Source organism: Leptobacterium meishanense (assembly GCF_037645805.1).
Taxonomy (GTDB): domain Bacteria; phylum Bacteroidota; class Bacteroidia; order Flavobacteriales; family Flavobacteriaceae; genus Leptobacterium_A; species Leptobacterium_A meishanense.
In genome coordinates this window covers 1-57,406 of sequence record NZ_JBBEXE010000003.1, presented here as the reverse complement: position 1 = coordinate 57,406, position 57,406 = coordinate 1, and the positions used below count along the sequence as shown (strand labels likewise).

The 57,406-nt window shown below is 36.3% G+C and carries 62 protein-coding genes, 2 tRNA genes and 1 pseudogene (1 of these 65 cut by a window edge); 32 read left to right on the top strand and 33 right to left on the bottom strand.

Features of this window, described 5'->3' with window-relative positions; genetic code table 11:
* From tsf to WBG21_RS04375, 18 genes and pseudogenes are all read left to right on the top strand, one after another.
* Positions 1–560 carry the 3' portion of a translation elongation factor Ts gene (gene tsf / locus WBG21_RS04460; RefSeq protein ID WP_340075236.1) on the top strand. Its footprint begins 265 nt before the window's first position, so the window shows 560 of its 825 coding nt (coding positions 266–825); its start codon lies beyond the left edge, outside the window; the stop codon is at positions 558–560.
* Between the two features lie 146 nt (positions 561–706).
* On the top strand, positions 707–1,411 hold the full coding sequence (gene pyrH, locus WBG21_RS04455) for a UMP kinase (protein WP_340075234.1): 705 nt from the start codon (positions 707–709) through the stop codon (positions 1,409–1,411).
* Between the two features lie 29 nt (positions 1,412–1,440).
* Complete coding sequence (gene frr / locus WBG21_RS04450; protein ID WP_340075233.1) at positions 1,441–1,995, top strand: ribosome recycling factor; 555 nt, start codon at positions 1,441–1,443, stop codon at positions 1,993–1,995.
* Positions 1,996–2,121: 126 nt separating this feature from the next.
* The gene (locus tag WBG21_RS04445) at positions 2,122–2,787 is read left to right on the top strand and encodes a hypothetical protein (protein ID WP_340075231.1); all 666 of its coding nucleotides are present in this window, start codon (positions 2,122–2,124) and stop codon (positions 2,785–2,787) included.
* Between the two features lie 191 nt (positions 2,788–2,978).
* On the top strand, positions 2,979–5,366 hold the full coding sequence (locus tag WBG21_RS04440; RefSeq protein WP_340075229.1) for an efflux RND transporter permease subunit: 2,388 nt from the start codon (positions 2,979–2,981) through the stop codon (positions 5,364–5,366).
* An 85-nt stretch (positions 5,367–5,451) separates the two neighbouring features.
* Positions 5,452–6,885 carry an asparagine--tRNA ligase gene (asnS, locus tag WBG21_RS04435; protein WP_340075227.1) on the top strand — a complete coding sequence of 478 codons (1,434 nt, stop codon included), beginning with the start codon at positions 5,452–5,454 and terminating at the stop codon, positions 6,883–6,885.
* 275 nt (positions 6,886–7,160) lie between these two features.
* On the top strand, positions 7,161–8,330 hold the full coding sequence (locus WBG21_RS04430) for an HlyD family secretion protein (RefSeq protein ID WP_340075226.1): 1,170 nt from the start codon (positions 7,161–7,163) through the stop codon (positions 8,328–8,330).
* Between the two features lie 239 nt (positions 8,331–8,569).
* Positions 8,570–8,902, top strand: coding sequence for an HTH domain-containing protein (locus WBG21_RS04425; RefSeq protein ID WP_340075224.1), 333 nt, complete (start codon positions 8,570–8,572; stop codon positions 8,900–8,902).
* Between the two features lie 137 nt (positions 8,903–9,039).
* Positions 9,040–9,234, top strand: coding sequence for a class IIb bacteriocin, lactobin A/cerein 7B family (locus WBG21_RS04420; protein WP_340075222.1), 195 nt, complete (start codon positions 9,040–9,042; stop codon positions 9,232–9,234).
* 26 nt (positions 9,235–9,260) lie between these two features.
* Complete coding sequence (locus tag WBG21_RS04415) at positions 9,261–9,443, top strand: hypothetical protein (protein WP_340075220.1); 183 nt, start codon at positions 9,261–9,263, stop codon at positions 9,441–9,443.
* Positions 9,444–9,963: 520 nt separating this feature from the next.
* A pseudogene (locus WBG21_RS04410) lies at positions 9,964–10,506 on the top strand (REP-associated tyrosine transposase); the annotation flags it as partial.
* A 278-nt stretch (positions 10,507–10,784) separates the two neighbouring features.
* Positions 10,785–10,940 carry a hypothetical protein gene (locus WBG21_RS04405; RefSeq protein ID WP_340075218.1) on the top strand — a complete coding sequence of 52 codons (156 nt, stop codon included), beginning with the start codon at positions 10,785–10,787 and terminating at the stop codon, positions 10,938–10,940.
* 50 nt (positions 10,941–10,990) lie between these two features.
* Positions 10,991–11,113 carry a hypothetical protein gene (locus WBG21_RS04400; protein ID WP_340075216.1) on the top strand — a complete coding sequence of 41 codons (123 nt, stop codon included), beginning with the start codon at positions 10,991–10,993 and terminating at the stop codon, positions 11,111–11,113.
* 20 nt (positions 11,114–11,133) lie between these two features.
* On the top strand, positions 11,134–11,358 hold the full coding sequence (locus tag WBG21_RS04395) for a hypothetical protein (RefSeq protein ID WP_340075214.1): 225 nt from the start codon (positions 11,134–11,136) through the stop codon (positions 11,356–11,358).
* A 551-nt stretch (positions 11,359–11,909) separates the two neighbouring features.
* Positions 11,910–14,075, top strand: a complete 2,166-nt coding sequence (locus tag WBG21_RS04390) for a peptidase domain-containing ABC transporter (protein WP_340075212.1) — start codon at positions 11,910–11,912, stop codon at positions 14,073–14,075.
* 104 nt (positions 14,076–14,179) lie between these two features.
* Positions 14,180–14,305: a hypothetical protein gene (locus tag WBG21_RS04385; protein WP_340075210.1), complete on the top strand. Its 126-nt coding sequence runs from the start codon at positions 14,180–14,182 to the stop codon at positions 14,303–14,305.
* Between the two features lie 153 nt (positions 14,306–14,458).
* Entirely contained in the window at positions 14,459–15,919 is a 1,461-nt protein-coding gene (gene rpoN / locus WBG21_RS04380) for an RNA polymerase factor sigma-54 (protein WP_340075208.1), read from the top strand.
* Positions 15,919–16,524 (top strand): hypothetical protein, encoded by a 606-nt coding sequence (locus WBG21_RS04375; RefSeq protein WP_340075206.1) that lies wholly within the window; start codon positions 15,919–15,921, stop codon positions 16,522–16,524. The genes rpoN and WBG21_RS04375 overlap by 1 nt, the downstream gene beginning before the upstream one ends.
* A gap of 12 nt (positions 16,525–16,536) precedes the next feature.
* Here the strand turns inward: WBG21_RS04375 and WBG21_RS04370 are convergent, their stop codons facing one another.
* The 9 genes from WBG21_RS04370 to WBG21_RS04330 form a co-directional block, all read right to left on the bottom strand.
* Entirely contained in the window at positions 16,537–17,220 is a 684-nt protein-coding gene (locus WBG21_RS04370) for a porin family protein (protein ID WP_340075204.1), read from the bottom strand.
* A 103-nt stretch (positions 17,221–17,323) separates the two neighbouring features.
* Entirely contained in the window at positions 17,324–17,806 is a 483-nt protein-coding gene (locus WBG21_RS04365; RefSeq protein ID WP_340075202.1) for an ExbD/TolR family protein, read from the bottom strand.
* Between the two features lie 17 nt (positions 17,807–17,823).
* A complete protein-coding gene (locus WBG21_RS04360; RefSeq protein WP_340075200.1) occupies positions 17,824–18,435 on the bottom strand; it encodes an ExbD/TolR family protein in 612 nt (203 codons plus the stop codon).
* 6 nt (positions 18,436–18,441) lie between these two features.
* Positions 18,442–18,834: a hypothetical protein gene (locus WBG21_RS04355; RefSeq protein WP_340075198.1), complete on the bottom strand. Its 393-nt coding sequence runs from the start codon at positions 18,832–18,834 to the stop codon at positions 18,442–18,444.
* A 22-nt stretch (positions 18,835–18,856) separates the two neighbouring features.
* Complete coding sequence (locus WBG21_RS04350) at positions 18,857–19,654, bottom strand: MotA/TolQ/ExbB proton channel family protein (protein ID WP_340075196.1); 798 nt, start codon at positions 19,652–19,654, stop codon at positions 18,857–18,859.
* An 86-nt stretch (positions 19,655–19,740) separates the two neighbouring features.
* Positions 19,741–19,829 (bottom strand) — tRNA-Ser (locus tag WBG21_RS04345).
* 74 nt (positions 19,830–19,903) lie between these two features.
* The gene (locus WBG21_RS04340) at positions 19,904–20,932 is read right to left on the bottom strand and encodes an asparaginase (protein ID WP_340075194.1); all 1,029 of its coding nucleotides are present in this window, start codon (positions 20,930–20,932) and stop codon (positions 19,904–19,906) included.
* Positions 20,929–22,056: a 1-acyl-sn-glycerol-3-phosphate acyltransferase gene (locus WBG21_RS04335; protein WP_340075192.1), complete on the bottom strand. Its 1,128-nt coding sequence runs from the start codon at positions 22,054–22,056 to the stop codon at positions 20,929–20,931. The genes WBG21_RS04340 and WBG21_RS04335 overlap by 4 nt, the downstream gene beginning before the upstream one ends.
* 63 nt (positions 22,057–22,119) lie before the next feature.
* Complete coding sequence (locus WBG21_RS04330) at positions 22,120–22,887, bottom strand: TatD family hydrolase (RefSeq protein WP_340075190.1); 768 nt, start codon at positions 22,885–22,887, stop codon at positions 22,120–22,122.
* A gap of 49 nt (positions 22,888–22,936) precedes the next feature.
* On the opposite strand from WBG21_RS04330, the gene WBG21_RS04325 reads away from it, so the two are divergent.
* Positions 22,937–23,374: a retropepsin-like aspartic protease family protein gene (locus tag WBG21_RS04325; RefSeq protein WP_340075188.1), complete on the top strand. Its 438-nt coding sequence runs from the start codon at positions 22,937–22,939 to the stop codon at positions 23,372–23,374.
* 17 nt (positions 23,375–23,391) lie between these two features.
* Here WBG21_RS04325 and odhB read toward each other — a convergent pair whose 3' ends face one another.
* From odhB to WBG21_RS04310, 3 genes are all read right to left on the bottom strand, one after another.
* A complete protein-coding gene (odhB, locus tag WBG21_RS04320; RefSeq protein ID WP_340075186.1) occupies positions 23,392–24,624 on the bottom strand; it encodes a 2-oxoglutarate dehydrogenase complex dihydrolipoyllysine-residue succinyltransferase in 1,233 nt (410 codons plus the stop codon).
* A 23-nt stretch (positions 24,625–24,647) separates the two neighbouring features.
* Entirely contained in the window at positions 24,648–27,458 is a 2,811-nt protein-coding gene (locus WBG21_RS04315) for a 2-oxoglutarate dehydrogenase E1 component (protein WP_340075184.1), read from the bottom strand.
* Positions 27,459–27,572: 114 nt separating this feature from the next.
* A complete protein-coding gene (locus WBG21_RS04310) occupies positions 27,573–28,004 on the bottom strand; it encodes an RrF2 family transcriptional regulator (protein WP_340075182.1) in 432 nt (143 codons plus the stop codon).
* A 133-nt stretch (positions 28,005–28,137) separates the two neighbouring features.
* On the opposite strand from WBG21_RS04310, the gene WBG21_RS04305 reads away from it, so the two are divergent.
* The 9 genes from WBG21_RS04305 to WBG21_RS04265 all read left to right on the top strand — a co-directional run bounded on the left by WBG21_RS04305 (position 28,138) and on the right by WBG21_RS04265 (position 35,348).
* Positions 28,138–28,641, top strand: a complete 504-nt coding sequence (locus WBG21_RS04305; RefSeq protein ID WP_340075180.1) for a c-type cytochrome — start codon at positions 28,138–28,140, stop codon at positions 28,639–28,641.
* Positions 28,642–28,649: 8 nt separating this feature from the next.
* Positions 28,650–29,219: a fasciclin domain-containing protein gene (locus tag WBG21_RS04300; RefSeq protein WP_340075178.1), complete on the top strand. Its 570-nt coding sequence runs from the start codon at positions 28,650–28,652 to the stop codon at positions 29,217–29,219.
* Positions 29,220–29,250: 31 nt separating this feature from the next.
* Positions 29,251–31,209, top strand: a complete 1,959-nt coding sequence (gene nosZ, locus WBG21_RS04295) for a Sec-dependent nitrous-oxide reductase (protein WP_340075176.1) — start codon at positions 29,251–29,253, stop codon at positions 31,207–31,209.
* 95 nt (positions 31,210–31,304) lie between these two features.
* Positions 31,305–31,898, top strand: a complete 594-nt coding sequence (locus WBG21_RS04290) for a hypothetical protein (RefSeq protein WP_340075174.1) — start codon at positions 31,305–31,307, stop codon at positions 31,896–31,898.
* On the top strand, positions 31,898–32,332 hold the full coding sequence (locus tag WBG21_RS04285) for a nitrous oxide reductase accessory protein NosL (protein ID WP_340075172.1): 435 nt from the start codon (positions 31,898–31,900) through the stop codon (positions 32,330–32,332). The genes WBG21_RS04290 and WBG21_RS04285 overlap by 1 nt, the downstream gene beginning before the upstream one ends.
* A gap of 2 nt (positions 32,333–32,334) precedes the next feature.
* The gene (locus WBG21_RS04280) at positions 32,335–32,628 is read left to right on the top strand and encodes a cupin domain-containing protein (protein WP_340075170.1); all 294 of its coding nucleotides are present in this window, start codon (positions 32,335–32,337) and stop codon (positions 32,626–32,628) included.
* An 8-nt stretch (positions 32,629–32,636) separates the two neighbouring features.
* Positions 32,637–33,869, top strand: coding sequence for a nitrous oxide reductase family maturation protein NosD (locus WBG21_RS04275; RefSeq protein ID WP_340075168.1), 1,233 nt, complete (start codon positions 32,637–32,639; stop codon positions 33,867–33,869).
* Positions 33,866–34,573: an ABC transporter ATP-binding protein gene (locus WBG21_RS04270; RefSeq protein WP_340075166.1), complete on the top strand. Its 708-nt coding sequence runs from the start codon at positions 33,866–33,868 to the stop codon at positions 34,571–34,573. The genes WBG21_RS04275 and WBG21_RS04270 overlap by 4 nt, the downstream gene beginning before the upstream one ends.
* Complete coding sequence (locus tag WBG21_RS04265; protein ID WP_340075165.1) at positions 34,566–35,348, top strand: ABC transporter permease; 783 nt, start codon at positions 34,566–34,568, stop codon at positions 35,346–35,348. The genes WBG21_RS04270 and WBG21_RS04265 overlap by 8 nt, the downstream gene beginning before the upstream one ends.
* 19 nt (positions 35,349–35,367) lie before the next feature.
* Here WBG21_RS04265 and WBG21_RS04260 read toward each other — a convergent pair whose 3' ends face one another.
* The 4 genes from WBG21_RS04260 to WBG21_RS04245 all read right to left on the bottom strand — a co-directional run bounded on the left by WBG21_RS04260 (position 35,368) and on the right by WBG21_RS04245 (position 39,534).
* A complete protein-coding gene (locus WBG21_RS04260) occupies positions 35,368–35,718 on the bottom strand; it encodes a hypothetical protein (RefSeq protein WP_340075163.1) in 351 nt (116 codons plus the stop codon).
* Between the two features lie 131 nt (positions 35,719–35,849).
* Positions 35,850–37,133: a metal-dependent hydrolase family protein gene (locus tag WBG21_RS04255; protein WP_340075161.1), complete on the bottom strand. Its 1,284-nt coding sequence runs from the start codon at positions 37,131–37,133 to the stop codon at positions 35,850–35,852.
* An 88-nt stretch (positions 37,134–37,221) separates the two neighbouring features.
* The gene (gene galE, locus WBG21_RS04250) at positions 37,222–38,238 is read right to left on the bottom strand and encodes a UDP-glucose 4-epimerase GalE (RefSeq protein ID WP_340075159.1); all 1,017 of its coding nucleotides are present in this window, start codon (positions 38,236–38,238) and stop codon (positions 37,222–37,224) included.
* 162 nt (positions 38,239–38,400) lie between these two features.
* Positions 38,401–39,534, bottom strand: coding sequence for a DegT/DnrJ/EryC1/StrS family aminotransferase (locus WBG21_RS04245; RefSeq protein ID WP_340075157.1), 1,134 nt, complete (start codon positions 39,532–39,534; stop codon positions 38,401–38,403).
* Positions 39,535–39,638: 104 nt separating this feature from the next.
* Here WBG21_RS04245 and WBG21_RS04240 point away from each other — a divergent pair, with 104 nt between their 5' ends.
* Positions 39,639–40,874, top strand: a complete 1,236-nt coding sequence (locus WBG21_RS04240) for a 3-deoxy-D-manno-octulosonic acid transferase (RefSeq protein ID WP_340075155.1) — start codon at positions 39,639–39,641, stop codon at positions 40,872–40,874.
* 288 nt (positions 40,875–41,162) lie between these two features.
* On the opposite strand, the gene WBG21_RS04235 is transcribed toward WBG21_RS04240, so the two are convergent.
* A tRNA-Leu gene (locus WBG21_RS04235) sits at positions 41,163–41,244 on the bottom strand.
* Positions 41,245–41,435: 191 nt separating this feature from the next.
* Here WBG21_RS04235 and WBG21_RS04230 point away from each other — a divergent pair.
* Positions 41,436–42,824, top strand: coding sequence for a dipeptidase (locus tag WBG21_RS04230; protein ID WP_340075153.1), 1,389 nt, complete (start codon positions 41,436–41,438; stop codon positions 42,822–42,824).
* 71 nt (positions 42,825–42,895) lie between these two features.
* Positions 42,896–43,996 carry a DUF4407 domain-containing protein gene (locus WBG21_RS04225; protein WP_340075151.1) on the top strand — a complete coding sequence of 367 codons (1,101 nt, stop codon included), beginning with the start codon at positions 42,896–42,898 and terminating at the stop codon, positions 43,994–43,996.
* A 228-nt stretch (positions 43,997–44,224) separates the two neighbouring features.
* Here WBG21_RS04225 and WBG21_RS04220 read toward each other — a convergent pair whose 3' ends face one another.
* From WBG21_RS04220 to WBG21_RS04160, 13 genes are all read right to left on the bottom strand, one after another.
* On the bottom strand, positions 44,225–44,929 hold the full coding sequence (locus tag WBG21_RS04220; RefSeq protein WP_340075149.1) for a LytR/AlgR family response regulator transcription factor: 705 nt from the start codon (positions 44,927–44,929) through the stop codon (positions 44,225–44,227).
* Positions 44,930–44,942: 13 nt separating this feature from the next.
* Entirely contained in the window at positions 44,943–45,269 is a 327-nt protein-coding gene (locus WBG21_RS04215) for an Hpt domain-containing protein (protein ID WP_340075147.1), read from the bottom strand.
* Between the two features lie 6 nt (positions 45,270–45,275).
* The gene (locus WBG21_RS04210; protein ID WP_340075145.1) at positions 45,276–46,868 is read right to left on the bottom strand and encodes a sensor histidine kinase; all 1,593 of its coding nucleotides are present in this window, start codon (positions 46,866–46,868) and stop codon (positions 45,276–45,278) included.
* Positions 46,861–47,403, bottom strand: coding sequence for a heme NO-binding domain-containing protein (locus tag WBG21_RS04205; RefSeq protein WP_340075143.1), 543 nt, complete (start codon positions 47,401–47,403; stop codon positions 46,861–46,863). The genes WBG21_RS04210 and WBG21_RS04205 overlap by 8 nt, the downstream gene beginning before the upstream one ends.
* A complete protein-coding gene (locus WBG21_RS04200; protein ID WP_340075141.1) occupies positions 47,400–47,807 on the bottom strand; it encodes a response regulator in 408 nt (135 codons plus the stop codon). Before WBG21_RS04200 ends, WBG21_RS04205 begins: the two co-directional genes overlap by 4 nt.
* Before the next feature lie 195 nt (positions 47,808–48,002).
* Positions 48,003–48,839, bottom strand: coding sequence for a hypothetical protein (locus WBG21_RS04195; RefSeq protein WP_340075139.1), 837 nt, complete (start codon positions 48,837–48,839; stop codon positions 48,003–48,005).
* A gap of 193 nt (positions 48,840–49,032) precedes the next feature.
* Positions 49,033–49,404, bottom strand: a complete 372-nt coding sequence (locus WBG21_RS04190; protein WP_340075137.1) for an MmcQ/YjbR family DNA-binding protein — start codon at positions 49,402–49,404, stop codon at positions 49,033–49,035.
* Positions 49,405–49,406: 2 nt separating this feature from the next.
* Positions 49,407–50,141 (bottom strand): cyclase family protein, encoded by a 735-nt coding sequence (locus WBG21_RS04185; protein WP_340075135.1) that lies wholly within the window; start codon positions 50,139–50,141, stop codon positions 49,407–49,409.
* 51 nt (positions 50,142–50,192) lie between these two features.
* On the bottom strand, positions 50,193–51,320 hold the full coding sequence (gene hemW, locus WBG21_RS04180) for a radical SAM family heme chaperone HemW (RefSeq protein ID WP_340075133.1): 1,128 nt from the start codon (positions 51,318–51,320) through the stop codon (positions 50,193–50,195).
* Between the two features lie 17 nt (positions 51,321–51,337).
* Positions 51,338–51,889, bottom strand: coding sequence for a crossover junction endodeoxyribonuclease RuvC (gene ruvC, locus WBG21_RS04175; RefSeq protein WP_340075131.1), 552 nt, complete (start codon positions 51,887–51,889; stop codon positions 51,338–51,340).
* Positions 51,890–51,901: 12 nt separating this feature from the next.
* Complete coding sequence (locus WBG21_RS04170) at positions 51,902–52,360, bottom strand: RES family NAD+ phosphorylase (protein ID WP_340075129.1); 459 nt, start codon at positions 52,358–52,360, stop codon at positions 51,902–51,904.
* The gene (gene parS, locus WBG21_RS04165) at positions 52,360–52,713 is read right to left on the bottom strand and encodes a type II RES/Xre toxin-antitoxin system antitoxin (RefSeq protein WP_340075127.1); all 354 of its coding nucleotides are present in this window, start codon (positions 52,711–52,713) and stop codon (positions 52,360–52,362) included. Before parS ends, WBG21_RS04170 begins: the two co-directional genes overlap by 1 nt.
* A 135-nt stretch (positions 52,714–52,848) precedes the next feature.
* Positions 52,849–53,256 (bottom strand): hypothetical protein, encoded by a 408-nt coding sequence (locus WBG21_RS04160; protein ID WP_340075125.1) that lies wholly within the window; start codon positions 53,254–53,256, stop codon positions 52,849–52,851.
* A gap of 230 nt (positions 53,257–53,486) precedes the next feature.
* On the opposite strand from WBG21_RS04160, the gene WBG21_RS04155 reads away from it, so the two are divergent.
* On the top strand, positions 53,487–53,990 hold the full coding sequence (locus WBG21_RS04155; RefSeq protein WP_340075123.1) for a DUF456 domain-containing protein: 504 nt from the start codon (positions 53,487–53,489) through the stop codon (positions 53,988–53,990).
* An 11-nt stretch (positions 53,991–54,001) separates the two neighbouring features.
* Here WBG21_RS04155 and WBG21_RS04150 read toward each other — a convergent pair whose 3' ends face one another.
* Genes WBG21_RS04150 through WBG21_RS04140 form a run of 3 tightly spaced genes read right to left on the bottom strand, consistent with a single transcriptional unit; the run spans position 54,002 to position 57,315 of the window.
* Positions 54,002–54,391, bottom strand: coding sequence for a hypothetical protein (locus WBG21_RS04150; protein ID WP_340075121.1), 390 nt, complete (start codon positions 54,389–54,391; stop codon positions 54,002–54,004).
* A 48-nt stretch (positions 54,392–54,439) separates the two neighbouring features.
* The gene (locus tag WBG21_RS04145) at positions 54,440–56,371 is read right to left on the bottom strand and encodes an OmpA family protein (protein ID WP_340075119.1); all 1,932 of its coding nucleotides are present in this window, start codon (positions 56,369–56,371) and stop codon (positions 54,440–54,442) included.
* A gap of 14 nt (positions 56,372–56,385) precedes the next feature.
* Positions 56,386–57,315 (bottom strand): PorP/SprF family type IX secretion system membrane protein, encoded by a 930-nt coding sequence (locus WBG21_RS04140; RefSeq protein WP_340075117.1) that lies wholly within the window; start codon positions 57,313–57,315, stop codon positions 56,386–56,388.
* Between the last annotated feature and the right edge of the window lie 91 nt (positions 57,316–57,406).

Sequence of the window (57,406 nt, the reverse complement as noted above, 5' to 3'; positions counted from 1 at the left end):
AAACCTTCGTGAACCTAGCACACGAATTAGCACAATTAGCATTAAATACTGCAACAAAGGAAGATTTCTTGGCGGCAGATTTTGGTGGCATGAGCGTTGCTGATAAATTGACCGAACAAACCGGTGTTATCGGTGAGAAGATTGAAATAGGTGCATTTAAAAAATTAGATGCCCCATATGTTGGTGCCTATATCCATGCAGGCAACAAAATAGCAACTCTTGCAGGTCTTTCTGCTAATGTAGAAGGTGTTGCTATAGTAGCAAAAGATGTTGCCATGCAAGCAGCAGCAATGAACCCTGTTGCATTGAATGAAGAAGGCGTTGATCAATCCGTTATAGATAAAGAAATTGAAATTGCCAAAGATCAGTTGCGACAAGAAGGAAAGCCCGAAGCAATGCTAGATAACATCGCCAAAGGAAAGCTAAAACGTTTCTTTAAAGACAATACACTCGTAAATCAAGATTTCATCAAAGACAGCAAACAAAGTGTGGCTGCCTACGTAAAATCTGTAAACAATGACTTAACCGTTGTAGGTTTTGAACGAGTTGCATTAGGATAAAAAGTGCTCTAAGTAGCATATTTGAAATAATAAGAAAAAGTCAAGGCCGTGCCACAAAATTTTGTGACACGGTTTTTTTCATTCAGAAAATTGTATTTCTACAATCTAAGATTATAACTATATTTGCACAACTTATCCCGAAAAATATGCAATACAAGAGAATCCTACTAAAACTAAGTGGCGAAGCCCTGATGGGGGATAGGCAATATGGAATAGACCCGAAAAGGCTAGAAGCATATGCCCAAGAGATTAAAGAAGTTGTGGACAAAGGTATCGAAGTCGCTATTGTCATAGGAGGAGGAAACATTTTTAGAGGAGTTGCCGGTGCCAGCAATGGTATAGACCGTGTGCAAGGTGATTATATGGGAATGCTGGCCACTGTTATAAATGGGCTAGCCCTACAAAGTGCCTTAGAAGCTGCCGGTTTATATACACGTTTATTATCTGCCATAAAAATGGAAGCCATTGCAGAACCTTATATAAAAAGAAGGGCTGTAAGGCACTTAGAAAAAGGGCGTGTGGTTATTTTTGGCTCTGGAACAGGAAACCCTTTTTTCACTACAGACTCTGCTGCTGTATTAAGGGCTATAGAAATTAACGCAGATGTTATTTTAAAGGGCACCCGTGTAGATGGTATTTACACAGCTGACCCTGAAAAAGACAAAAATGCTGTTAAGTTTGATCAGCTTTCTTTCAATGATGTATTGACTAAAGGTCTTAAAGTGATGGACATGACTGCGTTTACCTTAAGCCAGGAAAATGATCTCCCTATTATCGTTTTTGACATGAACAAAAAAGGAAACTTAATAAAAGTAGTTTCGGGAGAAACTGTAGGAACCACGGTCAATTAATACTGACGTATAACTATAAAAATATAGTCATGAACGAAGAAATAAATTTTATCATAGACACTACCAAAGAAGCAATGGAAGGAGCCATTGACCATCTTAAAAAAGAACTCGTGAACATTCGTGCCGGAAAGGCCAACCCCTCCATGGTCAGTAACGTATTTGTTGATTATTATGGTACGCAGACCCCTTTAAACCAAGTAGCAAACGTAAACACCCCGGATGCACGGACTATCAGTATCCAACCATGGGAAAAAAGCATGCTACAAACCATCGAAAAAGCAATTATAGTGGCCAATCTGGGGTTTAATCCCATGAACAATGGTGAAAATATCATTATTAATGTGCCGCCATTGACAGAAGAACGACGAAAAGATTTGGTAAAACAGGCAAAAGGAGAAGCAGAACATGCCAAAGTAAGTATCCGAAATGCCCGGCAAGATGCTAATAAGGAAATTAAAAAATTAGATATCTCTGAAGATTTGACAAAAAATGCCGAAATAGATGTCCAGGAACTGACCGACAGCTACATAAAAAAAGTAGAGGATATCCTAGTTATCAAAGAAAAAGACATCATGACTGTTTAAGTTAAAGCTTATCTTCCTTTTTCTTAAATATGTTAAGCTTATTATTCATAATAAATGGTAACTATGAGAATAGCAATAATTTTCACAATGGTTTTTTTTATTTCGTGTAACTTTTCTAATCAACACATGGAAAAAGACAAAAATAGATTTTGGACTTTTGAAAAAAAGGAAGAGTATATAAAAAATCTTAACGATTCATCTAAATGGGATATCAAAATGCTAAGAGAAGATATCAAATATATTAATGAAAAATCAGAGAACCCAATTGAATATGGTGTTTATCCAGTTCCTAAATATAATTTATTGGGAAAAGATAGTTTTAAGGGGTTAGGATATGTAAGGGACATAAAAAAAGTAAATAACAAAAATTTTCTCATAACAAGTTTCTATTTCAATAAAAATGATATAAATAAAAAAGAACTAAAGGATAAGAAAAATAAAATATTCTTCAGTATAGTTATACCTGTTGACTCTATAAAAAATAATAATGATCAATTATCAACGATGATTTCATCTAGAAACCATCCAAACTATATTGCCCAAGGAAGTTATAAAAACAAGGATTTAAAAATTGATTATGTAGCATTTATAACAGCAGATGGAAACTCATATGCGATAGTTAACATGCGCTTATTTGATTTAAATCATGGGAATACAATCCTGATAAATTCAAAAAAAGACAAATCTCTAAGATCACTACAAATAAAAACTCCGAGTATAACAAAAGAGGAAGTAGAGGGTTATTTTGGTAATCTTCTCAGAGAAAAACAAGTATTTGGTTTTTTTTGCTGAAAGCACATGCTAATCAGTAACTTTAACAATATACCCTTTCTTCAATATTTTTTAATCCAATGCCTCATATAAGCCTATTAATTAATTGCCAAGCTTAATATCACATCATTTTTTAATTTACTTACTATTTTAGTTTTGGTTTCTAGGCTGCTTCCCCTTCATTTTTTACCTTTGCGCTGAAATTTTCCCGAATGAATGTATGGATCAATAAAAGTTTTTGGGCAAGAGTAGCGCGTACTATTCTAAGAAACCGGATATTCATACTTATTATTCTTGTAGGAGTTACTGTTTTTTTGGGCACAAAATGGGAGAACATGCGCTTTACCTATACTGAAGCAAACCTTTTGCCCGATCATCATCCTGTTAATATTGAATACAATGAATTCCTGAAAATATTTGGAGAAGAAGGGAATTTAATTGTGATTGCCGTTCAAGATAGCTCTTTATTCACTCCTGAGAATTTCAATCGTTGGAACAAACTCAGCAAGCAGCTAAATGCATTCCCAGAGATAGATTTTGTAATTTCTACAGACAATCTCCAAACCCTGGTAAAAGACACAAAAAAGCAAGCATTTGCATTACACCCTTTTCTGGAAGACACTGTAAAAACAGTAAATGAAATCAATACGTTAAAGAACACCTTGTTCCACAAGCTCCCGTTCTATGAAAATTTGATTTTTAACCAAGAAACACAGACCATCCGGACAGCTATTTATATTGACAAAGAAATTGTAAACACCTCTGTTCGAAAAGACTTTGTGTTCAACGATTTTAATCCGCTCATTAAAAAATTTGAGGAAGAAACCGGCCTTGATGTCCGTGTTTCAGGAATGCCCTATATCCGTACCCTCAATGCGCAAAGCATTGTTGATGAAATAGGCATTTTTATTGTTGCAGCCCTTAGTATAACCTCTTTAATTTTCTTTTTCTTTTTCCGTTCATTCAGAGCTACCCTCATATCGATGGTCGTTGTTATTATTGGTGTCATGTGGGCCTTTGGCATCCTAGGATTGCTACAATATGAGATTACCGTATTAACTGCCCTCATTCCTCCTTTAATTATTGTCATAGGAATTCCTAATTGTATTTTCCTCATCAACAAATACCAACAGGAAATAAAAAAGCATGGTAACCAAGCAAAATCACTACAACGGGTTATTTCTAAAATAGGCAATGCTACCTTAATGACGAATGTTACAACAGCAGCCGGTTTTGCCACCTTTATTGTTACTGAAAGTACGCTATTGAAAGAATTCGGCATTGTAGCCTCCATCAACATCCTAGCTATTTTTATTCTATCGTTGCTTATCATCCCGATTATCTACAGCTTTATGCCTTTACCAAAAAAGAAGCATTTAAAGCACCTTAACAAAAAATGGATAGAGCGCTTCGTCAGTTGGATGGAAAAAACCGTGAAACATCACCGCATAGCAGTTTATACTACTTCCTTAATTTTATTAATTGCGAGTATTATTGGCATTTATCAAATACGTATTTCTGGAAGTCTTATAGAAGACATTCCTCAAAAAACTGGTTTCTTTGAAGACATCCGGTTTTTCGAAAAAGAATTTGACGGCATTATGCCACTAGAAATCATGGTAGATACCAAGCGGAAAAACGGCGTCCTTAAATTAGCTACACTCCGCAGAATGGAACAAGTAGAAGAAGTGATTTCCGAAACACCGGAACTTTCTGACCCCATCTCGGTAGTTGATTTGGTAAAATATTCTAAACAAGCCTACTATAACGGAAACCCTAATTATTACCAACTGCCTACAAGCCAGGAAAACAGTTTTATACTGTCGTATGCCAAAAAATCCTCTGATCAGGTTGATTTGCTTAAAAATTTTGTGGACTCTACCGGACAGGTAACGCGCATCACCACCTTTATGAAAGATATTGGCACGGAAAAAATGGAGCGTATTGAAGAAAACCTCTGGAATAAAATAAATAAAGTATTGCCTGCCGACCGTTATGATGTTACCATGACCGGAAAAGCTTTTTTATTTACCAAAGGCACCAAATACCTGGTAAAGAACTTAGTTATCTCTTTGACCCTTGCTATTTTTCTGATTTCCCTTTTTATGGCCTACATGTTCCGGTCGTTCAAAATGATCATCATCTCATTGATCCCCAATATATTTCCACTTCTAATTACTGCAGGGATGATGGGCTTTATCGGCATCCCCATCAAACCATCCACTATATTGGTATTTAGTATTGCTTTTGGAATTTCTGTAGACGATACCATCCATTTTTTGGCGAAGTACCGACAGGAATTGACTGAAAACCACTGGCGTATCACCAAATCTGTCTATGCAGCCTTAAGGGAAACCGGTGTAAGTATGTTCTATACTTCTATTGTACTCTTCTTTGGGTTCTCTGTGTTCATGATTTCCAGCTTTGGAGGTACTGTAGCCCTCGGAGGCTTGGTTTCTGCCACATTGCTGTTTGCTATGTTGGCCAATCTTGTTCTTTTACCCTCACTGTTATTATCATTGGAAAAAAATATTGCCAATAAGAAAGTCCTCAAAAAACCTAACTTTGATATCCTTCCGGATAAAGATGCTAAAAAATAGTTTTCTATAGACAAAGACCCGTTTTTTAATGATCACTTTTTACTATAAAAACATATCTTTGCAGCACTAAAAATCCATTATTAAAATGACCAGGCACAGTATTAAAGAACTCCTTGTTGCTGAAAATTTACTACAAGAAATCGTTATTTATGGATGGGTGCGGACCTTTAGGGCAAACCGTTTTATTGCCTTGAACGATGGTTCCACCATTCATAACATTCAATGTGTAGTTGATTTTGAAAATACGGATGAAAGCCTGTTAAAACGCATCACTACAGGAGCTGCACTTAAAATAACCGGAACTTTGGTAGAAAGTCAGGGAAAAGGCCAAAAAGTAGAAATCCAAGTGGCCGATATTGAAGTTTTGGGCGATGCGGATGCGGAAGAATACCCTATCCAGCCCAAAAAACATTCTCTGGAATTCCTTCGGGAGAAAGCACACTTAAGGGTTCGTACCAGTACCTTCTCTGCGGTGATGCGCGTACGGTCGGCACTCGCATTTGCAGTGCATGCCTATTTCCAAAAAAACGACTTTTATTACGTCAATACCCCTATTATTACCGGTTCTGATGCCGAAGGAGCCGGCGAAATGTTCCGGGTAAGCACCCTCCCGCCAAAAAACCCTCCGCTTACGGAAGCCGGTGAAATTGATTATACACAAGATTTTTTTGGCAAAGAGACCAACCTTACTGTTTCCGGCCAGTTAGAAGGTGAGGCCTACGCCATGGCGCTCCAAAAGATCTATACATTCGGGCCTACGTTTAGAGCAGAAAACTCCAATACCTCGCGCCATTTAGCAGAATTCTGGATGATAGAGCCTGAGGTGGCTTTCACAGACCTCAACGGAAACATGGACCTGGCAGAAGACTTTATTAAATATATCCTGCAATATGTATTAGATAATTGCCAGGACGATCTAGCCTTTCTGGAAAAAAGGCTATTGGACGAGGAAAAAACAAAGCCTCAAAACGAACGCAGTGAAATGGCATTGACCGAAAAACTCCGTTTTGTCCTCGATAACCACTTTAAACGGGTAAGCTATACGGAGGCCATTGACATTTTAAAAAATTCCAAGCCCAATAAAAAGAAAAAATTCCAATATCCTATCGACGCGTGGGGCGCCGACTTGCAAAGTGAACACGAACGTTATTTGGTAGAAAAGCATTTTAAATGCCCTGTTATCTTGTTTGATTACCCTGCCAACATAAAAGCTTTTTATATGCGCCTAAACGAAGATGGGAGAACAGTACGCGCCATGGATATCTTATTTCCAGGGATTGGTGAAATTGTGGGCGGCTCGCAACGTGAAGAGCGTTTTGACGTTTTACAACAAAAGATTAAAGCCCTGGGTATTGACGAGAAAGAACTTTGGTGGTACCTCGACCTCCGGAAGTTTGGTACTGCGGTACATAGTGGTTTTGGGCTGGGCTTTGAACGTATGGTCCAGTTTGTTACCGGTATGGGCAACATCCGCGATGTGATACCATTTCCCAGAACACCACAAAATGCGGAGTTTTAAGAAAATAGCCGGGTTCTTACTGTAAAAATGCCTCCGCTGGAAGGCAGTCTATAAAAAAGAAATACGATTCTTTATTTTTCACTGTACAAAAACCATAATCCTGCCATGTGTATTTTGTAATTTCTTATTTTCTTTTTTTAAAAAAAGAGGTTATGGCTACTATTATATTTCTGACAATCAATATTTTATATTAAAAACCGAAAAAACTTTTTTTTTGTGTAAACTTTAAAATATATTAAATGTAGTTTTTTTCTTTATATTTAGAAAAAATAACGATGAAATCAATTTTCCCGAAAGAAGTTATCGAAAAGACCGTAGAAGTACATCAATTTAAGCACCGGCATGTCGGGAAAATCATCTACACTGTTATCCTTTTAGGCATTGTATTTACATTTACGGCACTACCATTTATTAACGTAACGGTCTATACCTCTTCCTCCGGTATTATCAAACCAAAAAGCGAACGTGTTCCCCTTAATCTTATCAATTCCGGAAAAATTGCCTATAAAAACCTCAGGAACAACCAACCTGTTAAAAAAGGGGATACACTTCTAATCCTAGAAAACAAACAAGCCGAAGAACAGCTTCATTTGTATCAATCACAACTAACACTTAACAGACAGTTTGTTCACGACCTAACCCTCCTTACCCAAAAAACCAATCGTAGTATAGATAGCATCACGTCCGCAAAATACCGGACAGCTTATATAGAATACCAACAAAAAATTGCTGAATTGACCACGCAATTGCGACAATCCCAAAAAGATGAAAACCGGCACAAGCAACTTTACGGCAAAAATGTGATCTCAAAGTCTGAATACGAAACTAAAAAATTGGCATACGACATAAATGTCGCCAACCTACAAAACTATAGAAAGCAACAACAAACCCAGTGGCAGTCAGAACTCATCACTATAAAAAATACCTTGATGGAGCTCGAATCAAATAAAAATCAACTAACGGCCAACAACGGCGGATACATACTTACTGCACCCATAAATGGTACTTTACTCAATATTCTAGGGATAGAAACCGGTAGCAACATTGCTGCCGGGGCCACCATTGCCGAAATATCTCCGGATGGAGACTTAATCGTAGAATCCTATATCAGCTCGTCAGACATTGGCCTGATAAAAGAGGCAAAAGAAGTCTTCTACCAAATTGAAGCCTATAATTACAATCAGTGGGGAACGGCCTCAGGGGAAATTATCGATATTGGCAACGATATCCAACTGGTCGATAACCGCCCCGCTTTTAAAGTGCGGTCTACTATAGACCAAAAACACCTCTCCCTTAAAAACGGCTTTAAAGGGTATTTGAGTAAAGGCATGGTACTTACCTCCACTTTTAAACTAACCGAACGTTCCTTGTTTAACTTGCTATACGATAAAGTGGATGACTGGCTAAACCCTAGCAGGTTAAACGAAGTAACCGTTGAAAATTAATGATCTGAAATTAAAAAACACCAATGAATGGACATAGCTATCAGAGAATTTAGACAAAAAATATTATTAACCAACAACTTTAAACTCTAAAATAAGAAACACCTCAACTATATGTCACCCTGAGCGCAGTCGAAGGGCAACAACTAGCAACTTTAAACTTTTAACCTTAAACCTTAAACCTTAAACAAATGAACAACCAATTATAGGGCACAAATACAAAACAGTAAAAAAACAGTAATATGAAAACCCTAAAAACACTTGAAAATTTACAACAGTTGCACAACCTTATTAAAAACGGAGCTACCGGCACCCCGGCCGAATTGGCAAAACAAATGCACATAAGCGAACGGATGGTTTATAGGTTAATGGACATGCTCAAAGACATGAAAGCCCCTATACAGTACGACCGGACAAACTATACCTACACCTATATAAATGATTTTGACATGCGGGTAAACATTTCCGTACAGATATTGCACAACGATGAGGTAGTGAATATTTATGGTGGCAGCTACTTCTCTGCAAAAAAATGGTTTACTGAACAGATAGTGCAGGGAACCCTTTTATATTAGCATTAACAAAACAAAAAATGTGCACAAAATGTTTTGTAAACCATGTTGGTTACAGCACGTATTTTTAAACAAGTAGCTACATAGAAATTAAGGAGGTAACTGGCTTAAAATTATTGTTTAATTAAAAACTAAAAATTATGAAAAGTATGGATATACTAGGTGTACGTGAATTAAGCACACAAGAGCTTAAAAATATTAGTGGAGGATGGTGGGTTGGGCCTCTAGTTAGACTACTAAAATGGGTCGGGGGGTTACTAGTAGCTGATGCTGCAATTAATCCATCTTCACATGTACAGGCATGGAAAGATGGTTGGGCAGCAGGTAGTCAATAAATGTATAATTATAAAACTAATTAAAAATGAAAAATTCGAAATATTATATTGAGTTATCCTCTGATGAAATAAAAGAAATTGAAGGAGGAAGTGAATTAGGTGAAAAAATAGTTTATTGGTTCGCTTATGGCTTAAGTTGGTCGAGAAGACTTTTCAAAGACTCACCTGGAACTCGTACTGGTGGAGGATTAAATAGATTTGGAGAATAACATGATTCATTATTTAAGCTTGAGTGATTATTAATCACTCGGGCTTTTTTTGAAAAATAATAGCATGCTATATTTAAAAAAATGAAAAAAAAATTATTTTTTTATGCTTTATTTATCCTACTATTGATAAATATGATTTTTGATTTTTATATTGAATCAAAAGGAGCCTATATGATTATAAAAAGGGTAATTTCGGTTCCAGTCTTATATATGATTATCTATTTTTTTATACAGGAATCTAGAAATAAATATAAAATTTATACAATTATTTGTTATCTCATAATACAATCTATAATGACAGTAGATTTTTTTATCTTTAAAAAGAATCTGAACTATATAACAGATACAATAGCTCTATTGTTTGGTGCTTTTATTATGATTTTTTATTTAAACTATATTTCAGATAAGGAAAGTTAATACCCCCGCTACCGCAAGCGTCCACGCTTGTGATTAAGTTGACTTATACAATAATACATGCCATAGTTTATGAGATAATCGGAACTTTATCTATTTTTATACGATGAGCAGAAATTATAAGTTTCATAACAAACATGGCCTTTATTTTATAAGTTTTGCCACAGTATATTGGATAGATATTTTTACAAGAGAGGCTTATCTCTCGATACTGGCAGAAAGCATAAACTATTGCAGGAAAAACAAAGGTATGGAAGTGTACGCATATTGTTTTATGCCAAACCATGTACATTTAGTATTTCGCAGTATAAACGAGGATCCTTCCGGGCTAATCAGAGACTTTAAAGGCTATACATCCCGAAAACTGGTATATGCGATAGAAGAAAACCCTCAGGAAAGTAGAAAGGAATGGTTGTTATGGATGATGGGACAGGCAGCCAAAAAGAAAAGAAATGTATCCGGCAGGCAATTATGGCAACATCACAACAAACCCATAGAACTATGGAGCGATAAGGTAATTCAACAAAAAATAAATTATATCCATAATAATCCTGTAGAAGCAGGATTTGTAACTGATGCTCTAGATTGGAAATATTCTAGTGCTAGAAATTATCAGGATGACCATACTGTTTTAAAAATAGATAGTGATGGATATTTATTAGGTTTAATATGTTATAACAAGACCACCAGCGAGACGCTGGCGGCAGCAAGAGGGTTGAATAATGACAGTTTTAATTAGATAATGAAATTCAAGAAAATAATTAAAAATATTTATGTCAGGCGTCTAATTGAAGGTATTGTATTTTCTATCGTTTATTTTTTAATTAGACAAGAAGATTTTAGTATATTTAGTTTTTTGCTAGCAATAATAGTGTATTACCTTCTTTCTATGTTATTTGACTCTTTGTTTGAATTAAAAAAATAATCATGAAAACTAATAATCTTTCTTTACTCAATAAATATAAATGGCTAGTGCTTATTTTCTTTTTGCTTTTATTCTTTTTTATAAAAGCGGCCTATGATATTGGAAAATATGATGGTGAAAACAATATTTCCGAGCATACTGTCAATAGTCATAAATAAAATTTAGAAAGCACCCTGGGTACATTAACTATCCTTTATTTAATAATACTATGAAAAAAATACATGATATAAAAAAAGCGTTTCTCTTTCAAGTAGTAATGATATTGTTTATCATTTATGCTATAAGTGAGATTGCATATGCCTTTGGGAAGGCATTGGGCAAAGTTTTATAAAAATTGTTTTATTTTTGTTTATGCTTATCCATAAATCAAAAGCCATTATAAAAGAACTTTCTATAAAGTTTTTAAAATACTTTATTTTTCTATTTTTTGCAGGGACGATAACTCAAATGGCTGTGGATAAAGACAGGCTGCATATCGCTGTAAAAGATAGCTTACAAGAGTGGCCTATTGTAGTACTTTTGGCGCTTTTTTTAAGCTTTATTTCTTTTTTATCAGATAAAAAGAAAAAGAGATAGTAGCTCCTTTAAACCTTAAAATGAAAAAACACTTAAAACAAAGGTTCTCTTATTTTTGTTAACCGTTGTGGTTACTTATTTTCTATTATTCCAATGGGATGCCATGGAGCAATTTCTTTTTTAATAGTCAGGTTATCAGTTTTCAAACCTAATCCTTATATTGGTGGTAATACTAAAAATATAAAAGGTACTCTATAAATGAAATCGTATTTTTCTAAAATATTTAAAATAATAGACATCATCTTTTCATTTACGATTATGGTTCTTTTTGTTTTATTTATTAGTAATGCCTTTAAGGAAGGGTGGGGCAGCCCCAAATAACTATTCAAAAAATCTATAGATAAAAATGACAAAAAAACAAGTGTACACGCTTATAGCCATCATGATTGGAATTATCGTTATTACCTTTGTGGTGGGTTATTTTATGGGTAAAAAATTATACCAATTGGGCTTTTAAGCCCCCTTTGTTCTCTACTTTATTTTTTCCCTGCACAACATATGCAGGGAAGCCCCTTATATTAGCCTTCCTAATTCTAAAAAAGAATAGGGAAATGGCAAAAATCACCATCAAGCAACACGACATTACCGATTGTGGGGCGGCTTGCCTAGCTTCTATAGCTGCACATTACCAACTACAGTTGCCCATTGCACGCATACGCCAATATGCTGGCACCGATAAAAAGGGGACTAACGTATTAGGTCTGTTGGAAGCCGCCCAAAAACTGGGCTTTCAGGCAAAGGGTGTACGGGGTGATATGGACAGTCTCTCTAAAATTCCCAAACCTGCCATAGCGCATATTATTGTAAAAGAGCAGCTACAGCATTATGTGGTTATTTACGAGGTAACCAAAAACTATATCAAAATTATGGATCCCGGGGACGGGAAGTTCCATAAAAAAACACATGAAGCTTTCAAAAAAGAATGGACCGGTGTCCTAGTAATCCTCCTCCCCGAAGAAGAATTTGCAGCCGGTAATGAAAAAGTCTCCATCTTAAAGCGTTTTTGGTTTTTGTTAAGGCCACACAAATACATTTTACTGCAAGCTTTTGTAGGGGCTGTAGTCTATACCCTGCTCGGGTTCTCCACCTCCATTTATGTACAAAAAATCACCGATTTTGTATTGGTACAGGGCAATACCAACCTCTTAAACTTGCTAGGAGTTGTGATGCTCGCCCTGTTGGTGCTGCAAATAACCATCGGGGCCTTCAAAGATGTTTTCCTTATCAAAACTGGGCAGCAGATAGATGCACGATTGATCCTTGGTTACTACAAACACCTGCTAAAACTGCCTCAACAATTCTTCGACACTATGCGCGTAGGTGAAATTATATCGCGGATAAACGATGCTGTTAAAATAAGGGCCTTCATCAATGGGGTTGCGTTATCACTCACGGTCAATGTTTTAATTTTGATTTTCTCTTTTGCCATTATGTTCTCCTATTATTGGAAGCTGGCATTAATTATGCTGACGATCATTCCTTTGTACATTATTATTTATTACATCACCAACCGTTTAAACAAAAAAACCGAACGGAAAATTATGGAACGTGCTGCCGATTTGGAAAGTCAGTTGGTAGAATCCCTCAATGCCGTAGGTACCATAAAACGCTTTGGACTGGAAGATTTTGCTAACATAAAAACCGAAACCCGGTTTATAGATTTGTTGAAAACCGGTTATAAATCTGCCCTTAACTCTGTATTTTCAACAACTTCTTCCAATTCCCTTGCACAGCTGTTTACCATCATCCTTTTGTGGAGTGGCTCCTATTTTGTCATAGAAAGGGAAATCACCCCGGGGGAATTATTGTCTTTCTATGCCATCATAGGATATTTCACAGGGCCGGTAGCGAGTTTAGTCGATGCTAACAAGCAAATACAAAATGCCCTTATTGCCGCAGACCGCTTGTTTGAAATCATGGACTTGGAACGGGAAGAGTCTGAAAATAAGATCTCCCTTAAAAAAGAAATTATGGGTGACATTCATTTTAGAAATGTTTCTTTTCGGTATGGTAACCGCGTCCAGGTATTTAACGATTTCAACTTAAGCGTTCCAAAAGGAAAGATAACCGCCATTGTAGGTGAAAGCGGCTCGGGGAAATCTACCCTCATTTCATTATTGCAAAACATCTATCCTATCCAAAGAGGGCATATTACTATAGGAGATGTAGACCTAAAATACATAAAAAATGACAGTTTGCGGTCGTTAGTGAGCGTAGTGCCCCAAAAAATTGACCTATTTGCGGGGAACGTCGTTGAAAACATTGCTGTAGGGGAGTTTCAACCTGATATGGAGCATATCATTAAAATTTGTAAAGACATTGGTATTTTGGAATTTGTGGAAAGCCTACCACAAGGATTTGCCACCTATCTGGGCGAAAACGGAGCTACGTTATCCGGTGGGCAAAAGCAGCGTATTGCCATTGCAAGGGCATTGTACAAAAACCCCGAAATATTAGTGTTGGATGAGGCTACCTCATCTCTGGACAGCAGTTCTGAAAACTACATTCAAAAAACAGTTAAAAGGCTTAGGGAAGCAGAAAAAACAATTATTATTATCGCTCACCGGTTAAGCACTGTCATACACTCTGATAAAATTGTAGTCCTCGACAAAGGTAATATATTGGAAGAAGGAGCTCATAAAGAATTGTATTCAAAAAAAGGGCATTACTACAACTTATGGCAACAACAAGTCCCGGAAAATATATTTAAAATATGATTTTTCGAAAGTTAAATGAGAAATATTCTCCCATCAATATACACATGTAAGATAATTCATTAATAATTTGTATATTAGTATTTACTAACATAAAAAAATACATTATGTGTTTTAAAAAATTTCATGCAGAAAAACTGAATGTACAACAGATGGCAACTGTTAATGGAGGATCTTCCTCTGCACCTCCTGATACTACTGATGCGAGTGTTACCATAATTATGGATGGTTAATTTTCTCTAAAGTGTTGCTTTTAATTAAAAGCAACACTTAGTTTTTTTAGCATGGTATTTTATACAAATCTTTTCTTCTTCATAAAACAAAAACACTTATCCCAATTGCTTATTTTTGTTTAAGTTATATTTTTACAACATCATCATTGATATATGCTTAAACAATACCTACAATTTAAATTATCACAAAAGCTCTCTCCGCAACAAATTCAATTAATGAAATTGATCCAGTTGCCTACACAGGCTTTTGAACAGCGCTTAAAGCAGGAATTGGAGGAAAACCCGGCACTGGAAAGTGGCAAAGAGGAGCAAAAAGATGCGCTTGATGACCTCTATGAAAACACCTATGAAGATGACACAGGTACCGATTCTATTGAGGCTGATGATATTAATATAGATGATTATTTAAGTGATGATGAGATCCCAGATTATCGTTTACAAACTAGCAACTATAGTGCTGACGATGATGAAAAAAGGGTTCCCTATGCCTCCGGAATATCTTTTAATCAACATTTGTCATCACAATTAAGCACATTTCGCCTTGATGAAGAAGAGCTCGAAATAGCAGAATTCCTAGTAGGAAGTATTGATGACATTGGTTATATCAGGCGCTCTTTAGCAGATATAGCAGATGATCTGGCATTTACCCAAAACATTTATGTTGATGAAAAACGAATAGCAAAGGTATTGAAGATTATTCATGAATTGGATCCTCCCGGGGTAGGTGCCCGAAATCTGCAAGAATGTTTACTTATCCAGTTAAACCGAAAAGAAAGTTCTCCCAGCATAAAATTAGCTATTGAAATCCTGAACAAGTCATTTGAGCACTTTACCAAAAAACACTATGATAAATTACTTCAACGGCATAATGTAAATGAAGAAATGCTAAAAGATGCCATTCATGAAATAGAAAAACTCAATCCAAAGCCGGGAGGGGCATATGCCGGAAATATAAAGGTCATAGAGCATGTAGTGCCTGACTTTACGATCCGTATTCGGGAAGGAAAACTGGAATTGACACTCAATGCAAGAAATGCTCCCGAATTACATATTTCAAGAGAATATAACAACATGCTTGAGGGGTATAAGGAGTCTAAAGACAAATCCAAACCACAAAAAGAAGCTGTACAATTTATTAAACAAAAATTAGATGCCGCCAAGTGGTTTATCGATGCGATAAAACAACGCCAGCAAACGTTGTATATAACTATGAATGCCATCATGCATTATCAATCGGATTATTTCTTAACAGGTGACGAACGGAAATTGAAACCTATGATCCTTAAAGATATTGCAGATGAAATTGATATGGATGTTTCAACGGTTTCTAGGGTGGCCAACAGTAAATATGTAGATACGCCTTATGGTACAAAGCTCATAAAAGATTTCTTTTCTGAAGCCATGAAGAATGAACAGGGAGAAGACGTTTCCACACGAGAGATAAAAAAAATCTTGGAAATGGTTATTGAAGAAGAAGATAAAAAAAAGCCGTTAACTGATGATAAATTAGCAACTATCCTTAAAGAGAAGGGCTATCCGATAGCTCGCCGGACCATAGCTAAGTACCGGGAACAATTAGATATCCCCGTAGCACGTCTTAGAAAAAAGCTATAATGGAACGATTTTTTAAACTCATTAGTTATATTTTTCATCCATTGTTTTTCCCATTGGCTGGCACCATTGTTTACTATATTATTTCTCCCAAATATCACCCACCATCCATGTTACAATCTGTAATCAGTGCTGTGGTTATATTAACCGTGTTAATCCCCATTATTTTTTTCTTCCTACTGAAAAATATTGGATGGATCAAGTCTATTTATCTGGAAGATATTAATGAACGGAGAGTGCCTTTGTACATCTATATTTTTCTCATATTCATCGTTATAAAACGAGTTGTGCCCCCTGTTTTATCTATAGAGTTATATTATTACTTCATTGGCGTTTTAGGGGCTTTAATAGCATGCCTGTTGCTCGTTTTCTTTAAAATAAAAGCCAGTATGCACATGATGGGCATTGCTGCATTGTTTTTTTTTGTACTAGGCCTTAGCTTTCATTATGAAGTAAATATTACTTTTGGGTTAGCAGTCTTAATGTTCCTGTCAGGAATGATTGCTTCTGCAAGGCTCTTCTTAAAAGCACATACGGGAATAGAGCTGGCATTAGGTTTTTTAATTGGAGGGCTTCCCCAGTTTATAACATTTTCTTATTGGTTATAAGTAGTGAAAGTATCATAATAAATAAAAAATCAACCCTATTTTCAATGTGTTCATTTTTAGTTCCTCTCCCCCTTCGGTAAATATACCTGATTTAAACACATCGTTTAAACCATATGCTGCATAAAAATTCCATGTATTGTACCCGAAACTGAAATATAAATCGTATTGAAATTTTTCTAAATCATCATTTGAAAAAGAAACACGCTCGTCACCTACAAATTTGGCTGAATTAGCAAATATATATGCAAATTTAACCCCTCCATAGATGCGCCAAAACTTATATGTCTCGGAAGTAGAAGTACGTAATCTAAATTCTATAGGGAGCTCTATCAAATGGGTTTCTATCTTATTCCTTTTAAAAGAAATATCATCCGGAATCAATTGATATCTATTCGTTCCTGGTTGCTCAATTGCCCGAAGGTTGTGATAATACGAATTTGTCGCATAGCCAATCCCCACACCAAATCCAATAGTTCTTTTTTTATTTACAGGAAGATCTTTTATGTACCCTATTTGAAGTCCGTAAGGCAAACTGCTCTGAGTTACACCCGAGGGGCGGTTTAATAGAATATTATAGGTAACTCCTACGTAAAACTGATCTTCTAAATACCTGCTATCAGAGCTTTTAGAATCAGTAACCTGAGCCCATCCTGTACTTATAAAAAGTATAAAGTAGCTATATAAAAAAACTTTCATTCCTCGCATCATTATAACAAATATACTTTTAAATTAAAGAGGAAAATCAAAAAAGCTCCAAATTACTTTGAAGCTTTTAATAACATTAAGTTAAAAGAATATGTTATTGTAAATTCTTAAAAGCATCTCCCTTTCGGGTAGTGTAATTGATTTTAAGTGCATTTACTTTTCTTAATTCTTGCTTGATATCAGATATAAGTCCCATGTTTGTATCCTCATCTACCTTTAGTGCAGTAGTCAATAAATTTTGAAGTTCTTGTCTTTTCTTAGAACGTTCTTCTAATATGTACGCTGCTACGTCTGAGACATCTGCAAACTTATCATTCAACTGGATTTTAGCGGCTGTACCATATTTCTGCTGATAGCGTTCACTTGGTTTCCCTGCATAGATATAAATAACTCTGTCTTTTTTATCCAGTTTTTGAATTTGGTCTGCAAAAGGCAATTCATTTTTTACCAAAAGTGAACTGTCTTTCATAACGGTTACCGTCATGAAAAAGAATAGTAACATGAATACGATATCCGGCAATGAGGCGGTTGACACTGGTGGTAAATCTCCGCTCTTTTTCTTCGTGAATTTAGACATAATCGTATAAAATTATTTTAGTTACTTTTTGGTTCTGCCTCGGATAATTTTTGAGGGAACAGTTTTTGTATTCGCTCAATTTTAGGCTTTAACTCTTCTTTTATATCATCCTTAGTCCTAGGGTCATTGTATGATGCATCCATCGCTGTAAAATCAGTGCCATATATTCGTTGTGCTTCTCTATTACGTAACTCATTATATGCTGCCACTAACTCATTTTGTACTGCTATGTATGTTTTATACGATGTTTCCCTGTCATTCTGTAAAGAGATAATTGCCTTTTCAGGGTTATCAGAAGAGTTTGGGTCTTTAGCCCCTCTACAATAGCTACAAGCATCATCTCCTGTACCTCCACCATTATCCAAGAACTCTACTGCTGCTGTACGGAGATCTTTTAATTGCATTAACTGATCCTCAACCAACAACTGATTGTTTTTGTTTACAACAACAGTAAAAATGTTCTTTTGTTTTATTACAACATCTTCTTCTGGCGGTTCCATTGGAGGAAGCTTACGGTCTAGCCCGGCATCCGTCTCAATCGTCGTTGTTACCAGAAAGAAAATAAGGAGCAGGAAAGCAATATCTGCCATAGAACCTGCATTTACTTCCGGTATTGTTCTTCTAGCCATAATATATTATTTCGTTAAAGTTTTCTTTATTCCTGAAACTACCATTGCACCAATAGCTATGAAGGTTAGCACATAAAATGTATATAATCCTGTTCCAACCCATTTTGATGCTGAGGCACTAGTAGTATCTGTTGCTTCTCCATCTGCTAATGCATAACCAATGCCTACTACTATTAGAAACCCTACAACAGCTATCAATGCTTTTTTAAGCTTATCAGGGTGAGAAACAAGGTTTTTTAGTGTAAACAACAATACGACTGCTGCAGTTATAATAACAAGATATTTTGCAATATTTATCATTAAGTCAGAATAAGGGTCTGTAGATCCTAAAAGCAAGAACCATAGAACTATACTTAATGCTCCTATTATTAATACTGCTATTTTTATTCCTCTATACATAATCTTTGTATTTGTCTTAAATTTATTTTTTGTGATCTACTAATAAATCTACCAATGTGATAGACGAATCTTCCATATCATTAACAATACTATCCATCTTCGCAATAATATAGTTATAAAAGATTTGGAGTATAATAGCCACTACAAGACCAAATACCGTTGTCAATAATGCCACTTTAATATCACCTGCAATTAATGATGCATCCAATCCACCTGCAGCACTAATCTTATCAAATGCTTGAATCATACCAATTACTGTACCCATAAACCCAAGCATCGGGGCAATAGCTATAAATAAAGAAAGCCAAGATATATTTTTCTCTAGCTGGCCCATCTGAACACCACCATATGCTACTACTGCTTTTTCTGCAGAATCAATCCCCTCATCAGCTCTATCCAATCCTTGATAGAAAATAGAGGCAACGGGACCCTTCGTATTTCTACATACTTCTTTAGCAGCTTCAACACCTCCTGAAGCTAAAGCTTCTTCTACTTGTTGTGCTAGTTTTTTAGTATTTGTTGTTGCTAAGTTTAAGAATATAATTCTTTCAATAGCAACCGCTAATCCTAAAATCAAACAAAGAAGAACGATTCCCATGAATCCAGCTCCACCTTCTATAAAACGTTCTTTCAATACTTGGTGGAATGATTTACTTTCTTCAGCAGGTTCTTCTTGTAAAATGACTGCAGAAGCATTTTCTGTTGAAGCAACATATTCTGCTGTATTATCAGCAGCTATAGCAATAGCGCTTGCGTTTGCATTTGTTGCGTTAAAGGCCATTAATCCGGCAATCGCCAGAATAGAGAATAATCTTTTCATTTCTTTCAAACTTAAATTTGTTAGTTAATTGGGTTAAAGATAAAAAAATTTTGCAATTATAATTCTTAAAAAAGTTAAACTACAAGCAGAGAGGAAGGGATTCGAACCCTCGATTCCGCGATAACGGAATACACACTTTCCAGGCGTGCGCCTTCGACCACTCGGCCACCTCTCTATAATTAGCAAACAGCTTAACGGACCGGCAAATAACAAAAAAAAAGTTATTTGATAAAATTTATGTGGTTATTTTTAGCTGATTTCTCCTCTAAGGGATGTTTCAAAGATCGTCTTGATTTCTTTTTTATCCACATCTTTGCCTAATAAATACATTAATTTTGCCACTGCAGCTTCTGTAGTAATGTCTTTTCCGCTTATTACTTTCAACTGTTCAAGATGAACACTGGTTTCGTATTGTCCCATAATAACACTTCCTCCAGAGCATTGGGTTACGTTTACAATAATAACCCCTTTACCAATCGCTTTTTTTATAAGGTCGCTGAACCATTCATCTGTTGGGGCATTTCCGGAGCCATAGGTTTCTAAAATAATCCCTTTTAAAGAAGGGGTTTCGATAATGCTTTTTATGCTTTTTTGGCCAATTCCCGGAAATAGCTTGATAATAATAATGTCATTGCATAATTTTTTATGAAATACAGGTTTTCTTTCTTCCGAAGGTCGAAATAAGTATTCATCATTGATGTTCAAATGAACACCACTCTCTGCCAAGGGCGGATAGTTTAAAGAAGCAAAAGCTTCAAAGTGTTCAGCATTAATTTTTGTAGTGCGGTTTGCTCTATATAATTTGTATTCAAAATAAAGGCAAACTTCTGTGATTTTAGGTTGGTTATTTTCTTTTAAGGATGCTATTTGAATAGCAGTAATAAGGTTCTCTTTTGCATCGGTACGCAGATCACCAATAGGCAATTGCGATCCTGTAAAAATTACCGGTTTGTTTAAGTTTTCTAACATAAAACTTGCCGCAGATGCCGTATAGCTCATGGTATCGCTACCATGTAACACCACAAAACCATCAAAATTATCGTAATTCTCTTCTATTATTTCTATTATTTGAACCCAATAATCAGGGTTCATATTGGAAGAATCTATTGGAACATCAAATGAAATGGTTTGTACTTTACAGTCCAAATGTGATAGTTCTGGTATCCGTTCTGATAGTTTTTCAAAATCAAAAGCCCTGAGTACCCCAGTCTTATAATCTTTTATCATTCCGATAGTACCCCCAGTGTAAATAAGAAGTATGTTGGATTTTTTATTCAACTAGTTTTTATTTTATTTATTACAGGGTTCGCATACATCCTTAAAAAATTTTCTAAGGCTACTCTGTTTCCTTCTTCTACTCGTCTTTCTAACCTTCTCTCAAATTGGCGTTTTTCTTTTTTTGAGTATTCTTCTTCGAACTGATTTTTGTTATGCAACAAATCATAGGCAATGTAATTTGAAGCCCATAATTTATAATTTTTATGAATGTGGCCATCTATTAATTCTGCTAATAGCTGAAATTGCTTGTTAGATGGTTCTTTGCTGTTTTTTATACCCTCTAATTCTTTGTTGAGTACTTCTCCCACTGCAATATGGATACGTTTTTTTTGCCCTAACGCACCTTTTAATATAGAATCAAAATCTTCGTTGTTTGTTTTAATATACTCTATATCATAATGACGGGCCATTAGCTCCGGCATTTTCAAAATATCAGTAGGGTCAAATTCATATGATATGGAGACGGGCACTATTTTTAATTTTTTAAAATAGTCCATTACATATTTCTCATTATTGGCCAATCCCAGCATTTTTAAAACTCCTTGCTGAGTGCGGTCATTCCCATCTTTTGTACGCCCTTCTCTTTGTGCTATCCATACCGATCTTTTTTCGTTCAGTAATAAGTCTTGTATGTATTGAGAAGCTTCTCTTGAAGCTTTAAGCATCTCTCTTGGGGGTAGGTCTCTAAGTATTAAAAAGTTTCTATTCAATTTTGATAACTCTAAGAGAAATGGTTTTTTTACTAAGTTGTCTCCGATTGCGGAAGCTGTCATCACTAAATTATGCTCAAACAAAGCTACATTGAGTATAGAGGTGTCTAAAATAATATCCCTATGATTGGATACAAATAAATAAGAGGTGTTGGGTTTTAACTTTTCAAACCCACTTACAGTAAGTCCTTCTGAGCTTCTATGTAACACATTTTTAACAGCAAAATAGATGACCTTTGTTTGAAAATCCCTTATAGAGCGACAGCTGTCCAAAATATTTACTATTTCTCCGTATTCTCTCCCGGGAAATGTAAAGTAAAGCAATGCTTTTATCATTGGGTGCTCCCTGAGCTCCTTTAATGCAGTATTGACTTCGGTATCTAAATATGGGCGTATGTGGCTATTTTGTGTCAAAAAGCTCTATTTTTTATATGACAAATGAACAAAATATAATCGGATTTATATGTTCAAACTGTATTAAACTCCAAAAACAGTTTTTGAGTTTTGCGTTGTTTTTTTAGCTATTTCTTCGGGCGTTGTTTGATAAATGTCACTTAATTTATCCAACACATTTATAATATATGTACTTTCATTGCGCTTTCCACGATATGGGACAGGTGACAGATATGGGGCATCGGTTTCTAAAACTATATGTTCAAGTGATATTTGATGTAAAAATTGGTCAATCTTTCCGTTCTTAAATGTGACTACTCCTCCTATTCCCAATTTCATATTATAGGATATCGCGCGCGCCGCTTGTTCTTTGGTTCCTGTAAAGCAATGAAAGATCCCGAAAAGATCATCCCCTTTTTCTTGTTCCAGAACCTCAAATATCTCCTCAAAAGATTTCCTGCAATGAATAACAATAGGAAGGTGGTGTTTTTTTGCAAGCTGTATTTGGTATTGAAATGCCTCTTGTTGTTGTTTTAAATACGTTTTATCCCAATAAAGGTCAATCCCTATTTCTCCTACAGCATAGAATTTTCTTTTAGAAAGCATTTCTTCTACATGACTTAATTCTTCCTTATAATTTTCTTTTACGTGGGTAGGGTGCAATCCCATCATTAAAAATATATTATCAGGATATGCGGTTTTGAGCGCTAGCATGGCCTCCGTATATGTTGAATCTATAGCCGGAACAAAAAAGCGCTTTACACCAACATCCATTGCACGGTGGATCATTTCATCTCTGTCTTCATCAAACATTTCACTATATAAATGCGTGTGGGTATCGGTTATAATCATTAAGCAAAATTAATAGTTTCGGTTGATTATCTTTGTAAAAACTTATTTAATGGCTTCTCTTAAACGTTTCTTAAAGGAAAAAGGATATGTAAAGATCCCCTTAACACTCACCCATACTGGGCATTTTGAGGTTACCGCTGTTATTAATGGTGTAGAAGGGCATTTTATTTTAGATACCGGTGCTTCCAATACCTGTGTTGATTTTAATAGTATTAGCCATTTTAAGTTAGCTCCTGAGACTACTGAAATAAAAGCCTCTGGTGCGGGAGCCAGAGAGATGGATACGCAAATTGCTAAAAAAAACCGACTGAAACTGGGGAAATGGCAAAAGAAGAAAGTAGCCATCGTTCTTTTTAATATGACTCACATTAATGAAGCTTTAAAAGATCATGATGCCGTACCAATAGATGGAATTATTGGTGCTGATATCCTAAAAAAGGGGAAAGCCGTCATTGATTATGACAAAAAGTATCTTTATATAAAATAAAAAAATCCGTCTATATTTTATAACTCCAATGCCTTTTTAGGATCATTGTCCATCAACAGTTCTACAGGGTTTTCCAAGGCTTCTTTTACGGCTACCAGAAACCCTACAGATTCCCGGCCATCAATAATTCTATGGTCATATGACAATGCTACATACATTATAGGGCGGATTTCTACTTTGCCATCTACTGCCACAGGCCTTTCTACAATATTGTGCATCCCTAAGATCCCACTTTGGGGAGGGTTGATGATAGGCGTGGAGAGCATAGAACCAAATACACCTCCATTAGAAATGGTAAAGGTTCCGCCTGTCATTTCATCCACCGTTATTTGCCCGTCACGAGCACGAATGGCTAAATGTTTAATTTCTTCTTCGACTCCTCTAAAACTTAAATTTTCCGCGTTTCTTACTACCGGAACCATCAATCCTTTCGGCCCGGAAACTGCTACCGATATGTCACAAAAATCATAGGTAATCTTGTAATCACCATCAATCATAGAGTTTACGTCGGGAAATAACTGTAGTGCTCTCACTACTGCTTTGGTAAAGAAGCTCATAAAGCCAAGGCTTACACCATGTTTTTCTTTAAAAGTTTCTTTGTATTCATTTCGCAATGTATAGATGGGACTCATATCCACTTCGTTGAACGTGGTCAGCATCGCCGTTTCATTTTTAGCTGCTACTAAACGTTCTGCTACTTTTCTTCGGAGCATGGATAACTTCTTACGTTCAGAAGTACGTTTTCCGCCTCCAGGTGTTCCCATTGAGGGAACTGCTTTTACGGCATCTTCTTTGGTAACTCGTCCGTCTTTACCAGTACCTTTTATATCACTTGCGGAGATGCCCTTTTCTGCTAATATTTTTCTTGCTGCCGGACTCGCCGTTCCTGTAGCATAGGTTTTGGCTTCTTCTGAAGGGGCTGCCGCTGTTTTAGGGGCTTCTTTTTTTGCTTCTGGTTCTTTGTTTGCTGCTGTGCTTTCTTCTTTGGCTTTATCGGTTTCTGCCGGTTTTTCTGCTGAAGTATCTATCAAGCATACAACCTCCCCCACAGCTACTGCATCTCCTTCTTCGGCTTTTAAGGTGATAACACCACTTGCTTCCGCCGGAAGTTCTAAAGTAGCCTTATCTGAATCCACTTCTGCAATGGCTTGGTCTTTCTCCACATAATCCCCATCTTGCACTAACCACTGTGCTATTTCTACTTCGGTAATGGATTCTCCCGGCGAGGGGACTTTCATTTCTAAAACCATGATTTATAATTTTAAATTATGTTTTATGTTGTTATTTTCTGTTTTTCTGTTTGATCGTACATGTTATCTTTTTGTGCATCAAACACGTATTCTATCACTTCCGTTTGTCGTTTTTTATCTCTTGTAGCACTTCCCGCTGCAGGCGATGCATAAAATCTTCTGGATGCAACCCGTAATTTTCGGGCTTCTTCAAAATGCATCATAATATGGCCCCATGCCCCCATGTTTCTGGGTTCTTCTTGGGCCCATACAAAATCGTCTGCATTCTTGTACTTTGCCATTATTTCTTTCATTTGTTTGCAAGGCAAAGGGAATAATTGTTCTACTCTCACTAAGGCGATATCTTTTCTTCCTTTTTCTTCTCTTGCAGCTAATAAATCATAGTAAAACTTTCCAGTACAGAAAACAACTGTTTTTACCTCATTCGGTTTTACCTCGTTATCGTCAATAACCATCTGAAAGGTTCCATTGATCAATTCATCTACAGTGGAAACTGCTTTGGGGTGACGTAGCAAGCTTTTGGGCGTAAAAGCAATTAAAGGTTTTCTATAATTAGCTTTCATCTGTCTTCTCAGCAGGTGATAAAAATTCGCAGGGGTTGTGCAGTCAGCTACATACATATTGTCTTTTGCACAAAGCTGTAGGTACCGTTCCATACGTGCCGATGAGTGCTCCGCCCCTTGCCCTTCATAACCATGAGGGAGTAACATTACCAGTCCATTTTGTAATTTCCATTTATCTTCTGCTGAAGAGATGTATTGATCTATCATTATTTGGGCACCATTGCTGAAATCGCCAAATTGTGCCTCCCAAATGGTCAGTGTTTTTGGGCTTGCCATGGCATAACCATAATCAAACCCTACTACGCCATACTCAGAAAGTAAGGAATTATATATGTAAAACTTTCCTTGGTCACCTCCTAGTTGATTAAGGAGCACTACTTCTTCTTCACTATCTTCTACTTTTAATACGGCATGCCTGTGAGAGAACGTCCCCCGTTCTACATCTTGCCCACTCATACGGACATCAAAGCCTTCGCTCAAAAGCGTTCCATAGGCCAATAATTCTCCCATTGCCCAATCAAGCCGATCTTTTTCAAAAAACATCGCATGCCGTTCTTTAATAAGCCGTTCTATTTTTCGAAGAAATTTTTTATCCTCCGGCAATTGGGTAATTGTTTCCGCTATTTTACCTAATTTATTTTTATCAAATGTAGTGTCTGTTCCTTGCAACATTGCTCTTCCTTTCACCACCTCATAGCCTTTCCATTCATCTTGCATGAAAGGTGTAATGATTGTTTTTTCTTCTTTTCGGGAATCTTCCAGCTTTTCTTCTAGTGATTCTTTGTAAGCTGCTTCTAATTTGCTTACATAGTTTTCATCGATGATTCCTTCTGAGATTAATTTCTCTGCATAAATATCCCTAGGATTTTTCTGTTTTGCGATAGCTTTGTATAGCTTGGGTTGTGTAAAACGAGGTTCATCTCCTTCATTATGTCCGTATTTTCGATAGCCCAATAGGTCAATAAAAACATCCCGTTTAAAGGTCATCCTGAAATCTAATGCAAATAAAGAAGCATGTACTACCGCTTCTGCGTCATCAGCATTGACATGTAGTACGGGTGAAAGTGTTACTTTCCCTACATCGGTACAATAGGTAGATGAACGTCCGTCAAGGTAATTGGTAGTAAACCCTATTTGGTTATTCACAACAACATGAATGGTTCCATTTGTTTTATAGCCATCCAATTTGGCCATCTGGACTACTTCATATATAATGCCCTGTCCTGCAATGGCTGCATCCCCATGAACTACAATTGGGAGGACTTTAGAAAAATCGTCTTCGTAATACTTGTCCTGTTTTGCGCGGGTAATACCTTCCACTACTGCTCCTACTGTTTCTAAGTGTGATGGGTTGGGAGCTATGTTCATGTTTATTTTTTTTCCTCCATTGGTTATGCGTTCGCTCGTCCATCCAAGGTGGTATTTAACATCGCCATCAAAAACAGCTTGTTCATAATCTTTTCCTTCAAACTCGCTAAAAATATCTTTTGCCGATTTTCCAAAAATATTGGTAAGGACGCTCAACCTTCCTCTATGTGCCATTCCCATTACAAACTGCTTTACTCCCATATCTGCAGCTTTTTCAATAACAGTATCAAGCGCGGGTATTAGTGATTCTCCACCTTCCAGAGAGAACCGCTTCTGACCTACATATTTTGTGTGTAAAAAGCTTTCAAAAGCAACTGCTTCGTTAAGCTTTTTTAGAATATGTTTCTTTTGTTCAGGAGTAAAATCAGGGTGATTGTCATTGATGTTAAGCCTTTCCTGTATCCACTGAATCTCTTCTGGTTTACGGATGTACATGTATTCCACACCAATCGCATCACAATAAATACGTTCTAAATGTTCTATAATGTTTTTTAATGTAGAAGGGCCAATCCCTATAATTTCCCCTGCACTAAAAACTGTATCTAAATCAGCATCTGATAACCCAAAATTATTAATGGCCAACGTAGGGCTGTATTTTCTTCGTTCTCTTACCGGATTGGTCTTTGTGAATAGATGTCCTCTACTTCGATACCCGTCTATAAGCCTTACTACCTGAAATTCTTTTTGAACATTTTCAGGCATCTCCACTTTTTCTCCAGTGCTTTTGATAGTCACTGTAGTTATACCGTTCTCCTGAAGCGTTCCGCCCTCCATCCCAAAATCAAAACCTTGGAAAAAAGCCCTCCAACTTGGTTCTACACTATCTGGGTTTTGTAAATATTGGTCGTATAAATCGGCAAAAAAGCCTGTATGAGCAGCATTTAAAAAGGAATACCTATCCATATGTTATTTTCAAGAATACCTTTGTGGCAAAGTTTAGTCAAAAATACAACTTTTGGTATACATAGGTTTATATTTTGTAGTGTAATTAATAAGATTTTAACGGTTAAAAATTTCTCAATAACTTAAAAAGGTCTCTCCTTTGCTAACTTTCTCAGCAAAATGCCCAATGCTGTTGTTTTTTAACTCATCATATAACTGCTTTTTATATGGTTGAATCTTATGGTGCACAGGGCATGGCCGTTCACTATTACACTCTTTCAAGCCCAATATACATTCATCAAATTTTGACAAGCCGTCTATCTGCTCAACAATAGAAATCATTTTCATTTCTTTATTATTATCAGTTAAATAGAACCCCCCATTGGGGCCTTTTATAGAAGATATAATCCCTTTTTTTACCAAATCCTGTAATAGCTTGGCCAAAAAAGCTGCCGGAACATCTATGGCTTTTGCAATCTTTTTTGCACCTACTTTACGACTCTCACCTGAATTTACAGCCAAATATATAACTGCATTAATAGCATATTTACAAGGGTTTGAAAACATCTGTCTGTTTATTTCTATTCTTGATTAGGTTAATTAAAGATAAAAAGACTTTTTTATCTTTAATTATGATTTTTATCATACTTTTACCAATCACATCCATTTACTTTTATGGTATAAATATAAAGCACATAATATGAAATTAACAATCAAAATCTTCTCTTTTCTGTTCATTCTTCTAATGATGGCTTGCGGAGGAAAAGAAAAAAAGAAAGAAGGGTTCTCTTATGAAAGAAAAAAAACAGAAAGTACGCAGCAGACAACCACTCCAGCTGCAAACAAAAGTAATACATCTGCCATTAATCTTACAAACAAAGGTGTTGGTCCCATTACATCTATCACTCTATCTCCTGAAATAGACGAAGGGTTGGCTGCGAAAGGACAGGAAACATTCAAAGCTATGTGTACTGCTTGTCATAAAGTTGGCAAAAAATTCATTGGTCCCGCACCTAATGGAATTATGGAAAGGCGTTCTCCTGAATGGGTTATGAATATGATCCTAAATCCTGAAGGGATGGTAAAAGAAGACCCTATCGCCAAAAATCTTCTTATGGAGTATAACGGAGCTCCTATGGCTAACCAGAATTTAACCGAAGAACAGGCACGGGCCGTTCTGGAATATTTTAGAACATTAAAATAACTATCATTATGAAAATTACTATTAAAATATTGATGAGTTTTATTTTTCTTTTCTCAATAATGAGTTGTAAAAATGAAACTGGCGTAAAAACCATTACTTCATCAAATGAAGAAACTAAAGAGGTTGCTAAACAAGGGCAGGCTTTTATTAAAGATGATGAATCCAAACCCAATGTTTTGAACATTGCAATAGGGTCAAAAGACCACACAACCCTGGTTGCTGCAGTACAGGCTGCAGAATTGGAAAACGCATTAGTAAATGCCGGGCCCTTAATGGTCTTTGCACCTACAAATGCCGCTTTTGATGCACTGCCCCCAGGTACTGTTGAAGACCTTTTAAAATCAGAAAACAAAGGTGCTTTGGCAAATATCCTAAAGTATCACGTAACCCCGGGGAACTATAGTAAAGATTTCTTGAAGAAATTTAAAAAATTAGGACAGGCCAATAATCAAGATGTTCCCGTAGAGGTTAAGGGTGGCGATGTTTATGTAGGGGGTGCCAAAATTATTGCAAGTGTCCCTGCCGGAAATGGTATTGTCCATGTGGTAGACAAAGTAATGCTTCCTCCAAGTAATTAATCATAATAATTTCAAAACTAAAATTACAATCATGAAAAAAATAATTAAACTATATCTCCCTTTTTTAACTTTGGCAATTATCTTTAGTAGTTGCAATACCGATAAAAATAGTAAAAATGGAGCACTATCTACAAATGCCGCAGAGAGGGTATATGTAGCCCCGGGCGAGCTAGATGAATTTTATGCCTTCATTTCCGGAGGGTTTAGCGGGCAATTGGCTGTGTATGGACTTCCATCAGGAAGATTGTTCAAAGTAATCCCTGTTTTCTCTCAAGATGCCGAAAAGGCTTATGGCTATAGTGAAGAAACCAAGCCTATGCTAAATACCTCTCACGGTTTTATTCCATGGGATGATGCCCACCACCCAGATATTTCCCAAACCGCAGGTGAGCTAGATGGCAGATGGGTATTTATTAATGGTAACAATACCCCTAGAATTGCCAAAATAGACCTTACTACCTTTGAAACGACTGAGATTATTGAAATTCCAAACACCGCAGGGAACCATAGTTCATCTTATGTTACAGAAAATACTGAATATGTAGTTGCGGGTACCCGATTTAGTATCCCTGTACCTCAAAAAGATATGCCTATTAAGGATTATAAAGGGAATTTTAAAGGTGCATTATCTTTTATAAAAGTGGATCCTGAAGATGGCGGAATGGAAATAGCTTTTCAAATACTTGTACCAGGATTTGATTATGACAAGGCTCACCCAGGAAGGGGCGATTCTCATGGATGGTTTTTCTTCACCACCTATAATAGTGAAGAAGCCAGTACTTTACTGGAAGTAAACGCTTCTCAAAATGACAAAGATTTTATTGCCGCCGTTAACTGGAAAAAAGCAGAAGAATATGTAAAAGCCGGTAAAGGAAAGAAAATGGCAGCTAATTATGCACATAACGTATATGACGAGTCTACACAAACGGCTACTTCAACTATGAAAAAAGAAGTGTTGGTCCTCGACGCTTCTGAACTGCCCGGATTAGTATATTTTCTACCAACACCTAAATCTCCCCATGGTTGTGATGTGGATCCTACCGGGGAATATATTGTGGCTAGTGGCAAATTATCTGCAAATGTTACCGTTCATTCATATTCAAAAATGATAGATGCTATCGAAAACAATAAAACAGCCGGTGATGCCTACGGGATCCCTATCTTAAATTTTGATGATGTCCTTGCAGGGGTTGTTGAACAACCTGGATTAGGGCCTTTACACACCGAATTCGACGCAGAAGGAAATGCATACACCACGTTCTTTATTTCTTCTGAAGTTGTAAAATGGAAACTGGGGACTTGGGAAGTGATCGATAGAAAACCAACCTACTATTCGGTAGGACACTTAATGATCCCAGGAGGAAACTCAAGAAAACCTTTTGGAAAATATTTGGTAGCCATGAACAAGATAACCAAAGACCGTTATTTACCAACAGGTCCTGAAGTAACCCAATCTGCCCAACTATATGACATTACAGGTGAAAAGATGGAGCTTTTACTCGATTTTCCAACAGTTGGAGAACCTCATTATGCAGCAGGGATTGCCGCAGATATTGTAATGAAAAATTCCAAAAAGATATATAAATTAGAGGATAATAATCATAAATATGCTGCCAAATCAGATGCTGATACTAAAGTAGTACGTAATGGTAAGGAGGTACACATTTATATGACCACTATTCGTAGCCACTTTAGCCCGGATAATATTGAAGGGATAAAAGTTGGTGATAAGGTTTATTTCCATGTTACTAATCTGGAACAGGATTATGACGTTCCGCACGGGATAAGTATGATTGGCGCAAATACTTCAGAGTTATTGATTATGCCCGGGCAGACCGAAACATTCATCTGGGAACCGAAGCAGGTGGGCGTATGGCCATTCTATTGTACTGATTTCTGTTCTGCCCTTCACCAAGAAATGCAAGGGTATGTAAGAGTATCTCCGGCAAATTCCAATATTGAATTATCTTGGTCTTTAGGAGAAGATTAAGAAATTTCTAAATTAAGAAATGAAATTCATTTTTCTTTCAAAAAAGCGGGCAGTGCATATACCCTTCCCGCTTTTTAAATCATAAAAACATTCTGATGAAAAAAACCAAATCAATGATGGTCATAGGATCATTTTTACTGCTTGCACTGTTTGTTTTCCCACTTTGGAACATCACACTGGAAGCTCCTCAATATCCCATCCCTCTTGGAATGGACATCCATATCACTAAAATTGTAGATACGCATCCACATGATGTTCAAAATATTAATTTAATGAACCACTATGTAGGTATGAAAGAGATTCCAGTCTACATGCCTGAGTTTACCGTGTTTCCAATAGTCATTGGGGTTATGGTCCTATTAGGCCTTTTTATTGGCTATAAAGCCCATTACAAATGGTATTTAGTGTGGTTTGTTATTATGCTTCTCTTAGGGGTTGCCGGAATGTATGACTTTTATTTATGGGAGTATGATTATGGGCATACATTAAGTCCTAAAGCAATCATTAAGTTCACCAATGCTGACGGAACTATGCTAGCTTATCAACCTCCATTGTTTGGAACAAAAAAAATACTGAATTTTACCGCCCATTCCTATCCAAGGCTAGGTGCCTATTTCATGTTTATTGGAATGTTGCTAACTTTATCTGCATACATCATAGCGCGGAAAGAAGGGCAAAAAGTAGGGTAATGAAAAAGACACTCATTTTATTACTATTGATATACTCATTATGTGCCTGCAGTATTCAACCTAAAGAGATTGAATATGGCACAGATTCTTGTCATTATTGTGAAATGACCATTGTAGATAAATTACATGCTGCTGAAATAGTGACCAACAAAGGGAAAGTGTTCAAATTTGATGCTACTGAATGTATGATCAACCATTTCCATGAAACAAGTGATACCCCTGTTGCTTTATTTTTATCCACTAATTATACCCAGCCGGGTGAGTTGATGGATGCAACAAAGGCTACTTTTTTAATAAGTGAGGCCGTCCCAAGCCCTATGGGTGAAAACCTTTCGGCTTTTAAGGACGAGAAAGATGTTCTAAAATTAAAAAAAGACAAAGGAGGCATTGTGCTCTCATGGGAGGAACTTTTAAACCGTTTTGAACGTAAATAATTATGTATCAAATACAAAATATTATCAATGAGACTGACTACAACGGTGTTAGCGTAAGAAAAACTATGGAAGCCAATGCCAGTGAGGTGTTATTGATTTGTATAGAAAAAGGGGCTGCTTTTAAAAAACATACTTCCCCCAACAATGCACAATTAATCGTTTTGGAAGGCCAAATCAGTTTTCACATCAATGAAGAAACATATCTAATTAAAAAACATCAAACATTCGGCTTTCCAAAAAACACAGAACATTGGGTCAATGCTATTGAAAACTCAAAATTTCTAATTATTAGGTAATCGTATAAATGAAAAGAACAATTGTAGTTTTTCTTAGTCTCTTTTCTGTTATTATTGCACAATCTGCAACAATTACCGTTTGCCCATCCTGTAAATTCCAGTCTGTTAAAAATGCCATTGCCATTGCAAAGGCAAATGATACCATCCTTATTAAAAAAGGGACTTATAAGGAATTCAACATCGTTATTGACAAACCCCTGACCATTATAGGGGAAGATTATCCCGTAATTAATGGGGAACAAAAAGGGAAGATCATCACCATTATATCCAATAACGTTACCCTTGACGGTCTTTTTATTATCAATGTTGGAAAAAGTTATACAGAAGATCTTGCCGCTGTAAGGGTTATAAAGAGTGAAAACTTTGTTATTAAAAACTTAGTGCTCGAAAAACTGTTCTTCGGGATTTACCTCGAAAAATCTAATAACGGAAAAGTGTACCACAATAAAATAATAGGCGATGCCGAAGAAGAATATAACTCTGGAAACGGCATACAACTTTGGTACAGTAAAAATGTGGAGGTTGACCAAAATATTATCTCAGGAACCAGAGATGGTATTTACCTGGAGTTTGCAGATAACTGCACTATCAATAATAACATAAGTACTAACAATATCCGTTATGGCCTGCATTTTATGTTTTCCAATAATAATCTATACAGAAGCAATACTTTTGAAAAAAATGGTGCCGGAGTGGCTGTAATGTTCTCTAAAAAAATAAAGATGCTAGATAACATCTTTAAAGAAAACTGGGGTTCTGCATCGTATGGACTCTTACTAAAGGAAATTAATGATGCTGAAATCCTGAACAATACATTCGAAGAAAATACTATTGGCATCAACATAGAAGGCTCTAACAGGATCAATTATAAAAATAATGACTTCATCAACAATGGTTGGGCTGTCAAAGTTCGCGGTGCCTGTTATACCAACGCTTTTATAAATAACAATTTTTTGTACAATTCTTTTGACGTGTCTTACAATAGCAAATTAAATGATAATGTATTTGATAATAACTATTGGAGTGGTTACACAGGATACGACATAGACAAAAATGATATAGGGGACGTTCCCTATAGGCCTGTAAAGCTATTTTCATATGTAGTAAATCGAACTCCTGAAGCTATTATCTTAATGCGAAGCTTGTTCATAGACATTATTGATTTCTCCGAAAAAGTGTCGCCTGTTTTTACCCCTGATAATTTAATCGATAACCATCCTTCAATGAAAAGAATAAAATGATAAACATCCACAACCTGCATAAAAAATTCGGTAAAAACAATGTATTGAGCGGTGTAGATCTTGAGATCAAAAAAGCCGGGGTTTTTACGGTACTGGGGCCAAACGGTTCCGGAAAAACAACATTGATCAAAAGCATCCTGGGAATGGTCATCCCCAATAAAGGCACCATTAAAATACTGGATGAAACCACAAAGAACAGTTGGGCATACCGCCAAAAAATAGATTACCTGCCACAAATTGCCAATTTTCCCAATAACCTGAAGGTAAATGAACTGATTATGATGATTAAAGACCTAAGGGGAAAAGACAGTCAGGATGCACACCTTATTGATGTTTTTAAGTTAACGCCTTTTTTAGATAAAAAATTGGGCAACCTTTCTGGGGGTACCAAGCAAAAAGTGAATATTGTACTTGCTTTTATGTTTGACAGCCCTTTGATTATCCTTGACGAACCCACCTCGGGACTGGACCCTATTTCATTGATCCACTTAAAAGAACTCATCCAACAACAGAAAGAAAAAGGAAAAACTATCCTTATTACCTCTCACATCATGAGTTTTGTAGAAGAAGTCTCCGATGAGATTGTGTTCCTGCTCGAAGGGAAAATCTATTTTAAAGGCACTGTCGCTGCGTTAAAAACCAAAACAGGGGAACCCGATTTTGAACATGCCATTGCTTCCATTTTAACCAATTCTCATGCTTAAAATATTAAAATATAGTTTTTTCGACTTGATGCGCAGCCGCTGGAGTTATGTGTACTTCCTGTTTTATCTTTTACTGGGCGTAGTGCTCCTGTTCCTAAATAACGACCTCTCCAAAGCCGTTATAACGTTAATGAATGTCATCATCATTTTAGTTCCATTAATAGGGACGATTTTTGGAGTGATGTACTACTACAATTCACGGGAATTTACCGAGCTGCTGCTTGCTCAACCGATAAGGCGTTCCTCTATATTTTTAGGGCAGTACCTAGGTGTTTCCCTATCACTGTCCATGAGCCTTGTATTGGGACTTGGGCTTCCTTTTATATTTTATGGGATTTTTAAATCTGAGGCCATTTGGGATTTTTCACTACTGCTCATTACAGGTGTTTTTTTGACCCTTATCTTCACTTCTTTGGCATTTAATATTGCCTTGTCCAATGAAAATAAGATAAAAGGATTTGGGTATGCCATCCTGCTATGGTTATTTATGGCTGTTATCTATGATGGGGTTTTCCTCATCTCTTTGATCATTTTTGAAGACTATCCACTTGATAAACTATCGCTCGTGGGGACCATGTTCAACCCTATTGACCTGTCGCGCACATTGATTCTCCTTAAACTGGATATTTCTGCGCTTTTGGGGTATACAGGGGCTATTTTTCAGAAATTCTTTGGAACGGGCACCGGTATGTTTATTTCCATGACTGCCCTCATGATATGGGTACTGCTCCCTATATGGCGCATTGTTCACAAAGCCCGGAAAAAAGATTTTTAATTAGGGGGTAAAAAATTATTCAATATTTATTCCGATACCATACCTTTTGCCATTCCCGTTTCAAAATAAGGAAAGTGACCTGTTCGGAAAGTACTGCCATATCATCTCCGCTAAGCCCTTTTACTTGTTTTTCAGGGACGTCAATGATATAAAGCAGGTTGAGATAATCGGCAAACCGCTCTTGGATAAGACGGTAAATAGTTTCATGGAGTTGTACTTTCAATGTTTCCGGTGAAATATCCGTTTCAAAATCAACCGGGATATTCGCATAATTAAAATCCTTATTGAGTTGCAATAGCAGCTTACTGTATAATTCCAGCTTATTAGCCTCCTGCAATAAAGTATAACTATCCGGAAAATTAGTGTTCATTATGATGTTTAAAATTTGGGAAGCTAAGGTTTTTTGAATCTAGATTTCTCACCCCTGCTGCTCGCAAGGGGTTCGAATTGTAAATTTTTTTTCCGAATGCTCTATAATATCTTCTCAATTCTAAAATCTAACTACTCACTTTTATACACCTTTCCATCCTTCATTACAAATACTACTTCCTCCAATGTTTTGACATTGTCAACAGGGTTTTCTTTCACCGCTACAATATCCGCCAAAAAGCCTTCTTTTAACTGTCCCAGCTCATTGGCCATCCCGAGGAGTTTTGCGTTGGTTATCGTAGCCGATTGAATAGCTTCCATGGCCGGCATGCCAGCCTCTACCATATACCCAAATTCTTTCCCGTTAAGGCCGTGTGGAAACACGCCTGCATCAGTACCGAAAGCTATTGGCACACCTTTTTTATATGCTCTGGCAAATGTCCCTTGAATCTGTGGCCCTACTTCCCGGGCTTTAGGGACTATAATGGCCGGATAATAATCTTTTATCTCGGCTTTCTCGGCTACTTGCTTTCCTGCCGTAATAGTAGGCACTAAGTATGCATTGTACTTTTTCATGAGCTCCATGGTTTCATCGCTCATAAAAGTTCCATGTTCTATCGTTTTTATCCCTCCTATTACTGCGCGCTTCATCCCTTCATCACCATGGGCATGTGCGGCAGTTAGCATTCCATAATCATTGGCTGTCTCAACAATTGCTTTTATCTCTTCTAAGGTAAATTGTGGGTTCTGGCCATTTTTTGCTACACTTAAAACACCTCCGGTAGCCGTAATTTTAATGACATCTGCTCCATTTTTATACCGTTGCCTTACTGCTTTTCTAGCCTCTTCCGGTGAATTTATAACCCCCTCTTTAGGCCCGGGGTTACCTATCAATTCTTTTTTACTGCCATTAGTAGGGTCTGCATGTCCTCCAGTAGTAGCTATAGATTTTCCCGCACTATATATCCTCGGACCTTTTATCATCCCTTTATTGATAGCATCGCGCAATGATGTATTAACACCTGTTCCTCCCAAATCCCGTACCGCTGTAAAACCTGCCATTAAAGTCCGTTTTGCATATACTGTTGATTGAAATGCTACATCTGCATCATTTTCTGTATATCTCGTTAAATATTGTTTTGGGGTTATCTCCATTTCCATATGAACATGCATATCTATAAGTCCCGGAAGTACCGTTTTGTCTTTAAGATCAATCGTTATATCGTTAGGGTTTTCAGAGGCTACATAGCCGTTCAAAATACTTTTGATCTTGTTCCCTGAAACCACAATGGTTTTCTCTGTAAGGGTTTTTCCTTTTTCGGTATCAATAATTTTACCACAGTGCAGATAGGTCTCTTGTGCGCTTAGGTTTATCCCCACTAAAAATAGGATGATAATGGTTAATACACTTTTCATAAGTTTAAAATTATAGTTAAATTATTAAAATCAGATTTCTCTCCCGATAATTATCGGGACGCTACACTCCTTTAAAATGACAATATGTTTATTTTCTAATTTTCTGTTCCCATCTCCATGCAGACCTCATCGCATCATCCAATGTAAGTATTGCTTTCCAGCCTAATTCTTCATTGGCTTTGGTGATATCTGCATATGCAGCCACAACATCTCCTGGTCTTCGACCTACAATCTTATAATTCAGTTTTTTACCGGAAACCCTTTCAAAGCTCCGGATCACTTCCAAAACGGAACTTCCTCTTCCAGTCCCTAAATTAAAAACTTCATAGTTTTCTTTATGCTTTTTTTTCAGCAACCGTTCTAATGCTACCACATGTGCCTGTGCCACATCCATTACATGGATATAATCGCGGATGCAGGTGCCATCTTCTGTAGGATAATCATCTCCAAAAACTGATAGTTGTTCCCTAAGCCCAATAGCCGTTTGTGTAATAAATGGCACCAAGTTTTGAGGGATCCCTATGGGCAACTCCCCAATCTCAATACTTTCATGTGCCCCTACAGGGTTGAAATAGCGGAGCGAGATAGCATTAAATTTTTTATTGACCTTTGCTACATCCCGAATAATTTCCTCTCCTATTTGTTTGGTATTCCCATAGGGTGACTCTGCAGGTTTCACAGGGGCATCTTCCGTAATGGGCAACGTATCTGCCTGGCCATACACCGTGCAGGAAGAGCTAAAGATAAAATTAGCAGCTTCTTTTTTGCTTAATTCCTGTAATAAGTACACCAATGTGTTCAGGTTGTTCTCATAATACAAAAGTGGGTTCTCTACGCTTTCTCCAACTGCTTTGGAGGCTGCAAAGTGAACAACCCCTTCAATATCTGCATGTTTCTGAAAAAATTCTTGTACTTTTTGCTGGTTCCGCAGATCAAATTTCTCGAAAAAGGGTGCTTTTTGAGTGATCCTCGTAATCCCTTCCAAAACATCCATCGATGAATTGGAGAGGTTATCGACAATCACTACTTCATACCCTTCATTTTGAAGGGCCACTACTGTATGTGAGCCAATAAAACCAAGACCTCCTGTAACGAGTATTTTCATTTAATTATAACTTTTCTATAGAATAAAACCTTTATAATGAGTCATTTCGAACCCGATGGATATCGGCAGAGAAATCTTTATCAATAATTAGCGTCATTAAAATTAGATTTCTCAGTTTTTACACTCCTTCGAAATGACAATGTCACACTTATCATTCTAATGCTAACCATTTACAAATTCTATCACCTTTAAAGTAATATAGGATATTTGCTCATCATCAAGCTCTGTGTGCATGGGAAGCGAAATAACTTCCTTTACCAACTGGTTAGTCACTGGAAAATCTGCTTCCTTATACCGTTTATCCTTATATGCTTTTTGACTATGCAGTGGAATGGGATAATAGACACCACATGGAATATCATTTTCATTTAAAAACTTTACCAAGGCATCCCTGTCTGTATCCAGTACCCGAAGGGTATATTGATGGTACACATGACTGTCATCATCGCCAATCTGTGCCGGTGTAACAATTTTGTCCTGCCCTTTAAAGGCTGCCGTATATTTAGAAGCCGCTACGCTTCTTCGTCGATTATATTCATCCAGCAATGGTAACTTAGCTCTTAATACTGCTGCCTGAATGGCATCCAAACGTGAGTTTACACCTACTACATCATGATGGTACCGCACATACATACCATGGTTTACAATACCTCTTAGCGTATGTGCTAACGCATCATCGTTCGTAAAAATGGCACCCCCGTCTCCATAAGCGCCTAAATTTTTAGATGGGAAGAACGAAGTGGCAGCTACATGACCGATAGCTCCAGTTTTTACTTTACGGCCGTCTTTAAATTGATAGCTGGCACCAATGCCTTGTGCATTGTCTTCAATCACATATAAATTGTGTTCTTTAGCAATATCCATAATAGCATCCATATGGGCACACTGGCCAAACAAATGCACGGGGACAATGGCTTTTGTTTTAGGTGTGATGGCTCTTCGTATGGCTTCCGGATCAATGTTAAAAGTATCTGGTTCTACATCTACCAGTACAGGGGTCAATTGCAACAAAGCAATTACCTCAACAGTGGCCGCAAATGTAAAATCGGCGGTAATCACCTCATCACCAGGCTGTAACCCCAATCCCATCATCGCTATTTGGAGGGCGTCTGTACCATTGGCACAAGGAATCACATGTTTTACACCCAAATAGGTTTCTAATTCTTTTTGAAAGGCATGGACTTCCGGACCGTTGATAAAGGCAGTGCTATCTATGACTTCACTTATAGAGGTGTTTACCCGATCCTTTATGGCTTCATACTGACCTTTAAGGTCTACCATCTGTATTTTTCTCATGGATACATCAATGCATTAAAGTGTAACAATATTACGAAATAAAGGAACGATACCCAATGAATTTTCGGTATAAGAGTGTATTTTAGCAAACGAAGCAATACGTTATGATTTTCATCTATAACATATTAGTCTATATAGCAGGAGGACTTCTCCGCATAGTTGCTCTTTTTAATGAAAAGCTACAACGATTTATACATGGGCGAAAAGGTGTTTTCGAATTCCTTGAAAAGCAGCTTGACAAAGAAAAACCGGTTATCTGGTTCCATACGGCTTCTTTAGGTGAGTTTGAACAAGGCCTACCGGTGATGGAACAGGTGAAAACACAGTTTCCAAAGCATCAATTATTGGTTACCTTCTTTTCGCCCTCAGGCTATGAGGTAAAAAAGGAGCATCCGGTAGCAGCTATAATCACCTACCTTCCGCTGGACACCCAAAAAAATGCGGCACGTTTTTTAGACATCGTAAAACCTGAACTTGCCATCTTTATCAAATATGAGTTTTGGCCAAATTACTTGTTGGAAATTCACAAACGGAATATTAAAACCCTGATGGTTTCGGCTATTTTTAGGAAGGACCAGGCTTTCTTTAAGTGGTATGGCAGCTTTATGCGGAAATCATTAAAGGCCATCTCCCACTTTTTTGTGCAGGACAACCCTTCAAAAGCCCTTTTGAACAGTATAGGTATTGACAACGTCACCGTATCAGGTGATACGCGTTTTGACCGGGTGTCGGAAATACTCGATAGGGATAATACGTTGGACTTTGTGGATCAATTTAAACAAAACAAACCTTGTATGGTAGCCGGAAGCACCTGGCCGGAAGATGAAAAACTGTTGGTCTCCTACCTGAACAACGAAATGCCAAAAGATGTAAAGTGTATTATTGCACCCCATACCATAAAACCGGCACGGATACAGGCTTTGAAGGCTTCCATTGACAGAAAAACCATCTTGTACTCGGAACGGGAAGGAAAAAACCTTGCGGACTATGATGTCTTGATTATAGATATCATTGGCTTGCTGACCAAAGTGTACAGTTATGCCGATGTGGCATATGTAGGGGGCGGCATGGGCACTTCGGGACTCCACAACACCCTAGAACCGGCAGTGTTTGGCATTCCGGTGGTGATTGGCAATAATTACCAAGGGTTTAAAGAGGCGGAAGAACTTGTAGCCCTGGGTGGTATCATCCCTGTATGGGATGCTACTACGTTTAAAGCTGCTTTTACCCCTTTTTTGAAGGACGATGTATTTCGTGAAAAAATAGGAAACTTAAATGCCGAATATATTGCTAAACATAAAGGGGCAAGTCGTAAAGTTATGGCGTATTTAACGCAATAGAAAATATAGGGTTTTAGGTATATTTGGGTTATTAATATATTCTTTATAATGCTTGTCTCACCTATTTTACAATGTCCAAACAAATACAATTAAGATCTAATATTCTAAAACATATCGAGCAATTTTTAAAAAATAAAAAAAGCCATCCAATTAAGACGGCTTTTTCCTTTTGTGCGGGCGAAAGGACTTCCCACATCTGCGTGCGGGATAAACTTCTCGTCCTTTCCTTTATATGATAATTTTTGACCATAAAAAAGACCATCCAATCAAGACGGCCTCTTCCTTTTGTGCGGGCGAAAGGACTCGAACCTTCACACCTTTCGGCACTAGATCCTAAGTCTAGCGTGTCTACCAATTTCACCACGCCCGCTTCTGTTGCGTGTCTACCTCCCGATAGCTATCGGGATTACACGTCCGCTATTGCAAAATGTGCCTGCAAATATAAACAACATTTTAATAAATAAACAAGGCTTGCTCAAAAACTTCCCGCTATTTTTAGCATTAAAACCTGCCTGTTTACACTTGGTTTTGTAAATTTGGTTTTTTACTAATTATACTTTCATGGAAAACATAAGCTCCTATCTACAGGAACACAAAGACCGATTTATAAACGAACTTATTGAACTTTTAAAATTCCCCTCCGTTAGTGCTGACCCTGCCTATGCTCAAGATGTAATCAATACCGCCGAAATGGTAAAAGATGCTCTTGAAAAAGCCGGCTGCGACCTTGTAGAAATCTGTGAAACACCAGGGTATCCCATTGTTTATGGAGAAAAAATTATTAATAAAAGCCTGCCAACCATTTTGGTCTATGGCCATTATGATGTGCAGCCGCCCGACCCTTTGAATCTTTGGGACAGCAAACCTTTTGACCCTGTTGTAAAACAGACCGATATTCATCCGGAAGGAGCCATTTTTGCCCGTGGGGCCTGTGATGATAAAGGCCAAATGTATATGCATGTAAAGGCATTGGAGTTTATGGTAAAAACCAATCAACTTCCCTGCAATGTAAAATTCATGATTGAAGGTGAAGAAGAAGTAGGCTCCAATAGTTTAAGCTGGTTTGTAGAACGCAATCAGGAGAAACTAGCCAATGACGTAATCCTTATTTCTGATACAGGGATGATTGCCAATGATACACCTTCAGTTACTACCGGACTTCGTGGCATGTGCTATATGGAAGTAGAACTTACCGGCCCTAACCGTGATCTGCACTCTGGATTGTATGGCGGTGCAGTGGCTAACCCCATCAACATCCTAACAAAAATGATTGCTTCCCTGCAAGATGAGAACAACCATATTACCATTCCGGGGTTTTATGACAAAGTAGTAGAACTCTCAAAAGAGGAGCGTGCCGAAATGGCAAAAGCACCCTTTTCGTTGGAGGATTATAAAAAAGCTTTGGATATTGACGATGTGTATGGTGAAAAAGGTTATACCACTAATGAACGTAATTCCATTCGTCCTACGCTAGATGTCAATGGTATCTGGGGAGGTTATACCGGTGAAGGTTCTAAAACTGTTATTCCTTCAAAAGCCTACGCTAAAATTTCCATGCGCTTGGTACCTAATCAAGATTGGCATGAAATTACAACGCTTTTTAGCAATCACTTTAAAAGCATTGCCCCCAAAGGGATTACCGTAAAAGCTAAACCTCATCATGGTGGACAGGCCTACGTAACACCTATAGACAGTGTTGGTTACCAAGCAGCAGCAAAAGCTTATGAAAAGACGTTTGGCAAAAAGCCTATTCCTCAACGAAGTGGTGGTAGTATTCCTATTGTTTCTCTCTTTGAAAAAGAACTGAACAGTAAAACCATCCTTATGGGGTTTGGGTTAGATAGTGACGCTATTCACTCCCCCAACGAACATTTTGGTGTTTTCAATTATTTAAAAGGAATTGAGACCATTCCATACTTCTACCAATATTTTACAGAAATGAGCAAATAACCTTACTGGAAAACAACAATTTACGTTTTAGTAGCGTTGTAACTATTCATCAATCGAAAAAAGTTACTACTATGCTAAAACGTTTTTTTATTATCTGTTCTGGTGCCGATACGCATATTTTAAAAGATTGCTCTTCTGGAGAGCAAAATAAATATGCAGGAATAGGTGCCACCGTGTTCTTTACAGCAGTAATGGCTTTTATTGCTTCAGCCTATGCCCTATATACTGTTTTTGATAATATCTATACTTCTATTTTCTTTGGGTTGGTATGGGGCTTACTCATTTTTAACCTCGATCGGTTTATTGTTTCTACCATCAAGAAAGGGGATTCTTTTAAAAGTGAATTGCTTCAGGCAACCCCTCGTATATTTTTAGCCATCATTATCGCTATAGTGATTTCTAAACCTTTGGAGCTAAAGATTTTTCAAAAAGAAATAGACCGGGTATTGCTGGAAGAAAAAAACCAGATGACACTTAACAATCAAGAACAAATAGCCTTGCAGTACAATCCTGCCATTGAAACATTGAACAATGAGATTGCAGGGCTGAAAAATGAGATTGTTACCAAGGAAAATGAAGTCAATACACTTTATGACACCTATATTTCTGAGGCGGAAGGCACAAAGGGTACACTCAAAATTGGCAAAGGCCCTGTGTATGCAGAAAAACGTGAAAAGCACGATGCTACACTTCAAGAGTTGCAAGTATTAAGGGAGACAAATACACAAAAAATAAATGAAAAAGAAGCACAAATGGCTACTTTAAAAGCAGCTTATGATGAAAAGGTTGTCAATACGCAACCGGTTATTGATGGTTTTGATGGATTAATGGCACGTGTTAATGCCTTAGATAAACTCCCTTGGTTACCTTCATTTTTTATTTTCTTATTGTTTTTAGCTATTGAAGCATCTCCCATTGTTGCAAAACTATTAGCTCCTAAAGGCGAGTATGACCTGAAACTGGAAGAGGAAGAAAGTACTCTAAAAACTTGGGTAGCACAAAAAATGCGCCAACGGAAAAATATGATGGCTACAGATGCTGCCATAAACGATAATGTTTATAAGGACATTGCCGAAGAGCAAGAGCTTTATGAATACAAGCGAGAAAAAGCCCGTGAATTGATGCAATTACAAGCCGATGCTTTTTATGAACACCAGAAAAAAAGCTTGTAAAGAAGAAGCTCCGCAAGTATGAACCTATTGTGGGAGCTTTTATGATGCATAAGCATGCACTTACTCTTTACATCTTAAAACAATTAATGTTTGATTATATTCCCCTAAATAATCAAAAACAGACTTTTATTTTAGTAAAACTACTTTATATGATGGTAGTTTGCCTCTTATTTTAATTGAATAGGGGGTTACTATTGTCTAAATGACACTATTGAACGACAAGTAGATTTACAAAAGGTTTAATCGCTTCATTAGTTCTGGTCTGTTGGAACGGCTTACCGGAATTACATCTTTTGCTATTAACACACTATTATCTTCAATATCAATAATTTTTTTAAGATTGATGATATAAGAGCGGTGTACTTTTAGGAAGATATCATCAGGAAGTTTACTTTCTATCTTTTTTAAGGTAGAATGTACCACATAATTTTTATTGTCGGTTTTTATACTGATATAATCACCTTTAGCTTCTACCAGATAAATATCAGGGATGTTGATTTTTACCAACCTACGGTCTATGTTTACAAAAAGGTCATTTTCTATATCTTCTTTTTCAGCAATACTTTTTCCCAGTTCAGATACCGTAACGTTTTTTGCTTTTTGAATAGCTTTATTAAACCGTTCCTGGCTCATAGGTTTTATGAGATAATCTACAATGCACTCGTATCCAAAAGCCTCTATCGCAAAGTTTTTATCAGAAGTGCTCAATATTACATTTGGTGGGTTTTTTAAAGTCTGTATAAAATCAAACCCTGTAAAATCAGGCATGTGAATGTCTAAAAAAATAAGATCCACTTCATTCTGATTTAGAAATTTCATTGCCTCAATAGCGTTAGGAAATTCATCAATCACTGTTAATTCCTTAACCTGATCGCATAACTGCCGAATGATAACCCGTGCAGATGCTTCATCATCTACAATAATACAATTCATAATACATACATTTTTAGAGCTTTGTTATAAATGTCTCCATGAGATTTAACAAAGCGGTGAATTCTTTATGTAAGTTGTCTTGGGAAGGGGATTGTTTTAAGCTTTCTTCATAGTTTTCGGCAAGCTTGTAACCGTTTTCAAGCCCTAGGATACTAATCTTATGTTTTAATTTATGTACATTTTGTATTGCTTCTGAATATTTTTTGTTCAAAATATTCTCCATATACATCGCTTTTTCTACCGGGAATTCATCTTTTATTATTTTTATTAATTCTTTTTTGAATTGTTGGTCTCCGGCAGAAAGTTTATTAATGTAGGTTAGGTTTGGTTGTTCTTGCATACTTGTTTATTTTTTGAGTCGTATAAAAAATGTAGTTCCTATGTCATCTTCACTTTCTAGCCATATTTCTCCCTCATATAAGTCAACTATCTTTTTCACAATCGATAATCCTATTCCGGTTGATTTATTATCATTACTTAATGATTGAAATACATGAAATATTTTTTTATGATATACTTTCGGAATCCCTTTACCATTGTCTTTTATAGTAAAAATCCATGATTTCTGTTCATTCTTACACCCGACTTTTATAGTGCCTTTTTTCTTGTTTATATGCTCTACGGCATTAGAAATAACATTCTGAAAAAGCTGTTTTATACGGATTCTGTCAGCTTTTATTATCGGAAGTTCATCTGTTATGAAGATGCTAATGTGCTCGGGTATATAAATGGTGTTTATGATTTCTTCTACCACTTGATGAACATTTACTTCCTCTTTGGTTATAGCATCTTTATTGATACTGGAATATTTTAAAATACCATCTATAAGATGGTCCATTTTTTCTACTTTTTCTTGCATCAGCAATAAATTGTTTTGGCCATCCTTATCCAGAATATCTTTATAATCCTCCCGTAACCAACTGGCTAACGTACTGATACTTCTTAGCGGGGATTTTAAATCATGCGAAACAATGTGCGCATATTCTTTCAATTCCTCATTACTCTTTTCCAAATTTGCAAGTAGCTTTTCTTTTTGTTTTTCTATAGCTACCTGTTCGGTAATATCATCGACCAATGCTACCTGGTACTTTATATTCCCTTTATGGTCTCTTACAGCGTTTACAATGGTTTTAGCGGTTATAATAGTAGCATCTTTTCTCCTATATCTTTTTATCATACTAAATTGTTCTTCAGTACTTTTATTCATTTTTTCCATTTTCTTTATAGAGCTTTTTTGGTCTTCCTGATAGGTCAACTCTTTCACATGTTTATCTAAAAGCTCTTCTTCGGTATAGCCCATCAATTCTTGAAATGCCTTGTTTGATTTTACAATATTCCCATCTACAGTTAAAACAATCCCTATCGGAGAATCCTCTACTATGATTTCCAGTTGTCTTTTCTGTTCCTCAAATATTTCTTTATCAATAGTTTCTTGGGTAATATCTCTAACAATCCCTTGTGCTGCTGTGGGCTTTCCTTCTTTGTTATAGATAACTCTCGAATTTACATGTACCAGTTTTATGTCTTTTGACTTGGTGACAATGCGAGCTTGATAATCTGTGAACGATCCATTTTCATATAGGCCTCTAAAAGCTTCAGTAGTATATGCCATGTCATCTTTGTGTACTAGCTCCATTAAATTAAAGGGTTCTTTTGCTACATCATACCCTAACAATTCAATGGCCGCATCGTTCATCTTTAACACATTGCCCCATAAATCCATCATTACATAAGCGTCTACGATATTTTCAAATACGCCTTTTAACTCTGAAGTTTTTTCACTTAGCAACCCTTCTAGTTGTCTGTTACTCTCTTTTAGTTGTTGTGTAACACCATATAATTCAATAGATTTTTTTTCCAGAATTTTTTCAGCTTGTTTTCTGGCTGCCCGTTCTCGGAGCAATGCTCTTTCTAATATTTCGATTTGGGCTTTACTCATTGTAGGTGGCCATAAATTTTACCTTTGTACCATCTTCTTTAAGTTTTTCCATATGAATTGAAGCATCAATTTTATAGTGTTCAAATGTTTTTTCCATAAGTGCTTGCGCAAATCGGTACATGCCTCTTTTCGAAGAATAGACCATCGTAATTGCTTTGTCCGTTTCATCAATTACATCAAATACGGGAAGCTCTGCTCCAGGATATATTTTTCGAACATGTACATGAATATGATTTTCTATAGAAGAGAGTAGTGCAATGGGCGTTTTATATTGTTTAAAAATATTCGGATGGCTTGCCGTAAGAACATTAAAGAAGTATTTTCCATAGGCATATAACAAATCTCCAATAGGGATATTAACTTTTTCGCTTAAATTTGAAAGTAAGCTCAACATCTCGGCAAAATCATAGGTTCCGACAGAAGTGTATATTCCTTCAGATTTTAAATTCGATTTTTCAATAATGTGATCTACAGTCTCTAAGCCAAAAGTGGTTTCTACCATTTCTAGAAACTCTGTAAAAACAATGCCTTTCATGTTTTAGATAATTCGTTGATACTCCAGTACTCTAATAACGACTTTAGTTTCTTTACATAGTCTTCATACTTGAGGGGCTTCAACACATATCCGGCAATTCCTATTTTATAGCACTCCATGATGTCCTGACGATTGCTAGACGTAGTAAGCACAATCGTTGGTATATATTTCAGTACCGCATCATTTTTCAGGATCTGTAAAAACTCAATGCCATTCATTTTTGGCATGTTCAAATCTAATAAAATTATATGAGGCAACTTCTCTTTTTGTTTGAGTACCTGCAAGGCCTCTTCTCCATTTTTAGCCTCTATAATCTTATGGTTGACTCCTGAGGAAGTAATGACCCTGTTTAGTTTCATTACTTCAATGGTATCATCTTCAATAAATAGGATGTGTAAACCCATAACCCTTTACTTGTTTTTATATAAAGGTCATTATTTACACGAGGCTATAATAAGCTGTTTCGATTAAATACATTCTAACTATCGACGAATGGTAATTTAGTTTCGACGAATGGTTTTTATAGTTATAAAGAAAAGGCTGCCTAAAAAATATCATTTCAGACAGCCTTCAAATATTATTTATATCTCATCAGGCCATTATTGCGGCGCCATTGGTTTTGATATTTCAGGTACTCCCGTATATATGTAATCAGCATGCCATCCTGTAAAATATTTACTTGCTTTTTCCCCAAACTCTTTCCTAGCAGTTTCATCACTCCAATGCTCTCTAAAAAGTTTGCCATTATTATCCAAGCCTTTGTCTAAGTCATCCATAGAAGTTACTACAAACACTTCAATATAGTCTCTCCTATCCGACCCATACATATGCGCGTGTGGATAATATCCTTTAAAATATTCATTTTTATGGATTACATTTTTCACGTATTCATCTCGTAATTCATTAAATTCTTTCCCGGAACCTTCTTTAGGAAATGCAAATCGGCTTTTTCGCATAGCATAAATAATTTCGTCCCCCTCTTTAATACCTGATACTTCCTTGGTTCCACTCATAGTAACGTATATTTCATCCGAGTGTTTATCAGCATAATAATCATTTCTTTTTTCAAAATAAGCACGTCTTGCTGCTTGATCGGGCCAAGCCGCTCTTATCAATTCTCCATCTCGGTCAGCAGCCTTATCAATAGCCTCCCAAGAATCAAATACCTGTACATATAGCAGTTCAGAATTATCCGGGGTATAACGGTGTAATGCTACTGCTGTACTAAGCACATACTCATTCTTCATTGTTACCTTATCTAGGTATTCCTTCTCTACGGCTTTCCATTCATCCATGTTGAAATCATCTTTGTCCATGTTCCAGTGCATGGTAGTTACAGTAATAAAATACTGCTGCTCTTCTTGGGAAATTGTTACATTTGTGACAAATAATAGCAGTATTACTACTATTTTCATTAATTGGTTGGTTGGTTTCATAAAAATTAATTTTTGGTTAATGTTTAGTTATTAAATAAATCTTTTTTTAAAGATTTTTGAGAGTAACCAATTAAATAGGGAAGTGTGTAATTTTCAGGGGAATTTAAATTTAATAATTTTTTTATGGTTAAACCGCAATTATAGAATAATAATCGTTCAAATACCACGTATATCCGACTCTTAAAAAGTCTTCCTATTTTATATTTCTTAATTCTTCTTGTACTTTTCGGGGCAGCCCTTGTACTACTACATCATACGAATGGTCCATCAGTTCTTTTAACAATGATTTTGAGATCGTTCCATTTTTCAGGGCTATGGTATTCCAATGTTTTTTGTTCATATGATAACCGGCATAAATGCTCTCATATTGTTCTCTAAGTATTAATGCCTTTTCGGGATCACACTTTAAATTTATTGTAGGGTTCCCTTCCTCCCATGCTTTTAGCGAAAGCAACGCATACATTTTGCCCATCACCTTGAAAACCAAAACATCTTGATTAAAAGGGAACGACTCCGTCACTCCTTTCTTACGAATACAATAGTCGCGTAGTTCTTCTATATTCATAATTAAACAGCTTTTATTTCATACAAAATGGGTCTGCTGGGAGCTGCGTCATTTTCTATAGGAGCAAATTGAAGATTTAGTAGGTACGTTCCATCTTCCACAGCGTTAGAGATATAAATTAATTCAGTAATTGTAGCTTCTGTTCGAACATTTTTTTTAACATCCCAAAATGCTTTGTGTGCCAACAACCTACCATCATCTTCTTCTTTGTCCACAGACGGTAAGTCAATAAGTAAGTGCTGAATGTTCAGCATTCTCAGAAAAACAGCTGCTTCTTCTAAAACATAAGGCGGGTTGGTTTTTGAATAGTTTCTGGATAATTTACTGGGATCGTTGGGGAGTGTACGGATAATAATCGCTTCCGGATGTTGACCTTTTAATGCATTTTCCAATTGCTTTTTAGAAATCACATAATCTTTTCCCCACTTTCCGGGAGCAACGGTAACTACTTCAGCTATAAAAAAGAATTTATTTAATGATTGATTTACCGAATGGAACGTTTCTGTAATATGACCAACACATTCTGTGTGAGTTCCGTGCGCATGTGGATTAAAATGAAGTGTATTAAAATTGACTGTACCGCCTTTAGCTACACTTATTATATGGTCTATAGCTGGTGCACTAAGCCCCCAAGCCGTTACATGCTCTTGTGTTCCTTTTATGGGAATAGAAATGTCTATCGGCTTTGACAGATCAATTTCATACTGTTGATTATTATGTTTAATGATTGTTTTCATATAAAAACCATACCTTTTATATACTATCAAAGATACAGGTAATTCTATGATTTAATCGACAAAAAATAAATCAGCTGCAATTCCATCGCACAAAAACTTTCCTTTATCAGTAACTGTTATTACTTCTTCATTCATTATTAAAAGTTCTGTTCTTATATATTTAGATATACACTTCACAAAATGCTGATAATAATTTACTCCAAAATCATTTTTTATCTTATTTAAGGAAACCCCCCACATAGTGCGTAAACCTGTCATCACATACTCATTATATTGATCTGTTAGTGTAAGTTCCTCTTTTTCTGAAGAAAATAGTCCTTCTGATAATGCCCTTATATATTTAGTATTGTTTGCTACATTCCAACTTCTACAATTCCCATCATAACTGTGTGCCGATGGACCAATTCCCATATATTTCTTCCCTAACCAATATGCTGTATTATTTGCCGAGAAAAAGCCTTCCTTGCCAAAATTAGAAAGCTCATAATGGACATACCCGCTTTTTTGAAGCTTCGCTGTTAAAATAGAAAAATGCTGCTGTGCCAATACTTCATCAATTGGTTGCACCTTACCTATATTGATTAAATGTTTAAGGGCTGTTTTTGGTTCAACCGTCAATGCATAGCAGGAAATATGTGGAATATTATACCATAAAACTTTATTAATATTTTCTTGCCATCGCTCATTCGTCATCCCAGGAATCCCATAGATAAGATCTACAGATATATTTTTAAAATATTGCATTACCTCTTCTAAGCACTGCTCTGCCTCCTCTGAGCTATGTGCCCGGTTCATCATTCTTAAATCTTCTTCAAAAAAAGATTGGATTCCAATGCTCAAACGGTTTATCCGTATAGTAGACAATTCTCTTATTTTCGTATTTGTCAAATCATCCGGATTGGCTTCTAAAGTAATTTCTGGGGATTTTATTACGCTATAATTTCTGTAAATTTCATCTAATAAAGATTGTAACTCTTCTAGGCTCAATAAACTGGGGGTACCTCCACCAAAATAAATGGTTTCAATCCACTCATCAGCCAGTTCCTCTTTACGAAGCCGTAATTCCTTTTTTAAAGCTTGCAACATAGCTGTCTTATGCTTTAAAGAGGTAGAAAAATGAAAATCGCAATAATGGCATGCCTGTTTACAAAAAGGAATATGAATATAGATTCCTGCCATTTTTAAGAAGGATGTCGTTATTTTATTTTATCAGGATTTTGCTTTACAAAACTGGACCATCCTGAGTAGCCTTTTCCCGTAATTAACTGCCCTTCATTATAGAAATGGCAAACTGCAGCAGCCAATCCATCGGTAGAATCCAAATTTTTAGGAAGCTCTTTTAACGATAGTAAGCTTTGTAACATCTTAGCAACTTGTTCTTTACTGGCATTTCCATTTCCGGTGATTGCCATTTTTATCTTTTTAGGGGAATACTCTGTAATAGGGATCTGTCTCGATAATCCAGCAGCCATCGCCACACCCTGTGCACGGCCCAGCTTTAGCATAGATTGTACATTTTTACCATAAAAAGGGGCTTCTATAGCTATTTCATCCGGGTAATAAGTATCTATAAGTTCAACAGTACGCTCAAAAATGATTTTAAGTTTCACATAATGGTCGTTATATTTTTTAAGCTGCAATTCATTAAGCTGCAAAAAAGTCATACTTTTACCTACTATTTTTATGAGGCCATACCCCATAACACTGGTTCCGGGATCAATACCTAATATGATTTTTTCTGACTTCAATTTCTTATTTGCTTATCCTTTTAAACGTCCATCAAAGGTAAACCTCTCTATTTTTATTACTTGTATTTTATTGGCATCTTCGTGTAACGGATTGACAATATAGTTATATTCCGAAGCAACAATAGCAGAGGGTACTTTTAAAACAGTCGCTTTTTTGTCTTGGGCAAACCGGGTAAATATTTCTTGTGTTTGACTATTGTATGGAAAACAATCCCAGTTTTTAGGCAACCGTTTCTCTTCCTGTATTACAATTTCATCTGGAATTTTTATATGGATTAATATACGGTCTGATGGAAGGTCTTCTGAAATATCAATATGCATAACCACTTCTAAATACGCTAATGATATATTTTGAGCTGTATATACAGCTCTCGTCCCCGGTTTGTTCCATCGGCCTCCTACCTTTTCAGCACCAATTCCCGATAAAAGTTCTTTACGGCGTTTTTCTCTATCTATCCTATAAACAATCATTAAACAAAGACCCCGTAATCTATTCGTTCTATCTCATTCAAAATCAATTGTACACCGTAGCTCGTGTCAAGCAATGAAAAAGGGATTTCTCCACCTATTGCTGTATTAGGTTTATTCAGCCAACGTGCAAACTTCTTTTCATCGCCAAAAACTTCAAAGCCTTTTGCATATACCTCTGCTATTTCAAAAAGCCGTTCACTCACTTCTTTATCATAATTGCCTTTTTTAGCCAATGTAGAGTAGGAAGCCGGTACTATTTCTGAAATCTTAGTGATCGGTAATGCTACCCGAAGACTAAACTTCTTCAAGTCGGAACGGGTAACCCCGTGGCGTGCTGCATGAATAATCTTCAACTTCGTTTGTGGGGAATTCGCTTTATTATCGACAAAATTAGTTAACGTAAACGCTTCCATTATTAGTAAATTTACATATGTTCTTATGCAAATTTACATAATTATCATATATAATCCTCTTAAAATCAACAGAAATTAATCCACCGAAACTATTATCGGAAGATTTAACTTAACTGCCACAGGAATTAGTTGAGCTTCATTTGTGTCTGAAGATGTCACTTTTTTTAATGCCGGATAAATTCTAGGCAAATCATTGATGGCATTAATCAGTATATTTTCAAGATCAGGTAATTGAGTGTTTATTTCATTACTTTTAGCTATCGCCAAAATAGAAAGTGCTCCTTCATTATCAATTGTGAGATGTAAATAAATAGTATCAGATATGGTTTCGGTAACCAAAAAAGAATGTGAATCAATGGCACTTGACATATGACTAGCAAATGTTTCTTGAAAACATTTTTGCTGCTCCATTTTTGAAGCCATTTCATCACAATTTTCAAACAAAGGGAAACTATCTATTTCATTCCAATTAATGGCATCCATTCTTTGGTGAACTAACTCTTTTGTGAGAACATCTTTACTTTTAAAATAAGAGCAACTACTATTTATTAATAGCACGACAAAACAGAGCCTTATAATGTATTTTAACTGCATTAAATAAGATATAATCAGTGGTAAATTACAATTTTTTGAGGATTCACGTATTATAAAAAAGAAATAACAAATTCAATTATATCAAACTTTCCTTAAATTCGCCTTATTAACAGAAAAAAATGGATATTTTTTTATTAATATTAGGGTTTTTGTTTATGTGCTTAGGGCTTTTAGGAAGCTTTTTACCCGTGCTACCTGGCCCTCCTATTAGCTGGCTTGGTTTGTTGATGCTCTATCTTACAAAAGCAGTTCCTATGAATTGGTGGTTTCTAATCCTCACTTTTATAATTGCTATAGCTATTTTTATATTAGATTATATTATTCCTGCTATAGGCACTAAAAAGTTTGGTGGGAGTAAAGCAGGAATGATAGGGACTTCCATAGGTTTAATTGTAGGAATTATAGCCCCTATACCTTTTGGAATTATTATAGGACCTTTTGTCGGAGCCTTGGTTGGTGAACTAATTAATAATGCAGACGGAACAACTGCTTTAAAAGCTGCTATCGGGTCTTTTTTAGGCTTTCTAACCTCTACTTTTATAAAATTTATTGTCGCTGTTATTTATTTTGGATTATTCCTGATACGGTTTTGGGAATACCGAAACCCACTCTTATTTTCCTAAAAATAAATACGCTAATCCTCTAGCTCTTCATTCAAAATCGCTGTTAGCTGTTCTATAATTTCAAATTTGGTATTGTTCAGGTTAATTAGTTTAACAGCACTGCTTCTCTTTATGAAAGGATGGTCAGCATCATAAAACGCACCTACTATGTATCTCTTCCCAGGTTCATAAAACTGTAAAAACAATAAACAATCCGACATAGAGTGCATAAAGAATATTACAGTATCTATATCATCGTGGTTAGAATAATAAGAGGTAGCCGATGTTTCATCATCAGTAGTTTTGGTTTTATAACCTTCCTTGTCCAAATGTTTCTTTAAATAAAGCCCATGTGCATTTTGGCTATCGTAAATAAAGATTTTTTTACTTATCCCAATTTCTCTTTTAACTGACACATTCATATTTTTAATACTCATCATCTTGCTTTTATATTTAATATCTTAATTGATTTACATCTCTATGATCACAAATTCTGATCGCCTATTTAATTGATGTTTAGTTTCCGGACATTTAACCCCATCTGGGCAAGGAGTTACAAGTTTAGCTTCTCCATAACCTTTTCCAGATATTCGGTTAGCACTAATCCCTTTAGAAACAATATAGTCTATGGTTCGTTTTGCCCTTCTGTCCGATAACCATTGATTGTATTCATATGTACCCCTTGCATCAGCATGAGCACTTAATTCCACAATCATTTTTGGGTATTTTTTCATCACTTCTACTACTTTATCTAGCTCCTGCTTCGCAGCTGCATTTAAGTATGAAGAATTTAAATCAAAATAGATTTCTTCTATATTTATAAGCTTCCTTCCATTATCAACTACTATTTCTGGTTTTGTAGATTCCAATTCTAGCAGTACAAATTCCATATTCTCTGTCTTAGAAGGTGTAATGCTCTTCTCAGACCCTTCATGTTCCTCTTTTGTAGCAACCAATTTATATGTTTTCCCTACAGAACGGTCTACCTTAAAAGTAAATGATCCATCTACTCCTGTTGTTATAACATCGGTTTCTAATTCTTGGCCATCCTTATATGAGTATAAGGTAATTGTAGCGTCAGGCAATAAAGACTTTGTGTTCTTTTCCACCGCTACTCCAGTGATATATTGATGATCACAGTATAAAGAAACCACCTCTGTCATAGCATAAATATCATCATCTCCCTTTCCACTTTTCCTGTTGGAAGAAAAATAACCTTCTTTGGTTTCTTCATTGATGATATAACCAAAATCATCCAAGTTTCCATTCACAGGTGGCCCTACATTTATAGGTTCTTCAAATGCCCCGTCACGTAAACGGGCGGCAAAAACATCCAATCCTCCCATACCTAAATGCCCGTCAGAAGCAAAATACAAAATGTCTTTATCACTCATAAAAGGAAACATTTCCCTTCCTTCTGTATTGATTTTAGGCCCAAGATTTACAGGAGTCCCATAGGTTCCATCAGCATTGATAGTAACCTCAAAAATATCTGTATTCCCTAATGTACCTGACATATCTGATACAAAATAAAGTTTCTTACCATCTTTACTGATCGTTGGTTGACCTACAGAATAATCTTTATCATTAAATGGCATTGGTACAACATTTGTCCATTCGCCATTTACTAAAGATGCTCTAAATAAAACAAGGTTGTTAATTTTATTTTTGTCTTTATCTTTATTGTTCCCTGTAAAATAAAGAGTGTCTTTCCCAGGGGAAAATGCTACACTTCCTTCATGGTATTTTGTGTTTACATCCCCAAAAAATGATTCTGATTTGGAAAAAGCATCTTCATTGTTAACATTCGCGACAAATAAATCTAAATAAGGCTGGTTGTTCCATCCATATTTTTTGGCACCTCCTCCATTCACATCTGCAGAAGTAAATATTAGCTTATCATCATCATAAAGCGCAACTCCAAAATCGGACAGTGGCGAATTAAGAGAAAGGTTGTTAATTTCATATCGTGCACCCCTATTTTGAATATCTTCCAAATAATCCTTCTTTTCTACAAATTTTGCCGCCCTGCTATCATTCTTTTTAGCATTGGCAAATTCTTCCATCCATTTATCTGCTTTTTCATAATCACCAATTCCTTTTAAGGCATGTACATACTTAAAAATATATTCCGGATCAACTTCGCTTTTGTACTGCTCAATAAGTTTTCCATACCATTTGGCTGCCTCTTCCATCTCAACATTATAATAATATGAATCTCCTAATCTGGAAAGTACATGAGCAGAATTATCTCGTTTTGCAATATCTTCATATAGCTCTGCTGCACGATCATATGCCAACGCATCAAAAAATTGATCTGCACGTTTCGTTTTTATATCCTGAGCACTTATTGTGCCTAAACATATATATGCGACTAATAGGGTTGTTAAATATTGTTTCATCGTATTTAATAGTTTTAAAAGAATCTTGGAGATCTACGCCCTCCTCTGGACAGCGCAAAATCATATAACAAAAATATCTCGTGACTGCCTGTATTATTTACATTGCCGAGATCTGACACACTATAATCATATGCATAGCCTACTCTAAAGTTAGGTGTTATAAAAAAATTTACTAATCCACTCACGGAATCATCTACTCTATATGATGCTCCCAATTCTATTTTTTCGTTAATTAACATATTAGCAGAAGCATCTATAGAAACCGGTGCTCCAAAAACCATTTTAGCCATAAAAGAAGGCTTGAACTTTAAATTATCCGACAGGTCAAAAACATAACCCCCCGTTAAGAAATAATGCATTTTATCCGAGGCATTACTAATAATACCGTTTTCTTCATCAAAATGAAGCGTTTCTATAAAGTTTGGCACCGATAGTCCTAAATAAAATCGTTCCGTATAAAAATAAACTCCTGCACCAATGTTCGGATCTGCACTGTTCACATTTTCTACAAATAGAGGGTCATTTGGATCTACTAATGTTAAAGATAATAGCCCAATATCTTTAAAAGTGACTCCTGCCTTTAATCCAAATGCTATTTTAGACTGATCAGATAAATCAAGCGTATATGAAAAATCAGCATATATGTTCTGTTCCTTTACAGGTCCTATTTCTTGTGCAATGGCTGATAGTCCCAGACCAACATTCCTTCCAACAGGTGAATGAATAAAAAAGGTAGCTACTTCGGGTGCCCCGTCTATCCCCAACCATTGTTTTCTTCCCAGTGCCCCTAAACTTATAGCATATTTAGACCCTGCATAAGCCGGGTTTACAATATTCATACTATACATATACTGTGTATACTGAGGATCTTGCTGTCCATAAGACGAAACTGCAAAAGTTAATACAGTCAAGGTCAAAATAGTATTTTTTATGGTCTGCTTCATTTAATTTTAAGTTTTATTTCTCATCCTTCTATCTTATCTATTCAAATATACCCATCCATCAATAGGTTCCCGCTCCCCATCGTTAAACTCT

What these genes read in the sequence shown, in the direction of transcription:
- pyrH (WP_340075234.1), top strand. Translation starts at nt 707, where the DNA reads ATGCAATACAAGAGAATCCTACTAAAACTAAGTGGCGAAGCCCTGATG.
- frr (WP_340075233.1), top strand. Translation starts at nt 1,441, where the DNA reads ATGAACGAAGAAATAAATTTTATCATAGACACTACCAAAGAAGCAATG.
- WBG21_RS04445 (WP_340075231.1), top strand. Translation starts at nt 2,122, where the DNA reads ATGGAAAAAGACAAAAATAGATTTTGGACTTTTGAAAAAAAGGAAGAG.
- WBG21_RS04440 (WP_340075229.1), top strand. Translation starts at nt 2,979, where the DNA reads ATGAATGTATGGATCAATAAAAGTTTTTGGGCAAGAGTAGCGCGTACT.
- asnS (WP_340075227.1), top strand. Translation starts at nt 5,452, where the DNA reads ATGACCAGGCACAGTATTAAAGAACTCCTTGTTGCTGAAAATTTACTA.
- WBG21_RS04430 (WP_340075226.1), top strand. Translation starts at nt 7,161, where the DNA reads ATGAAATCAATTTTCCCGAAAGAAGTTATCGAAAAGACCGTAGAAGTA.
- WBG21_RS04425 (WP_340075224.1), top strand. Translation starts at nt 8,570, where the DNA reads ATGAAAACCCTAAAAACACTTGAAAATTTACAACAGTTGCACAACCTT.
- WBG21_RS04420 (WP_340075222.1), top strand. Translation starts at nt 9,040, where the DNA reads ATGAAAAGTATGGATATACTAGGTGTACGTGAATTAAGCACACAAGAG.
- WBG21_RS04415 (WP_340075220.1), top strand. Translation starts at nt 9,261, where the DNA reads ATGAAAAATTCGAAATATTATATTGAGTTATCCTCTGATGAAATAAAA.
- WBG21_RS04405 (WP_340075218.1), top strand. Translation starts at nt 10,785, where the DNA reads ATGAAAACTAATAATCTTTCTTTACTCAATAAATATAAATGGCTAGTG.
- WBG21_RS04400 (WP_340075216.1), top strand. Translation starts at nt 10,991, where the DNA reads ATGAAAAAAATACATGATATAAAAAAAGCGTTTCTCTTTCAAGTAGTA.
- WBG21_RS04395 (WP_340075214.1), top strand. Translation starts at nt 11,134, where the DNA reads ATGCTTATCCATAAATCAAAAGCCATTATAAAAGAACTTTCTATAAAG.
- WBG21_RS04390 (WP_340075212.1), top strand. Translation starts at nt 11,910, where the DNA reads ATGGCAAAAATCACCATCAAGCAACACGACATTACCGATTGTGGGGCG.
- WBG21_RS04385 (WP_340075210.1), top strand. Translation starts at nt 14,180, where the DNA reads ATGTGTTTTAAAAAATTTCATGCAGAAAAACTGAATGTACAACAGATG.
- rpoN (WP_340075208.1), top strand. Translation starts at nt 14,459, where the DNA reads ATGCTTAAACAATACCTACAATTTAAATTATCACAAAAGCTCTCTCCG.
- WBG21_RS04375 (WP_340075206.1), top strand. Translation starts at nt 15,919, where the DNA reads ATGGAACGATTTTTTAAACTCATTAGTTATATTTTTCATCCATTGTTT.
- WBG21_RS04370 (WP_340075204.1), bottom strand. Translation starts at nt 17,220, where the DNA reads ATGAAAGTTTTTTTATATAGCTACTTTATACTTTTTATAAGTACAGGA.
- WBG21_RS04365 (WP_340075202.1), bottom strand. Translation starts at nt 17,806, where the DNA reads ATGTCTAAATTCACGAAGAAAAAGAGCGGAGATTTACCACCAGTGTCA.
- WBG21_RS04360 (WP_340075200.1), bottom strand. Translation starts at nt 18,435, where the DNA reads ATGGCTAGAAGAACAATACCGGAAGTAAATGCAGGTTCTATGGCAGAT.
- WBG21_RS04355 (WP_340075198.1), bottom strand. Translation starts at nt 18,834, where the DNA reads ATGTATAGAGGAATAAAAATAGCAGTATTAATAATAGGAGCATTAAGT.
- WBG21_RS04350 (WP_340075196.1), bottom strand. Translation starts at nt 19,654, where the DNA reads ATGAAAAGATTATTCTCTATTCTGGCGATTGCCGGATTAATGGCCTTT.
- WBG21_RS04330 (WP_340075190.1), bottom strand. Translation starts at nt 22,887, where the DNA reads ATGATTATAACCGATACCCACACGCATTTATATAGTGAAATGTTTGAT.
- WBG21_RS04325 (WP_340075188.1), top strand. Translation starts at nt 22,937, where the DNA reads ATGGCTTCTCTTAAACGTTTCTTAAAGGAAAAAGGATATGTAAAGATC.
- odhB (WP_340075186.1), bottom strand. Translation starts at nt 24,624, where the DNA reads ATGGTTTTAGAAATGAAAGTCCCCTCGCCGGGAGAATCCATTACCGAA.
- WBG21_RS04315 (WP_340075184.1), bottom strand. Translation starts at nt 27,458, where the DNA reads ATGGATAGGTATTCCTTTTTAAATGCTGCTCATACAGGCTTTTTTGCC.
- WBG21_RS04310 (WP_340075182.1), bottom strand. Translation starts at nt 28,004, where the DNA reads ATGTTTTCAAACCCTTGTAAATATGCTATTAATGCAGTTATATATTTG.
- WBG21_RS04305 (WP_340075180.1), top strand. Translation starts at nt 28,138, where the DNA reads ATGAAATTAACAATCAAAATCTTCTCTTTTCTGTTCATTCTTCTAATG.
- WBG21_RS04300 (WP_340075178.1), top strand. Translation starts at nt 28,650, where the DNA reads ATGAAAATTACTATTAAAATATTGATGAGTTTTATTTTTCTTTTCTCA.
- nosZ (WP_340075176.1), top strand. Translation starts at nt 29,251, where the DNA reads ATGAAAAAAATAATTAAACTATATCTCCCTTTTTTAACTTTGGCAATT.
- WBG21_RS04290 (WP_340075174.1), top strand. Translation starts at nt 31,305, where the DNA reads ATGAAAAAAACCAAATCAATGATGGTCATAGGATCATTTTTACTGCTT.
- WBG21_RS04285 (WP_340075172.1), top strand. Translation starts at nt 31,898, where the DNA reads ATGAAAAAGACACTCATTTTATTACTATTGATATACTCATTATGTGCC.
- WBG21_RS04280 (WP_340075170.1), top strand. Translation starts at nt 32,335, where the DNA reads ATGTATCAAATACAAAATATTATCAATGAGACTGACTACAACGGTGTT.
- WBG21_RS04275 (WP_340075168.1), top strand. Translation starts at nt 32,637, where the DNA reads ATGAAAAGAACAATTGTAGTTTTTCTTAGTCTCTTTTCTGTTATTATT.
- WBG21_RS04270 (WP_340075166.1), top strand. Translation starts at nt 33,866, where the DNA reads ATGATAAACATCCACAACCTGCATAAAAAATTCGGTAAAAACAATGTA.
- WBG21_RS04265 (WP_340075165.1), top strand. Translation starts at nt 34,566, where the DNA reads ATGCTTAAAATATTAAAATATAGTTTTTTCGACTTGATGCGCAGCCGC.
- WBG21_RS04260 (WP_340075163.1), bottom strand. Translation starts at nt 35,718, where the DNA reads ATGAACACTAATTTTCCGGATAGTTATACTTTATTGCAGGAGGCTAAT.
- WBG21_RS04255 (WP_340075161.1), bottom strand. Translation starts at nt 37,133, where the DNA reads ATGAAAAGTGTATTAACCATTATCATCCTATTTTTAGTGGGGATAAAC.
- galE (WP_340075159.1), bottom strand. Translation starts at nt 38,238, where the DNA reads ATGAAAATACTCGTTACAGGAGGTCTTGGTTTTATTGGCTCACATACA.
- WBG21_RS04245 (WP_340075157.1), bottom strand. Translation starts at nt 39,534, where the DNA reads ATGAGAAAAATACAGATGGTAGACCTTAAAGGTCAGTATGAAGCCATA.
- WBG21_RS04240 (WP_340075155.1), top strand. Translation starts at nt 39,639, where the DNA reads ATGATTTTCATCTATAACATATTAGTCTATATAGCAGGAGGACTTCTC.
- WBG21_RS04230 (WP_340075153.1), top strand. Translation starts at nt 41,436, where the DNA reads ATGGAAAACATAAGCTCCTATCTACAGGAACACAAAGACCGATTTATA.
- WBG21_RS04225 (WP_340075151.1), top strand. Translation starts at nt 42,896, where the DNA reads ATGCTAAAACGTTTTTTTATTATCTGTTCTGGTGCCGATACGCATATT.
- WBG21_RS04220 (WP_340075149.1), bottom strand. Translation starts at nt 44,929, where the DNA reads ATGAATTGTATTATTGTAGATGATGAAGCATCTGCACGGGTTATCATT.
- WBG21_RS04215 (WP_340075147.1), bottom strand. Translation starts at nt 45,269, where the DNA reads ATGCAAGAACAACCAAACCTAACCTACATTAATAAACTTTCTGCCGGA.
- WBG21_RS04210 (WP_340075145.1), bottom strand. Translation starts at nt 46,868, where the DNA reads ATGAGTAAAGCCCAAATCGAAATATTAGAAAGAGCATTGCTCCGAGAA.
- WBG21_RS04205 (WP_340075143.1), bottom strand. Translation starts at nt 47,403, where the DNA reads ATGAAAGGCATTGTTTTTACAGAGTTTCTAGAAATGGTAGAAACCACT.
- WBG21_RS04200 (WP_340075141.1), bottom strand. Translation starts at nt 47,807, where the DNA reads ATGGGTTTACACATCCTATTTATTGAAGATGATACCATTGAAGTAATG.
- WBG21_RS04195 (WP_340075139.1), bottom strand. Translation starts at nt 48,839, where the DNA reads ATGAAACCAACCAACCAATTAATGAAAATAGTAGTAATACTGCTATTA.
- WBG21_RS04190 (WP_340075137.1), bottom strand. Translation starts at nt 49,404, where the DNA reads ATGAATATAGAAGAACTACGCGACTATTGTATTCGTAAGAAAGGAGTG.
- WBG21_RS04185 (WP_340075135.1), bottom strand. Translation starts at nt 50,141, where the DNA reads ATGAAAACAATCATTAAACATAATAATCAACAGTATGAAATTGATCTG.
- hemW (WP_340075133.1), bottom strand. Translation starts at nt 51,320, where the DNA reads ATGGCAGGAATCTATATTCATATTCCTTTTTGTAAACAGGCATGCCAT.
- WBG21_RS04170 (WP_340075129.1), bottom strand. Translation starts at nt 52,360, where the DNA reads ATGATTGTTTATAGGATAGATAGAGAAAAACGCCGTAAAGAACTTTTA.
- WBG21_RS04160 (WP_340075125.1), bottom strand. Translation starts at nt 53,256, where the DNA reads ATGGATGCCATTAATTGGAATGAAATAGATAGTTTCCCTTTGTTTGAA.
- WBG21_RS04155 (WP_340075123.1), top strand. Translation starts at nt 53,487, where the DNA reads ATGGATATTTTTTTATTAATATTAGGGTTTTTGTTTATGTGCTTAGGG.
- WBG21_RS04150 (WP_340075121.1), bottom strand. Translation starts at nt 54,391, where the DNA reads ATGAATGTGTCAGTTAAAAGAGAAATTGGGATAAGTAAAAAAATCTTT.
- WBG21_RS04145 (WP_340075119.1), bottom strand. Translation starts at nt 56,371, where the DNA reads ATGAAACAATATTTAACAACCCTATTAGTCGCATATATATGTTTAGGC.
- WBG21_RS04140 (WP_340075117.1), bottom strand. Translation starts at nt 57,315, where the DNA reads ATGAAGCAGACCATAAAAAATACTATTTTGACCTTGACTGTATTAACT.